This is a genomic window from Polaromonas sp. P1_G1 (genome assembly GCF_056405595.1).
Map to the genome: position 1 here is coordinate 1 of NZ_JBFUBU010000030.1, position 56,775 is coordinate 56,775.

52 protein-coding genes and 3 tRNA genes (1 of these 55 only partly in view) are annotated in these 56,775 nt (G+C 64.5%); 28 read left to right on the top strand and 27 right to left on the bottom strand.

Annotation, left to right across the window (positions count from 1 at the left end; all coding sequences use genetic code 11):
* Window positions 1–206 precede the first annotated feature (206 nt).
* The 5 genes from AC1D1Y_RS16230 to AC1D1Y_RS16250 form a co-directional block, all read right to left on the bottom strand.
* Complete coding sequence (locus AC1D1Y_RS16230) at window positions 207–2,075, bottom strand: potassium transporter Kup (protein WP_477683222.1); 1,869 nt, start codon at window positions 2,073–2,075, stop codon at window positions 207–209.
* 299 nt (window positions 2,076–2,374) lie between these two features.
* A complete protein-coding gene (gshA, locus tag AC1D1Y_RS16235) occupies window positions 2,375–3,670 on the bottom strand; it encodes a glutamate--cysteine ligase (RefSeq protein ID WP_477683223.1) in 1,296 nt (431 codons plus the stop codon).
* Window positions 3,671–3,822: 152 nt separating this feature from the next.
* Window positions 3,823–5,076 carry a glutamate-5-semialdehyde dehydrogenase gene (locus AC1D1Y_RS16240; RefSeq protein ID WP_477683264.1) on the bottom strand — a complete coding sequence of 418 codons (1,254 nt, stop codon included), beginning with the start codon at window positions 5,074–5,076 and terminating at the stop codon, window positions 3,823–3,825.
* Between the two features lie 114 nt (window positions 5,077–5,190).
* Window positions 5,191–6,279 (bottom strand): DNA polymerase III subunit delta, encoded by a 1,089-nt coding sequence (holA, locus tag AC1D1Y_RS16245; protein WP_477683224.1) that lies wholly within the window; start codon window positions 6,277–6,279, stop codon window positions 5,191–5,193.
* Window positions 6,280–6,298: 19 nt separating this feature from the next.
* Window positions 6,299–6,721, bottom strand: coding sequence for an Lrp/AsnC family transcriptional regulator (locus tag AC1D1Y_RS16250; protein ID WP_436155908.1), 423 nt, complete (start codon window positions 6,719–6,721; stop codon window positions 6,299–6,301).
* A gap of 139 nt (window positions 6,722–6,860) precedes the next feature.
* Between AC1D1Y_RS16250 and AC1D1Y_RS16255 the strand changes: the two genes are divergently transcribed.
* Window positions 6,861–7,949: an ornithine cyclodeaminase gene (locus AC1D1Y_RS16255; protein ID WP_477683225.1), complete on the top strand. Its 1,089-nt coding sequence runs from the start codon at window positions 6,861–6,863 to the stop codon at window positions 7,947–7,949.
* On the top strand, window positions 7,949–8,863 hold the full coding sequence (gene rocF, locus AC1D1Y_RS16260; RefSeq protein WP_477683226.1) for an arginase: 915 nt from the start codon (window positions 7,949–7,951) through the stop codon (window positions 8,861–8,863). Before AC1D1Y_RS16255 ends, rocF begins: the two co-directional genes overlap by 1 nt.
* Window positions 8,864–8,890: 27 nt before the next feature.
* On the opposite strand, the gene AC1D1Y_RS16265 is transcribed toward rocF, so the two are convergent.
* The 6 genes from AC1D1Y_RS16265 to AC1D1Y_RS16290 form a co-directional block, all read right to left on the bottom strand.
* Entirely contained in the window at window positions 8,891–9,397 is a 507-nt protein-coding gene (locus tag AC1D1Y_RS16265) for an LPS-assembly lipoprotein LptE (RefSeq protein ID WP_477656089.1), read from the bottom strand.
* 28 nt (window positions 9,398–9,425) lie between these two features.
* Complete coding sequence (leuS, locus tag AC1D1Y_RS16270; protein WP_477683227.1) at window positions 9,426–12,050, bottom strand: leucine--tRNA ligase; 2,625 nt, start codon at window positions 12,048–12,050, stop codon at window positions 9,426–9,428.
* Between the two features lie 128 nt (window positions 12,051–12,178).
* Window positions 12,179–12,613 (bottom strand): ExbD/TolR family protein, encoded by a 435-nt coding sequence (locus AC1D1Y_RS16275; RefSeq protein ID WP_477656091.1) that lies wholly within the window; start codon window positions 12,611–12,613, stop codon window positions 12,179–12,181.
* Between the two features lie 2 nt (window positions 12,614–12,615).
* The gene (locus tag AC1D1Y_RS16280) at window positions 12,616–13,257 is read right to left on the bottom strand and encodes a MotA/TolQ/ExbB proton channel family protein (protein WP_477683228.1); all 642 of its coding nucleotides are present in this window, start codon (window positions 13,255–13,257) and stop codon (window positions 12,616–12,618) included.
* Window positions 13,258–13,296: 39 nt separating this feature from the next.
* Window positions 13,297–14,130 (bottom strand): 4-hydroxy-tetrahydrodipicolinate reductase, encoded by an 834-nt coding sequence (dapB, locus tag AC1D1Y_RS16285; protein WP_477683229.1) that lies wholly within the window; start codon window positions 14,128–14,130, stop codon window positions 13,297–13,299.
* Window positions 14,127–14,687, bottom strand: coding sequence for an outer membrane protein assembly factor BamE (locus AC1D1Y_RS16290; protein ID WP_477683230.1), 561 nt, complete (start codon window positions 14,685–14,687; stop codon window positions 14,127–14,129). The genes dapB and AC1D1Y_RS16290 overlap by 4 nt, the downstream gene beginning before the upstream one ends.
* A gap of 125 nt (window positions 14,688–14,812) precedes the next feature.
* On the opposite strand from AC1D1Y_RS16290, the gene fur reads away from it, so the two are divergent.
* Entirely contained in the window at window positions 14,813–15,265 is a 453-nt protein-coding gene (fur, locus tag AC1D1Y_RS16295; protein WP_477656095.1) for a ferric iron uptake transcriptional regulator, read from the top strand.
* Between the two features lie 156 nt (window positions 15,266–15,421).
* Here the strand turns inward: fur and hprK are convergent, their stop codons facing one another.
* The 3 genes from hprK to hpf form a co-directional block, all read right to left on the bottom strand.
* A complete protein-coding gene (gene hprK, locus AC1D1Y_RS16300) occupies window positions 15,422–16,372 on the bottom strand; it encodes an HPr(Ser) kinase/phosphatase (protein ID WP_477683231.1) in 951 nt (316 codons plus the stop codon).
* A 33-nt stretch (window positions 16,373–16,405) separates the two neighbouring features.
* Window positions 16,406–16,879: a PTS sugar transporter subunit IIA gene (locus AC1D1Y_RS16305; RefSeq protein WP_477683232.1), complete on the bottom strand. Its 474-nt coding sequence runs from the start codon at window positions 16,877–16,879 to the stop codon at window positions 16,406–16,408.
* A 183-nt stretch (window positions 16,880–17,062) separates the two neighbouring features.
* Window positions 17,063–17,392, bottom strand: coding sequence for a ribosome hibernation-promoting factor, HPF/YfiA family (gene hpf / locus AC1D1Y_RS16310; protein ID WP_411879632.1), 330 nt, complete (start codon window positions 17,390–17,392; stop codon window positions 17,063–17,065).
* Between the two features lie 470 nt (window positions 17,393–17,862).
* Here hpf and AC1D1Y_RS16315 point away from each other — a divergent pair, with 470 nt between their 5' ends.
* Both AC1D1Y_RS16315 and corA read left to right on the top strand, forming a co-directional pair.
* The gene (locus tag AC1D1Y_RS16315; protein WP_477683233.1) at window positions 17,863–19,080 is read left to right on the top strand and encodes a patatin-like phospholipase family protein; all 1,218 of its coding nucleotides are present in this window, start codon (window positions 17,863–17,865) and stop codon (window positions 19,078–19,080) included.
* Window positions 19,081–19,325: 245 nt separating this feature from the next.
* Window positions 19,326–20,312: a magnesium/cobalt transporter CorA gene (gene corA, locus AC1D1Y_RS16320; protein ID WP_436155921.1), complete on the top strand. Its 987-nt coding sequence runs from the start codon at window positions 19,326–19,328 to the stop codon at window positions 20,310–20,312.
* 9 nt (window positions 20,313–20,321) lie between these two features.
* Here the strand turns inward: corA and AC1D1Y_RS16325 are convergent, their stop codons facing one another.
* The 5 genes from AC1D1Y_RS16325 to AC1D1Y_RS16345 all read right to left on the bottom strand — a co-directional run bounded on the left by AC1D1Y_RS16325 (window position 20,322) and on the right by AC1D1Y_RS16345 (window position 23,373).
* Complete coding sequence (locus tag AC1D1Y_RS16325; protein WP_477683234.1) at window positions 20,322–20,795, bottom strand: OsmC family protein; 474 nt, start codon at window positions 20,793–20,795, stop codon at window positions 20,322–20,324.
* Between the two features lie 21 nt (window positions 20,796–20,816).
* Window positions 20,817–21,749, bottom strand: coding sequence for an alpha/beta fold hydrolase (locus AC1D1Y_RS16330; protein WP_477683235.1), 933 nt, complete (start codon window positions 21,747–21,749; stop codon window positions 20,817–20,819).
* An 18-nt stretch (window positions 21,750–21,767) separates the two neighbouring features.
* Entirely contained in the window at window positions 21,768–22,259 is a 492-nt protein-coding gene (locus AC1D1Y_RS16335; protein WP_477683236.1) for a nuclear transport factor 2 family protein, read from the bottom strand.
* A gap of 92 nt (window positions 22,260–22,351) precedes the next feature.
* On the bottom strand, window positions 22,352–22,858 hold the full coding sequence (locus AC1D1Y_RS16340) for a CinA family protein (RefSeq protein WP_477683237.1): 507 nt from the start codon (window positions 22,856–22,858) through the stop codon (window positions 22,352–22,354).
* Entirely contained in the window at window positions 22,855–23,373 is a 519-nt protein-coding gene (locus AC1D1Y_RS16345; protein ID WP_477683238.1) for a phosphatidylglycerophosphatase A family protein, read from the bottom strand. Before AC1D1Y_RS16345 ends, AC1D1Y_RS16340 begins: the two co-directional genes overlap by 4 nt.
* Before the next feature lie 119 nt (window positions 23,374–23,492).
* Between AC1D1Y_RS16345 and AC1D1Y_RS16350 the strand changes: the two genes are divergently transcribed.
* On the top strand, window positions 23,493–24,905 hold the full coding sequence (locus AC1D1Y_RS16350) for an esterase-like activity of phytase family protein (RefSeq protein WP_477683239.1): 1,413 nt from the start codon (window positions 23,493–23,495) through the stop codon (window positions 24,903–24,905).
* Window positions 24,906–24,914: 9 nt separating this feature from the next.
* On the opposite strand, the gene AC1D1Y_RS16355 is transcribed toward AC1D1Y_RS16350, so the two are convergent.
* On the bottom strand, window positions 24,915–25,841 hold the full coding sequence (locus AC1D1Y_RS16355; RefSeq protein ID WP_477683240.1) for a LysR family transcriptional regulator: 927 nt from the start codon (window positions 25,839–25,841) through the stop codon (window positions 24,915–24,917).
* A 156-nt stretch (window positions 25,842–25,997) separates the two neighbouring features.
* On the opposite strand from AC1D1Y_RS16355, the gene AC1D1Y_RS16360 reads away from it, so the two are divergent.
* Window positions 25,998–26,186 carry a hypothetical protein gene (locus AC1D1Y_RS16360; protein WP_477683241.1) on the top strand — a complete coding sequence of 63 codons (189 nt, stop codon included), beginning with the start codon at window positions 25,998–26,000 and terminating at the stop codon, window positions 26,184–26,186.
* Here the strand turns inward: AC1D1Y_RS16360 and thiL are convergent.
* The 5 genes from thiL to apaG all read right to left on the bottom strand — a co-directional run bounded on the left by thiL (window position 26,174) and on the right by apaG (window position 32,355).
* The gene (gene thiL, locus AC1D1Y_RS16365) at window positions 26,174–27,160 is read right to left on the bottom strand and encodes a thiamine-phosphate kinase (RefSeq protein ID WP_477683242.1); all 987 of its coding nucleotides are present in this window, start codon (window positions 27,158–27,160) and stop codon (window positions 26,174–26,176) included. The genes AC1D1Y_RS16360 and thiL overlap by 13 nt on opposite strands.
* 37 nt (window positions 27,161–27,197) lie before the next feature.
* Window positions 27,198–28,337: a YbdK family carboxylate-amine ligase gene (locus tag AC1D1Y_RS16370; protein WP_477683243.1), complete on the bottom strand. Its 1,140-nt coding sequence runs from the start codon at window positions 28,335–28,337 to the stop codon at window positions 27,198–27,200.
* Window positions 28,327–29,595 (bottom strand): cation:proton antiporter, encoded by a 1,269-nt coding sequence (locus AC1D1Y_RS16375; protein ID WP_477683244.1) that lies wholly within the window; start codon window positions 29,593–29,595, stop codon window positions 28,327–28,329. Before AC1D1Y_RS16375 ends, AC1D1Y_RS16370 begins: the two co-directional genes overlap by 11 nt.
* A 366-nt stretch (window positions 29,596–29,961) precedes the next feature.
* Window positions 29,962–31,926 carry a site-specific recombinase gene (locus AC1D1Y_RS16380; RefSeq protein ID WP_477683245.1) on the bottom strand — a complete coding sequence of 655 codons (1,965 nt, stop codon included), beginning with the start codon at window positions 31,924–31,926 and terminating at the stop codon, window positions 29,962–29,964.
* A 21-nt stretch (window positions 31,927–31,947) separates the two neighbouring features.
* Entirely contained in the window at window positions 31,948–32,355 is a 408-nt protein-coding gene (gene apaG, locus AC1D1Y_RS16385; protein WP_477656110.1) for a Co2+/Mg2+ efflux protein ApaG, read from the bottom strand.
* A 304-nt stretch (window positions 32,356–32,659) separates the two neighbouring features.
* Here apaG and rpe point away from each other — a divergent pair, with 304 nt between their 5' ends.
* The 9 genes from rpe to gph all read left to right on the top strand — a co-directional run bounded on the left by rpe (window position 32,660) and on the right by gph (window position 46,455).
* A complete protein-coding gene (gene rpe / locus AC1D1Y_RS16390; protein WP_477677676.1) occupies window positions 32,660–33,355 on the top strand; it encodes a ribulose-phosphate 3-epimerase in 696 nt (231 codons plus the stop codon).
* Window positions 33,356–33,442: 87 nt separating this feature from the next.
* Window positions 33,443–35,173: an adenylate/guanylate cyclase domain-containing protein gene (locus AC1D1Y_RS16395; RefSeq protein ID WP_477683246.1), complete on the top strand. Its 1,731-nt coding sequence runs from the start codon at window positions 33,443–33,445 to the stop codon at window positions 35,171–35,173.
* A 128-nt stretch (window positions 35,174–35,301) separates the two neighbouring features.
* Entirely contained in the window at window positions 35,302–36,054 is a 753-nt protein-coding gene (locus tag AC1D1Y_RS16400) for a response regulator (protein ID WP_477683247.1), read from the top strand.
* 61 nt (window positions 36,055–36,115) lie between these two features.
* On the top strand, window positions 36,116–38,638 hold the full coding sequence (locus tag AC1D1Y_RS16405) for a PAS domain S-box protein (protein ID WP_477683248.1): 2,523 nt from the start codon (window positions 36,116–36,118) through the stop codon (window positions 38,636–38,638).
* A gap of 595 nt (window positions 38,639–39,233) precedes the next feature.
* Window positions 39,234–40,355 carry an AAA family ATPase gene (locus AC1D1Y_RS16410; RefSeq protein WP_477683249.1) on the top strand — a complete coding sequence of 374 codons (1,122 nt, stop codon included), beginning with the start codon at window positions 39,234–39,236 and terminating at the stop codon, window positions 40,353–40,355.
* 29 nt (window positions 40,356–40,384) lie between these two features.
* The gene (locus AC1D1Y_RS16415; RefSeq protein ID WP_477683250.1) at window positions 40,385–40,801 is read left to right on the top strand and encodes a bpX5 domain-containing protein; all 417 of its coding nucleotides are present in this window, start codon (window positions 40,385–40,387) and stop codon (window positions 40,799–40,801) included.
* Window positions 40,798–42,660, top strand: a complete 1,863-nt coding sequence (locus tag AC1D1Y_RS16420; protein ID WP_477683251.1) for a hypothetical protein — start codon at window positions 40,798–40,800, stop codon at window positions 42,658–42,660. The genes AC1D1Y_RS16415 and AC1D1Y_RS16420 overlap by 4 nt, the downstream gene beginning before the upstream one ends.
* Window positions 42,653–45,523, top strand: coding sequence for a bpX6 domain-containing protein (locus AC1D1Y_RS16425; protein ID WP_477683252.1), 2,871 nt, complete (start codon window positions 42,653–42,655; stop codon window positions 45,521–45,523). The genes AC1D1Y_RS16420 and AC1D1Y_RS16425 overlap by 8 nt, the downstream gene beginning before the upstream one ends.
* 281 nt (window positions 45,524–45,804) lie before the next feature.
* Window positions 45,805–46,455: a phosphoglycolate phosphatase gene (gene gph, locus AC1D1Y_RS16430; RefSeq protein WP_477683265.1), complete on the top strand. Its 651-nt coding sequence runs from the start codon at window positions 45,805–45,807 to the stop codon at window positions 46,453–46,455.
* Window positions 46,456–46,534: 79 nt separating this feature from the next.
* On the opposite strand, the gene AC1D1Y_RS16435 is transcribed toward gph, so the two are convergent.
* A complete protein-coding gene (locus AC1D1Y_RS16435; protein ID WP_477683253.1) occupies window positions 46,535–47,122 on the bottom strand; it encodes a chalcone isomerase family protein in 588 nt (195 codons plus the stop codon).
* Window positions 47,123–47,604: 482 nt separating this feature from the next.
* Here AC1D1Y_RS16435 and trpE point away from each other — a divergent pair, with 482 nt between their 5' ends.
* From trpE to AC1D1Y_RS16475, 8 genes are read left to right on the top strand one after another with little or no spacing between them, the layout of a single operon-like run.
* Window positions 47,605–49,104 (top strand): anthranilate synthase component I, encoded by a 1,500-nt coding sequence (trpE, locus tag AC1D1Y_RS16440; RefSeq protein ID WP_477683254.1) that lies wholly within the window; start codon window positions 47,605–47,607, stop codon window positions 49,102–49,104.
* A complete protein-coding gene (locus AC1D1Y_RS16445; protein ID WP_477683255.1) occupies window positions 49,101–49,421 on the top strand; it encodes a chorismate mutase in 321 nt (106 codons plus the stop codon). Before trpE ends, AC1D1Y_RS16445 begins: the two co-directional genes overlap by 4 nt.
* A 3-nt stretch (window positions 49,422–49,424) precedes the next feature.
* Window positions 49,425–50,006, top strand: coding sequence for an aminodeoxychorismate/anthranilate synthase component II (locus AC1D1Y_RS16450; protein ID WP_477683256.1), 582 nt, complete (start codon window positions 49,425–49,427; stop codon window positions 50,004–50,006).
* Window positions 50,003–51,058 carry a low-specificity L-threonine aldolase gene (ltaE, locus tag AC1D1Y_RS16455; RefSeq protein WP_477683257.1) on the top strand — a complete coding sequence of 352 codons (1,056 nt, stop codon included), beginning with the start codon at window positions 50,003–50,005 and terminating at the stop codon, window positions 51,056–51,058. The genes AC1D1Y_RS16450 and ltaE overlap by 4 nt, the downstream gene beginning before the upstream one ends.
* A gap of 12 nt (window positions 51,059–51,070) precedes the next feature.
* Window positions 51,071–51,721: a LysE family translocator gene (locus AC1D1Y_RS16460; RefSeq protein WP_477683258.1), complete on the top strand. Its 651-nt coding sequence runs from the start codon at window positions 51,071–51,073 to the stop codon at window positions 51,719–51,721.
* A gap of 48 nt (window positions 51,722–51,769) precedes the next feature.
* Entirely contained in the window at window positions 51,770–52,813 is a 1,044-nt protein-coding gene (gene trpD / locus AC1D1Y_RS16465; RefSeq protein WP_477683259.1) for an anthranilate phosphoribosyltransferase, read from the top strand.
* 5 nt (window positions 52,814–52,818) lie between these two features.
* Window positions 52,819–53,625 carry an indole-3-glycerol phosphate synthase TrpC gene (gene trpC, locus AC1D1Y_RS16470; RefSeq protein WP_477683260.1) on the top strand — a complete coding sequence of 269 codons (807 nt, stop codon included), beginning with the start codon at window positions 52,819–52,821 and terminating at the stop codon, window positions 53,623–53,625.
* A gap of 24 nt (window positions 53,626–53,649) precedes the next feature.
* Window positions 53,650–54,408, top strand: a complete 759-nt coding sequence (locus tag AC1D1Y_RS16475; protein WP_477683261.1) for a uracil-DNA glycosylase — start codon at window positions 53,650–53,652, stop codon at window positions 54,406–54,408.
* Between the two features lie 5 nt (window positions 54,409–54,413).
* Here AC1D1Y_RS16475 and AC1D1Y_RS16480 read toward each other — a convergent pair whose 3' ends face one another.
* On the bottom strand, window positions 54,414–55,517 hold the full coding sequence (locus tag AC1D1Y_RS16480; RefSeq protein WP_477683262.1) for a patatin-like phospholipase family protein: 1,104 nt from the start codon (window positions 55,515–55,517) through the stop codon (window positions 54,414–54,416).
* 130 nt (window positions 55,518–55,647) lie between these two features.
* Between AC1D1Y_RS16480 and AC1D1Y_RS16485 the strand changes: the two genes are divergently transcribed.
* The 4 genes from AC1D1Y_RS16485 to tuf form a co-directional block, all read left to right on the top strand.
* A tRNA-Tyr gene (locus AC1D1Y_RS16485) sits at window positions 55,648–55,733 on the top strand.
* 100 nt (window positions 55,734–55,833) lie between these two features.
* A tRNA-Gly gene (locus AC1D1Y_RS16490) sits at window positions 55,834–55,907 on the top strand.
* 99 nt (window positions 55,908–56,006) lie between these two features.
* Window positions 56,007–56,081 (top strand) — tRNA-Thr (locus AC1D1Y_RS16495).
* Window positions 56,082–56,172: 91 nt separating this feature from the next.
* A protein-coding gene (gene tuf / locus AC1D1Y_RS16500) for an elongation factor Tu (RefSeq protein ID WP_477683263.1) crosses the window boundary here: on the top strand, window positions 56,173–56,775 show its 5' portion. It continues 588 nt past the right edge of the window; 603 of the gene's 1,191 nt are visible here — the first part of the coding sequence; it begins with the start codon at window positions 56,173–56,175; the stop codon falls past the right edge of the window.

A 56,775-nucleotide genomic window follows, 5' to 3' on the forward strand; every position in this document is an offset into this window, starting at 1 on the left:
TTTAGCGAGACCCCGCCTGAACCGAGCACCGCAGGTTGCCCGTAGCGCAGCGAAGGGACGCAGCAACCAGGGTCGCCTTTTCTTTTGCTTACTTTTCTTTTGGCGAAGCAAAAGAAAAGTGAGTAGCCGCCGGGCTACCCCCGGCCAGCAGGTCTGAGCAGAAGACGGAGAGAGGGAAAGCGCGCAAGCCGGAGCAAGACCCGCTCTTAAATCTCAATTTTGCTACCCAACTCCACAACAGAGTTATTAGGCAAATTCAAAAAATCCGCAGCTCCACTCGCGTTATGGTGCATCTGCGCAAACAGCTTCTCGCGCCAAGGCGCCATGCCGCTACCAATCGTCGGGATCACCGTGTCGCGGGACAGGAAGTAGCTGGTGGTCATGGACTCCAGCTCGCAGCCGCGGCCCTTGATCTGCTGCAGGGCCTTGGGCAGGTCCAGGTCGTTCTTGAAACCGTAGTGCACATTGACCTGCCAGCAGTCATGCCCCAGCGCGTGGATCTCCAGGCGCTTGTTCATGCCTATCCAGGGGATCTCGTGGTTGCGCACGGTCACGAACAGGTTCTGCTCGTGCAGCACCTTGTTGTGCTTGAGGTTGTGCAGCAGCGCGTTGGGCACGCTGCCGGGTTCGGCGGTCAGGAACACGGCCGTGCCTTCGACACGGGCCGGCGGGCTGACAAAAACGGCGTCCAGGAAGCTGGGCAGGTCGATCGCGTCGGCGCGCAGCTTTTCGTTGAGCAGGTGGCGGCCTTCCTTCCAGGTGATCATCAGCGTGAAGACCGCGCCGCCGATCACCAGCGGGAACCAGCCGCCGGCGAACAGCTTCATGAGGTTGGAGGCGAAGAAGGCGAAGTCGACGACAAAGAAAACACCGGTGGCCGCAATGCACAGGCTCAGCGGGTACTTCCAGCCGTAACGGATCACGTAGAAGGTCAGGATGGTGGTGATCAGCATGTCGGTGCAGACCGCGATGCCGTAGGCGGCCGCCAGGTTGCTGGACGAGCGGAACATCACCACCGCGAGCACGATGGTGATGAACAGGCCCCAATTGACGAAAGGCATGTAGATCTGGCCGGTGTCGCGCACGCTGGTGTGCTGGATGTTCAGGCGCGGCAGATAGCCCATCTGGATGGCCTGCTTGGTCACGCTGAAGGCGCCGGTGATCAGGGCCTGGGAGGCGATCACCGTGGCCATGGTGGCCAGGCCCACCAGCGGCAGCAGCGCCCACTCGGGCGCCATCAGGAAGAAGGGGTTCTTCACGGCGGCGGGGTTGCTGATCAGCAGGGCGCCCTGGCCGAAGTAGTTGAGCACCAGCGAGGGCATGACCACCGAGAACCAGGCCAGGCGTATCGGCTTCTTGCCGAAGTGGCCGAGGTCGGCGTACAGCGCCTCGGCGCCGGTCACGCACAGCACCACGGCGCCCAGGATGATGAAGGTGGTGCCGGGGTTGGCCCACATGAACATCAGGGCGTAATGCGGGCTCAACGCCACCAGGATATGGGGATTGGTCGCGATCTGCGAAATGCCCAGCAGCGCCAGCACGCCGAACCAGACCAGTGTGATCGGCCCGAAAAATTTGCCAATGCCGGCTGTACCGTGCTTTTGTACCGCGAAGAGGGCAAAAAGGATCACCAGTGTGATCGGGATCACGCCTTGCTTGAAGGCCGGCGAGACGACTTCCAGGCCCTCGACGGCCGACAGCACTGAAATCGCCGGTGTGATGACGCCGTCGCCGTAAAACAGCGAGGTGCCGAAGATGCCGACGACCAGCAGGGTCTTGCGCAGCTGGGGCTTGTCTTTCACCGCGGTGGACGCCAGCGCCAGCATGGCGATCAGGCCGCCTTCGCCGTTGTTGTCGGCACGCAGCACGAGTGCCACGTACTTGATGGAAACAATGACGGTCAGCGTCCAGAAGAAGATGGACAGGATGCCGTAGACGTTGTCGGGGGTGAAGGGGACGTGCCCGGAACCGAAAACTTCCTTGACGGCATACAGGACGCTGGTTCCGATGTCGCCGTAGACGACACCGATGGCGCCCAGGGTGAGCGCCGCGAGGGATGATTTTTTACTGGACACAAAAACTTCCCGTCTTTGCGCCTGGCCCGTTCGAGCGGGTCCAAAGCGGCGGGAATGGTTACCTTTGGGAGTGCTATTTTGCGCCCAGGTGCCGGGCTTGCAAGTGGGCGGGCATGCCTAAATCCAACTAATCCCGGTTTTGTTGCACCGCAACAACTTGTAACAGAGTAGCCAAATGGATGACCAAAGCCGGCGGCTTGCCCCTTGCCGGTTAATGCTATCTATTTAAGAGTGCGCCATGCCCAGCCCAACAGGCCAAAACCGAAGTGACCATGAAAAAAGCCCCTTGTGGGGCTTTTTCAGTCGTAAACCTCGGCGTCCGGATCGGTCGCTTCGAGCTCGTAACTCGCGGCCAGCATGGCCAGCCGCGCGATCACGCCATACATATAGAAGCGGTTGGGGTTGCTGGAGCCGGGCTTTTCGCCGGGCTGCGGCAGGCGGCCGCTGTCGGCGAAGGCCAGCGGCACAAAGCTGGCGCCGGGCGCGTTGAGGTTCTCGTCCACGCCGCGCTCGGCATGCACGCGGTAGAAGCCGCCGACGACGTAGCGGTCCATCATGTAGACCACGGGTTCGGCCACGGCATCGTTGACGCGCTCGTTGGTTAGCACGCCTTCCTGGATGATCACTTCGGACAGCGCCTGGCCGTCCTTGGTGGTGCTCATCTTGTTCTTGGTCTTGCGGTTCAGCGCTTCGAGGTCTTTCACGTCGCGCACCGTCATGATGCCCATGCCGTAGGTGCCGTTGTCGGCCTTGACGACGACAAAAGGCTTTTCGTTGATGCCGTATTCCTTGTACTTGCGCTTGATTTTGGTCAGCAGCGCGTCGACGTTGGTGGTCAGGCACTCCATGCCGGTGTTCTCGGCGAAGTTGACTTCGCCGCATTGCGCGAACATCGGGTTGATCAGCCAGGGGTCTATGCCCAGCAGCTTGCCGAAGCGCTTGGAAATTTCTTCATAGGCCTTGAAGTGGTGCGACTTGCGGCGCACCGACCAGCCTGCGTGCAGCGGCGGCAACAGGTACTGCTCGTTGATGTCTTCCAGGATGCCGGGGATGCCGGCCGACAGGTCGTTGTTCAGCAGGATGGTGCAGGGGTCGAAATCCTTCAGGCCCAGGCGCCGGTCGGTGCGGATCAGCGGCTCTATCGTGATGGTCTCGCCGGTCGGCAGGTTCAAGGTGGTGGGTTCCTTGATGTCGGCGCTCAGCGAGCCGAAACGCACGTTCAGGCCCGCCTGGTGGAAGATGCGCTTGAGCTGCAGCACGTTGGACAGGTAAAAGCTGTTGCGCGTGTGGTTCTCGGGCACGACCAGCAGGTTGCGCGCTTCCGGGCAGATCTTCTCGATCGCGGCCATGGCGGCCTGCACCGCCAGCGGCAGCATCTCGGGCGTCAAGTTGTTCCAGCCGCCGGGGTAGAGGTTGGTGTCCACCGGGGCCAGCTTGAAGCCCGCGTTGCGGATGTCGACCGAGCTGTAGAASGGYGGCGTGTGCTCCATCCACTCCAGSCGRAACCAGCGCTCGATSGCGGGSRTGGAGTCCAGRACSCGTTGYTCGAGTTCRTTGATGGGGCCSKTCAGGGCGGTRAYGAGGTGCGGAACCATTCGGCCACTTTCGATAGGGGGATTCTGTTATTTGCTTCGGTTATAGCTGACCGAATTTTAGGGATATTGGGATGGAGAAGCGGGGTTACAAGGGGTAACGCCGCCTAAGCCATCCAAAAATCCGTGGGCCCACATCGCGGCCCGGCATGCCCTCAGGTGCGCACTTCGCCCTGCCCCAGCACCACATATTTGAGGGACGTGAGTCCCTCGATGCCGACCGGCCCGCGCGCATGGAACTTGTCGGTGCTGATGCCGATTTCGGCGCCCAGCCCGAACTCGAAGCCATCGGCGAAGCGGGTGCTCGCATTCACCATGACGCTGGCTGAATCCACCTCGCGCATGAAACGCTGGGCATGCATGTGGTCGCGCGTGAGGATGGCGTCGGTGTGGTGGCTGGAATAGTGGTTGATGTGGGCGATGGCTTCATCAATGCCGTCCACCACCTTGATGCTGATGATGGGCGCCAGGTATTCCTCGTACCAGTCCTGCTCGCTGGCGGCCGTGGTGTTGGCGCCTTTGATGCCGGACAGGATGGCCAGCGCCTCCGGGTCGCAGCGCATTTCCACGCCTTTCGCGGCGTAAATCGCGCCGATCTTCGGCAGGAAAGCGGCGGCCACGCCGCGCGCCACCAGCAAACCTTCGCTGGCATTGCAGGGGCTGTATTTTTGGGTTTTGGCGTTGTCGGCCACGTTCACGGCCATCTCCAGGTCGCAGGGGTCGTCGACATAGACATGGCAGTTGCCGTCCAGGTGCTTGATGACCGGGACCTTGGCGTCGCGGCTGATGCGTTCTATCAGGCCCTTGCCGCCGCGCGGGATGATGACGTCCACATATTGCGGCATGGCGATCAGGTGGCCCACCGCTTCGCGGTCGGTGGTGGGCACCAGCAGCACGCCATCGGGCGGCAGGCCGGCGTCGGCCAGGGCCTGCTGCACCAGCKYRGCCAGCGCCTTGTTSGAKTCRATCGCYTCSGAGCCGCCGCGCAGWATGCAGGCGTTGCCGCTCTTGATGGCCAGTGACGCGGCTTCAATCGTCACGTTGGGCCGGCTTTCGTAAATCATGCCGAACACGCCGATGGGCACGCGCATCTGGCCCACGCGTATGCCGCTGGGCTGCTCTTTCATGCCGATGATGCCGCCGATCACGTCGGCCATGGCGGCCAGCTGTTCGCAGCCCTGGGCCACGGTGTCAATGATCTTGGGAGTGAGTTTGAGCCGGTCCAGCAGGGGGCCGGCCAGGCCCGCGGCCTGGGCGCGCTCCAGGTCGCGCTGGTTGGCGGCTTCAAGTGACGCGACGTTTTTGCGCAGCGCCTTGGCCAGGCCCAGCAAGGCCTTGTTCTTGACGGCCGCCGGCGCGCGCGCCAGTTCGGCCGACGCCGCTTTGGCTCGGGACCCCAGCAATTCCATCAAGCGCGGGACGTCGCTGGCGAGGTCGCTGGAAGAAGAAAGGGCTTTTTGGAGGTCGGGCGCGTTCATCCGGTCCATTTTAGGCCCGCCGGAGGGCGCCCACGGAGCCGGGGGCTATGCCTGCCGGGTACGTCCCTGCAAGGCGCATTGCTCACACACCATGCCGGCCAGGCGGTGCAGGGCCTGCCAGCCGTCGGCGGGCCAGTCGGGCTGTTTCAGGCCCTTGACGATGCCGTCGACCTTGTGGGCGGCGTGCAGCAGGTTGGCCAGGGTGGTGTCGCCGATCTGCGGCAGCACGCGTTCGAACAGTTTTTCCTTGACGCCCCAGACGCGGTTTTCGCGCAGCGCCATGGGCATGGGCCGGCCTGCACTGATGGCATCTTTCACGCGCTTCATGCTGCGGATGTCCTCGGCCAGCGCCCAGTGCACCAGCACCTCGGATTCGCCTTCAGACTGCAGGCCGTCCAGCATGCGCGCCACGCGCACCGACTGGCCGCCCAGCACGGCTTCAGACAGCTTGAAGACGTCATAGCGCGCCACGTTGAGCACGGCGTTTTCGACCTGGTCGAAGCTGAGGACGCCGTCGCTGCCGCCGGACTGGGCCGGGTAGAGCAGGCCCAGCTTCTGGATTTCCTGGTGCGCGGCTAGCAGATTGCCCTCGACGCGGTCGGCGAAAAACTGAAGCGTGCGCTGGCCTTCCTCACCGGCGGCCACGCGCTGGCCTTGCTGCTGCAGGCGCTGGGCGATCCACTGCGGCAGGTTGCGCCTGTCGATGGGGTCGAACTTGACGGTGACGCCGAAACTTTCCAGCGCGCCGAACCACGCGCCCTTGGCCGTCATGCTGTCCAGCCGCGGCAGCATGACCAAAGTGAGGGTGCTGTCGTCGCCTTGCGCGCGTTCGGCGATCTGCTGCAGCGCGACCGAGCCGTCCTTGCCGGGCTTGCCGCTGGGGATGCGGATTTCCACAATCTGCTTGTCGGCGAACAGGCTCAGCGAACCGCCGCTGGCCAGCACCTCGCTCCAGTCGAAATGCGCGCCGGCCACGGTGTGCACCGTGCGTTCGGTGTAGCCCTGGGCGCGCGCCGAGGCGCGCAGCGCGTCGGCGAACTCCTGCACCAGCAGGGGCTCGTCGCCGTGCAGGGTGTACAGGCTCTTCAAGCCGCGCTTGAGGTGTTCCTGGAGTTGGGCGGGGGCCAGATTCATGGGAGGGAGTTTAGCGGTGTCAAAGCTTGCTGGTCGACAGCAGCAGGCTGGTTTCGGTGTTGGCGATGCCTTCAAGCAGGCGTATGCGGCTCAGCACGCTGTCAAAGGCTTCCAGGCTGTCGGCCTGCAGCTCGGCCACCATGTCCCAGCGGCCGTTGGTGGTGTGCAGCGCGCTCACGGCCGGGTCGCCGCGCAGGGCCGCCAGCACGGCCGCCGTGCGGTTGCCTTCCACCGCCACCGTCATGAAGGCGCGTATGCGGTGGCCTTCGGCCTGGGGTTTGAGGCGCACCGTGTAGCCGGTGATGGTGCCGTCGGCCTCCAGCCGGGCCAGCCGGTTCTGCACCGTACCGCGCGAGACGCGCAAGACCTTGGCCAGCGAGGCGACGGAGGCCCGGGCGTTGTCGCGCAGCAGGGACAGCAGTTGGCGGTCGGTATCATCCATGCGCGCATTTTATTGGCATAACGCCAATTTAAGTTGGCTATTTGTTCAAACAATGGATAAATCTGATCAACTTACTGACTTTTATTTGGCACAAGCACTGCGGACAATGGAAATCAACACAAGGACCGGGAGCCCCATCATGGTTGACTACATTGGCATTGAGAGCATCCAGAAAATCGTGCGCCAACGCGGCGCCGCCGCCTTCATCGAGGGCCTGGCCGGCGAAATCGAGCACGATTACCGGCGCTGGAACGATTTCGACAAGTCGGCGCGCCACGCCATCCATTCGCCCGACGGCGTGATCGAGTTGATGCCGACCAGCGACGGCCACCAGTATTCCTTCAAGTACGTTAACGGCCATCCGAAGAACACCGAGCTGGGCCTGCTCACGGTCACGGCCTTCGGTGTGCTGGCCGACGTGGACACCGGCTACCCCTTGTTGCTGTCCGAACTCACCATCACCACCGCGCTGCGCACCGCCGCCACCTCGGCACTGGCCGCCAAATGGATGGCCAGGCCGGACAGCCGCGTCATGGCCATCATCGGCAACGGCGCGCAAAGCGAATTCCAGGCGATCGCCTTTCACCACATGCTGGGCATACGCGAGATGCGGCTTTTCGACATCGACGCCGCGGCCAGCGACAAACTGGCCCGTAACCTGCATGCGATGGGGCTGAGCGACCTGCGTGTGGTGATTTGCCAATCCGCCGCCGAGGCCGTGCAAGGAGCCGACATCGTGACCACCATCACCGCCGACAAGCGCAACGCCGTCATCCTGACACCGGAGATGATCAAACCCGGCATGCACCTGAACGCCGTGGGCGGCGACTGCCCGGGCAAGACTGAGCTGCATGCCGACATCCTGCTGCGCCCCGACGCGCGTGTGGTGGTCGAGTTCGAGCCGCAGTCACGCATCGAGGGCGAGATCCAGCAGATGGCCGAGGATTTCAAGGTGGCCGAGTTCGCCGACGTGCTCAAGGGCACGGCCGTGGGGCGTGCGTCGCCTCTTGAGGTCACGATTTTCGATTCGGTCGGCTTCGCGCTGGAGGACTATTCGGCCCTGCGCTACCTGCACAAGCTGCAGCTGGCCGACGCGGCCAACCGCCGGCAGATCGACCTGGTGCCGCACCTGGACAACCCCAAGGACCTGTTCGGCTTGCTGGCGCCGGCCGCAGCCCGTACAGTCAAGGCTACCCGTCTGGACTCCACCCCCGAAATGGCACGTTGATGAGCATCCCCGTTGACCTGATAGGCGCGCCCACCGACATAGGCGCGGGCAGCCGCGGCGCTTCCATGGGCCCCGAGGCCCTGCGTGTGGCCGGCATACGCGAAGCGCTGCAGGCGCGCGGCCTGGAGGTCGCCGACACCGGCAACCTGGCCGGCCCGACCAACCCCTGGTTGCCGCCAGCCGACGGTTACAGGCACCTGGATGAAGTGGTCGACTGGAACAAGGCCGTGCATGAAGCCATGTACCAGAGCCTGGCCGCCGGCCGCCTGCCCATCCTGCTGGGCGGTGACCATTGCCTGGGCATAGGTTCCATCAGCGCGGTGGCGCGGCACTGCCGCGCCACCGGCAAGAAACTGCGGGTGCTCTGGCTGGACGCGCACACCGACTTCAACACCAATGCCCTCACGCCCACCGGCAATGTGCACGGCATGCCGGTGGCGGTGCTCTGCGGCCACGGCCCGGCCGAGCTCACCGGCATAGGCGGCACAACGCCGGCCATGAGCCCCTCGGCCATCAGGCAGATCGGCATCCGCAGCGTGGACGAAGGCGAAAAACGCTTTGTGCGCCAGCAGGGGCTGGAGGTGTTCGACATGCGCTACATCGACGAGATGGGCATGCGCCACACCATGGAAAAAGCGCTGGCCGGCATGGATGCCGACACCCATTTGCACGTGAGTTTCGACGTGGACTTCCTCGATCCCTCCATCGCGCCGGGTGTGGACACCGCCATCAAGGGCGGCCCGACCTACCGCGAGGCCCAGCTGTGCATGGAGATGATCGCCGACACCGGCCTGCTGGGCTCGCTCGACGTAATGGAGCTCAACCCCGCGCTGGACGTGCGCAACGGCACGGCCGAGGTCGCGGTGGACCTGATCGAGAGCCTGTTCGGCAAGAGCACGCTGATGCGGGCCTGATTCGGGCGTGATGCCCGCGGGCCCGGCCTACAGCTCGGTCACGGCCGCCAGGCGGCGCATGATTTGCTGGACCACGTCACCCTGCATGTCGCGGTAAAGCAGGGCCTCTTCGGCTTCCTTGGCCAGGACGGCGGATTCGTTGAAGCTGATGTCGCGCTGCTGCAGGATTTCGGTGTCGGGAATCAACTCCTTGCCCGCGAGCGTGCGCAGCCTGAAGCGAAAGCGCAGCCGCAGCTGGAACTCGCGTACCTGGCCCGAGGCGTTGGTGCTGAGCACCACTTTTTCGCGCTGGTCGCCCAGCACGTCGAGAACCACCTGCGCTTCGTTGAGGCGGCGAGGGTCGGAGATCACTTCCACCTTGCGGGTGGACTGCAGCGAGCGCCTGAGTTCCACGCCCAGCGGTGAGCTTTCACCCAGGGAAGAGTACAGCGTGCTGAAGGCGAAATTGGGCGCCTTGCGCAGCGCGAAGCCGCAGCCGCTGAGGCTCAGGGCGGCGGCGGTTGCCGACAGGGAGAGGAATGCGCGACGCTGCATGGCTTGCCTTCTCTTCGTTGAAACGGTCTCAGATGACGATGTTGACCAACCGGCCGGGGACCACGATCACCTTTTTGGCGGGCGCGCCCGCGGCCTGTTTGGTGAAAGCTTCCGACGCCAGCGCGGCCGCCTCGATGGCGGCCTTGTCGGCGCCGGCCGGCACCGTGACGGCGCCGCGCAGCTTGCCGTTGATCTGCAGCACCAGTTCGATCTCGTCCTGCTGCAACGCGGCGGCATCCACCTGGGGCCAGGGGGCGTCGAGCAACTCGCCGTGTTGCGCGGCATAACCGAGCTGCGACCACAACGCGTGCGCCAGGTGAGGTGTTGCCGGGTACAGGCAGCGCAGCAGGATGCCGAAACCTTCGCGCAGCGCGGCGTCGGAGCCGGCCGATGCCGCACCCTTGAAGTCTTCCAGTGCGTTGAGCAGCTTCATGTTGCCCGACACCACGGTGTTGTACTGCATGCGCTGGTAGTCGTAGTCGATCTGCTTGAGCACCGTGTGGATTTCCAGGCGCAAGGCCTTGGTGTCCTTGTCGAACGCGGGCGCGCCGCCTTCGGGCTGTTTGCCGGCGCCGAGCTTGACGCCGAAATTCCAGACGCGGCGCAGGAAGCGGTAAGAACCTTCCAGCGCGGCATCGTTCCATTCAAGCGTGGTGTCGGGCGGCGCGGTGAACATGGTGTAGAGCCGGGCGGTGTCCGCGCCGTACTTCTCGATCAGGTCCTGCGGATCCACGCCGTTGTTCTTGGACTTGGACATGGTGGTCCAGCCCTCATAGGGCACCGGCAGGCCGTCGGCCTTGGCGGTGGCGGAGATCACCTTGGCGTGTTCGTCGCGCACGATGTCGAGTTCGTGCGCCCAGAAATACTGCTTGCCGGTGGTGGTGCGCGAAAAAGCCTCGTTGAGCACCATGCCCTGCGTCAGCAGCTTGGTGAAGGGCTCGTCGACCGTCACCAGGCCCAGGTCGCGCATGACCTTGGTCCAGAAACGCGCATACAGCAGGTGCAGGATGGCGTGTTCGATGCCGCCTATGTACTGGTCCATGGGCATCCAGTAATTGGCGCCTTCGGCCACCATCTTCTCGCCGTTCTTCGGGTCGCAGTAGCGCATGAAGTACCAGGACGAGTCGACAAAGGTGTCCATGGTGTCGGTCTCGCGGCGGCCGGGTTTGCCGCAGACGGGGCAGACCACGCCGGCGTGGAAGCCCGCGTGCTTGTGCAGCGGGTTGCCGGAGCCGTCGGGCACGCAGTCCTGCGGCAGCACCACGGGCAGGTCTTTTTCGGGCACCGGCACGGCGCCRTGCTCTTCGCAATGGATGATGGGRATSGGCGTGCCCCAGTAGCGCTGGCGGCTCACGCCCCAGTCGCGCAGGCGCCAGGTGGTTTTTTTCTCGCCCAGGCCCTTGGCGGCGAGGTCGGCAGCAACGGCGTCCACGGCAGCCTTGTAGCCCAGGCCGTCGTATTTGCCGGAGTTGATGGTCACGCCCTGCTGCTTGTCGCCGTACCAGTCGGCCCAGGCGTCGGTGCTGTAGGCCTGGCCCTTGACGTCGACCACCTGCTTGATGGGCAGGCCGTATTTTTTGGCGAACTCGAAGTCGCGCTCGTCATGCGCGGGTACGCCCATCACGGCGCCGTCGCCGTAACTCATGAGCACGTAGTTGCCGACCCAGACTTCGACCTTGCCGCCGGTGAGCGGGTGCGTGACGAAAAGGCCGGTGGGCACGCCTTTTTTCTCCTGCGTGGCGAGTTCGGCTTCGGTCGTGCCGCCGGCCTTGCTTTCTTCGATGAAGGCCGCGACCGTGGGGCTGGAGGCGGCGGCGTGCAGGGCCAGCGGGTGTTCGGGCGCCACGGCGCAGAAGGTCACGCCCATGATGGTGTCGGCGCGCGTGGTGAAGACGTACATCTTTCCATCGCCGATCAGCTTGCCGGAGGCATCCTGAATGCCGTGCGTGAAGGCAAAGCGCACGCCTTCGCTCTTGCCGATCCAGTTCTCCTGCATCAGCTTGACGCGCTCGGGCCAGCCGGGCAGCTTGTGGCTGACGCTGTCGAGCAGCTCTTCGGCGTAGGCCGTGATCTTGAGGTAGTAGCCGGGGATCTCGCGCTTTTCCACCACGGCGCCGGTGCGCCAGCCCTTGCCGTCGATGACCTGCTCGTTGGCCAGCACGGTCTGGTCGACCGGGTCCCAGTTCACGACCTGCGTCTTGCGGTAGGCGATGCCTTTTTCCAGCATCTTGAGGAACAGCCACTGGTTCCACTTGTAGTAGCCCGGGTCGCAGGTCGCCACTTCGCGGCTCCAGTCGATGGCCAGCCCCATCGCCTGCATCTGCTTTTTCATGTAGGCGATGTTGTCGTAGGTCCATTGGGCCGGCGGCACGCCGTTCTTCATGGCGGCGTTCTCGGCCGGCAGGCCGAAGGCGTCCCAGCCCATGGGCATCAAGACGTTGTAGCCCTTCATGCGCAGGTGGCGCGTGAGCATGTCGTTGATGGTGTAGTTGCGCACATGGCCCATGTGCAGCTTGCCGCTGGGGTAGGGCAGCATGGAGCAGGCGTAGTACTTCTTGCGGCCGGCGTCTTCCGTCACGCGGTAGGCGTCGGCGGCGGTCCAATGGGCTTGAGCGTCGCGCTCAACGTCGAGATGGTTGTATTTGTCTTGCATGGAGAACCGGGAAAGCGGAAAACGGAAAGAAAACGGAACAGGAAACAGGGAGAAAGCCCGGCGGCGCGGGCGTGCGGCCGATTGCCGCGAATCTCCGATTTTAGGGGCAGGGGCAGTATCCGCGCCGCTTAGCGGCTCACCGCCGGGCCGGAAGGGTTGTCGGCCACAAAGCCGATGCGGTTGAGCCCGGCTTTTTGCGCCACGCCCATCACCTGGACCACCTTGCCGTAGGGCACACCCTCGTCGGCCCGCAGCTGGACCTCGGTATCGGGGTTCTGGGCGGAGGTTTCGGCCAGCCGGCCGGCCAGCTCATCCATGTTCAGGGGCTTGTCGTTCAGGAAGGCCTGGCCGGTTTTGTCGACCACCAGGGTGACGAATTTCGGGGCGTCGGCTGGTTTGGCGGCGTCGGTCTTGGGCAGGTCCAGCCGTATGCTGCTGGCCAGCAGGGGCGCGGTGATGATGAAAATGACCACCAGCACCAGCATCACATCCACCAGCGGGGTGACGTTGATGTCGCTCATGGGCTGGGGCCCAGGCGTGCGTTCAAGGCGTCCGAAAGCCATGGTCAAGCCTTGTGCGCCAGGAGCTCGCGCAAATCGCGGGCGAAGCCTTCAAGGTCGGCTTCGATGCGGCCTATGTAGCGGCCGAAGATGTTGTAGGCCAGCACGGCCGGGATGGCCACGGCCAGGCCGGCGGCCGTCATGATGAGGGCCTCGCCGACGGGACCCGAGACCTTGTCGATGGTGATCTGGCCGGCCGAAGCGATGCCGACCAGCGCGTGGTAAATCCCCCAGACCGTGCCCAGCAGCCCCACAAAAGGGGCGGTGGAGCCGACCGTGGCCAGCAGCACCTGGCCGAATTGCAGCTTGTGCAGCACGGCGTGCAGCGCGTCGCGCAGCACACGGGTCAGTTGCTGGGACTTGTCACCGGCCGTGGCCAGCGTGCCGCCGGCCGGGAGGGCCGTCGCGGCGATCAGCGGCAGCACCAGGGCTTCGCGGTCGAAAGCGGTGACTTTTTCCCGGGCTTGTTCGATAGAGGCCGATTGCCAGAAGGCGGCGGTGCTGCGCGCGACGTCGCCACCGGCACGGCGAAGCAGCCAGGTTTTCCAGAGGATCACGACCCAACTCGCGACCGACATGCCCAGCAACAGGATGGCCACCAGCTGGCTGACGATACCGCCTTGGGTCATGAGGCTGAAGAAGTCCATCCGGTTACACCTTTGAAGCTGCCGCGGCCTGCGCCGCGTTTATTTTTTGAGGCCCAGCACGTCGAACATGTCGAAAAGGCCAGTGGCATGGCCGTCCAGGAAGCGGGCGGCGCGCAGGCTGCCCTGGGCATAGTTGCTGCGGCTGGACGACTTGTGGCTGATCTCTATGCGTTCGCCGGTGCCCAGAAACATCACGGTGTGGTCGCCGACGATGTCGCCGCCGCGCACGGCGGAAAAGCCGATGGACAGGGGATCGCGTTCGCCCGTCACGCCTTCGCGCGCATAGACGCCGCAGTCCTTGAGGTCACGGCCCAGCGCGCCGGCGATCACCTCGCCCATCTTGAGTGCGGTGCCGGAAGGCGCGTCGACCTTGTGGCGGTGGTGCGCCTCGACGATTTCAATGTCGTAGCCGGTGGAGAGGGCCTGTGCCGCCATCTCGAGCAGCTTGAGCGTGACGTTGACCCCCACGCTCATGTTGGGCGCCATGACGATGGCGATGTCTTTGGCGGCGGCGGCGATTTCTGCTTTCTGCGCCTCCGAGAAACCCGTGGTGCCTATGACCAGCTTGACACCCATTTCGCGGCAGGCCGCCAGGTGGGCCAGCGTGCCTTCGGGGCGGGTGAAGTCGATCAGCACGCGGGAGTCTTTTAAACCCTGGCGGATGTCGGCGTTGATGAGTACGCCGCTGGCGCGGCCCGAGAACGCGGCGGCATCGGTGCCCACGGCCGGGCTGGAGGCCAGGTCAAGCGCGCCGGCCAGCTGGCAGTCGGTGCTGGCGGCGATGGCTTCGACCAGCATCTGGCCCATGCGGCCGCTGGCGCCCGCCACCGCGACCCGGTGACGGCGGGCCTGGTTGAGGGCCGCCCCGCTCACTGTTTCGGGCCTTCGAGGGGAGGGTAGCTGGCGGCCGGCGTGCCGGCGGGTACGCTGGCGGGCGCCGCAGCGCTGGCCGAGGTGGATTTGGGTTTTTCGGCGGCCTTTAGCTGCGCTTCGGTGGCTTCCAGCACAGGCACGTCGCCCAGCTTGCGCCGGTTGCCCAGCTTGGAGATGAATTCGGTCTCGCTCGGCATGGCGTCGCCTTCAAAGCGTTCCAGCTGGTCGTTCTTGAAGAACACGGTGTACTTGTAGGACTGGGGCTCCACGCCCTGGCGCTTCAGGGTGAAAACGTAATCCCAGCGGTCGGCGTGGAACAGGCTGGCCATCAGCGGCGTGCCCATCGTGGCCTTGACCTGGTCGCGCGTCATGCCGGCTTTCAGCTGCTCGACCTGCTCCTTGGAGACGAAGTTGCCCTGGATGACGTCGATCTTGTAGGGGGTCACCCAGTTGACCGGGTTCATGGAGCTGCCGCCCATGCCGCCGCAGGACGCCAGCACCGTGCAAGCCAGGAGCAGGAAAGCGGTTCGGGCGCTGTAACGATGATTTGCAGGCATGGCTGACATAGTAAGGGGGTGTAGCGATATGATTGTTCATTGTAGCGGCTGGGGCTCCCGGCCTGCGCCTGCCCTGAAGGGTCACAACCGCCGCGTCACACCGGTTTCACCCAGAGAGTTTTCCCATGAGCAACATCGACGAACTGAAAAATACCGGCCTCAAGGCAACTTTGCCGCGCCTGAAAATCCTGGAGATTTTTCAGGCAGGCAAACAGCGCCACATGACGGCCGAAGACGTGTTCCGGGTGCTGCTCGAAGAGCGTTCGGACATCGGCCTGGCCACCGTCTACCGCGTGCTGACCCAGTTTGAGCAGGCCGGCCTGCTGAATCGCAGCAATTTCGAGTCCGGCAAGGCGGTCTACGAGATCAACGAAGGCCAGCACCACGACCAYYTGGTSTGCTTGGACTGCGGCAAGGTGGAGGAGTTTTACGATGCCGAGATCGAAAAACGCCAGCAGTCGGTCGCCAAGTCCAAGGGCTTTACCATCGCCGACCACTCCCTGTCGATCTACGCCAACTGCACCAAGGACAAATGCCCCAACCGCAACGGTATGCCGGTGAGGCATCACCACGCTTGATGGTGCGAAGAGTTTCCGGGGGATAAGCAGGGCAGCCTAGAAGGCGTAAGAAACCGTAGCGAGCGGTCCGAGGTTGCGTCGAGGACCGGAGCCGTACACCCGTACGGCGAGGACCGCAGGCGCAAGATCGGGCCGCGCAGTAGGTTTATTCGTCTTCTAGTCGTCTTGTTCCATGGCACGGCGGTGCCTCTCCACGAACTCCTGGTAAGTATTGATCCCGCGCAGCTGCAAAATCGCGTTGCGCACCGCGGCCTCCACCAGCACCGCGATGTTGCGGCCGGCCTCGACCTGGATGATGACCTTGCGCACCGGAATACCCAGCACGTCCTGCGTCAGCGGCTCATAGGGAATGCGTTCGTAGTCTCGCTCCAGCGTCTCGCGGCGCACCAGGTGCACGATCATCTTCAGGCGCATCTTGCGGCGCACCGCCGTCTCGCCGAAGATCGCCTTGATGTCGAGCAGGCCTATGCCGCGCACTTCGAGCAGGTTTTGCAGCAGCTCGGGGCAACGCCCCTCGATGGTGGTCTGGTTGATGCGGTACAGGTCCACCGCGTCGTCGGCCACCARGCCGTKGCCRCGCGARATCAGCTCCAGGCCCAGTTCGCTTTTGCCCAGGCCCGACTCGCCGGTGATCATCACGCCCAGACCCAGGATGTCCATGAACACGCCGTGCATGGAGGTGCGGTCGGCAAAGTGCTTGGACAGATAGGCCCGCAGCACGTCGATCACGAAGGCGGCCGACTCCGGCGTGGAGAACATCGGCAGCTGCGCGCGCTCGCACATGGACAGCAGCGTGTCGGGCGCCACCTGGCCGTCGGCCACGACCAGCACCGGCGGCTCCAGCGTGATGATGCGGGAGATGCGGCGGGCGCAATCCTCGGGGCTGGCATTGGTCAGGTAGGCAACCTCGCGCTCGCCCAGGATCTGCACGCGGTAGGGATGGATGTAGTTGAGGTAGCCGACCAGGTCGGCACCGGAACGCGCGGCCCGCACCGCCACCTCGTCGAAGCGCCGCTCGGAGGCGCCCAGGCCGGCGACCCATTCCCATTTCAGGGAGGCGCGGTGGTCTTCAAATAAAACGTCAGCGCTGACGACGGTGGGCTTCATGCCGGCCTGTGATTCGGGAGCGGCCGATAAGGCCTAGGAACTGACTTCGTGGACGGAATGCCAGGAAGCGATCAGGTGGTGCAGTCCGGCGGCATCGGTGCTGGTCTTGAGCTGTTCGCGCAGGGAGCTGTCGCTGAGCAGCTCGGCGATTTCCGAGAGGATTTCGAGGTGTTTTTGCGTGGCGGCTTCGGGGACCAGCAGGAAAATCAGCAGGCCCACGGCCTGCTCGTCCGGCGCGTCAAAGCCGATCGGCGACTGCAGCAGGAACACCGCCGCCATAGGCGCCTTGAGTCCCTTGATGCGGCCGTGCGGAATCGCCACCCCGTGGCCCAGGCCGGTCGAACCCAGGCGTTCACGGGCGAACAGGCTGTCGGTGATCAGCGCGCGGTTCAGGCCGTGCTGGTTTTCGAACAGCAGCCCGGCTTCTTCAAAAGCGCGTTTTTTGCTGGTCGCTTCAACGCTGACCAGCACTTGGGAGGGGGGCAATATTTGCGAAAGACGGTTCATAACAATCTTTTAGTCGCCGAATTATGCACTTTGCAGCGGGTTTGCTGGAAAAAGAGGCATAAAAAAGCCGCTTGAGTGCTTCAAGCGGCTTCTTTCAACAACTTGCGCAAGCTCTGTACAGGGCGGCCGGGGCGGAAGATTCCGCCGGACCGCACCGCCTGAGGCAAAAAACGGGAAGGCCCTTCAGGCCTGGCGCTTGGCGGCAATGTGGTGATGGTCCTGGGTTCTGGTTTTGTAACGCCCGACCTGGCGGTCCAGCTTGTCGGTCAACTCGTCAACGGCGGCGTAAAGATCAGCGTGGGAACTCTCGGCAAACAGGTCGCGGCCCTTGACGTGCACATTGCACTCGGCCCGCTGGCGTCTTTCCTTTTCTTTCATGTTGTCCACTGTCAACAGGACTTTTACATCCACTACCTGGTCGAAATGCCGGGTAATCCGATCCAGCTTGCTGGTCACATAGCCGCGCAACGCGGGGGTGACTTCAAGATGGTGACCGCTGATCGTCAAGTTCATAAAGAGACTCCTTTTCCAGGGTTGGAGCTGGGGTTTGAAAACACCACCCGGCCCGTGAGGGAAGGGCGGCAGACGGGGACAACGCTCTTGGATTTACTATGCGCCCGAAGGCCTCCAATTGCAACCGGGCTTGCAATAAATAATGAAACCTTGTGAAAAACCCCTTGACCCTGCATTCCGCAGCGCGGGGCCAGGCCGGCAGGCCATCTTCGCGGGCACGGCAAGCAATTGATTTCGCTGGATTTTTCGCGGCCGTCGCCGCATAAAAACAGAAGCCGGACTTGCGGGAAATCCACGCGGGCGGCATCATGCGGACACCATCGACGCGTGCCTGCCCTGCGCCGGGACAAGCTTCGGGCAAGGGCGGGAGCGGGCCTGTCCGCGGGCAGCAGGAAAAACCATAACAACCAGCCTCTTCACGACCATGCACCGCCCGTTCCTATCCCATTCGCCGCAGACCCGGCCCGGCCATGTCGCTTGAGACCATTATTTCCTCCGCATTGACCCGGCCCGACGAGGACCGCAACGCCCTGGTGCTGATGGGCGGGGGCGCGCGCACCGCCTACCAGGCGGGTGTATTGCATGCGCTGTCAACCATGCTGAGCCTGCAGGGCGGCGCGGCCGGCGAACGTTTTCCGTTCAGCATCCTGGTGGGCACGTCGGCCGGCGCGCTCAATGCCGCCTTCCTGGCCAGCCGCGCCGGCGAAGGCCTGCAGGCCTTTTCCCAACTCGCGAGTTTCTGGACCACGCTGCGTTCCTCGCAGGTTTACAAGCTCAAGGTGCCGGCGTGGATACGCTCCAGCCGCATCGCGGCGGCGCTGTTTTTGTCGCAGCAAATGCGGGCGCAGCAGGCCTTGCTGGACAACACGCCGCTGGTGGACACGCTGCACCGCGTGATTTCGCTGGGCCGCATCGAGCAGGCCCTGCAGGACAGGACCTTGCGCGCCGTGGCCGTCACCGCCTCCAGCTACAGCAGCGGCGTGCACTGGACGTTTTGCCAGATGGCGGCGGGCCGCCAGTCCGACCTGTGGAGCCGGCCCGGTCGCCGCGCTGAATTCCAGCCCATCACCATCGAGCACCTGATGGCCTCCAGCGCCATTCCCTTCCTGTTTCCATCCACGCCGCTGTGGGTGGACGGCCATCCCGAATTTTTCGGCGACGGTTCCATGCGCCAGAGCTCGCCGCTGTCACCCGCGCTGCACCTGGGCGCCGGCAAGGTGCTGGTGATAGGCGTCGGCCAGCCCGAGCGGGCCGGTTTTGTCGGCGGCGGCAACGGCGCCAGCGTCACCGGCCGGCCCACGCTGGGCGCCATCGCCGGCCATGCCATGGCCAGTGTTTTCCAGGACACGCTGCAGGCCGACGTGGAGCAGGCCCAGCGCGTGAGCAAGACCGTGCGCCAGATGCCGCGGGAAATCGCGGCCGTCATGCCCTACCGGCCGGTGGACATCCTCGCGATCGCGCCTTCGCAGTCGCTGGACGCACTGGCGCAGGCCCATGCGGCCGAGTTGCCCACGGGTACCTACAACGCTCTCGCGGGCCTGGGTGCGCTGGGCGCCAAGGGCAGTCCCGGCGGTGCCGCGCTGGCCAGTTACCTGCTGTTCGAGCCGGGTTTTGTGAAGGCGCTGATGGCGCTGGGCGAGCATGACGCCTACGCGCGTAAAGACGAGCTCATCGCTTTTTTTATGTAGCGCGCGCGGTGGCTAAGCCGGGCTTGAAATGCCATAATCGCCGCAGTTCAATTACGGAGAAATCCTTGGAAAGCAGCCCTAGTCGCTAGCTTTCAACACCGCAGACTGACGCAAGCCGCGCAAAGGCCGACGTTCAAAAAGGGGGTTGAAAGCGATGCACCATCCCACCGCCCCTTTACCCCGCTTTCGCGCAAGGCCCCGAGCGCATGCCTTGCGCGGGCCCTTGAACCGATAGGCAGTCAGCCATGCTCAATATTTTCACGCTCGCCAACGGCCGGCTTTTCCAGGAAGAAATCGAATCCCTGGAAGAACTCTCCAAGTTCCAGCCGATCTGGGTGGACCTGGAATCCCCCACCCTCGAAGAAAAACGCTGGATCAAGCAGTACTACGGCCTGTCCATTCCCGAAGACGCGATGGATGAGGACATCGAAGAGTCCGCGCGTTTTTACGAGGAAGACAACGGCGAGCTGCACATACGCTCCGACTTCCTGATCGCCGACGACGCCGAGCCGCGCACTGTTCGCGTGGCCTTCATCCTGAACCTCGTCAACGACGACCTCAAGAGCAAGGGCGTGCTGTTTTCCATCCACGACGAGGACGTGCCGGTGTTCCGGTTGCTGCGCATGCGCGCGCGCCGCGCGCCCGGCCTGATCGAGGATGCCAAGGAAGTGCTGCTCAAGCTGTTCGACGCCGACGCCGAATATTCGGCCGACACGCTCGAAGGCATTTACGTCGAACTCGAAAAAGTCAGCGCCCAGGTGCTGTCGGGCGACGTGACCGACGCGCTGGCCGGTGAGGTGCTGGGCGCCATCGCCCGCCATGAGGACTTGAACGGCCGCATACGCCGCAACATGATGGACACGCGCCGCGCCGTCAGTTTCATGATGCGCAGCAAGATGCTCAACGCCGAGCAGTTCGAGGAAGCGCGGCAGATCCTGCGCGACATCGATTCGCTGGACTCGCACACCGCCTTCCTGTTCGACAAGATCAACTTCCTGATGGACGCCACGGTCGGTTTCATCAACATCAACCAGAACAAGATCATCAAGATCTTCTCGGTGGCCAGCGTTGCGCTGTTGCCGCCCACGCTGATCGCCAGCGTCTACGGCATGAACTTCAAGCTCATGCCCGAGCTCGACTGGTCGCTGGGCTATCCCTACGCCATCCTGCTGATGGTGGCGAGCGCCGTGGTGCCCATGTGGTACTTCAGGAAGCGCGGCTGGCTGAAGTAGGCGCGGCGCTCAGGCGCCGGTGTACACCGGCTCGCAGCGCACCTCGGTCTTCACCGAGTTGGCGATGAAGCAGGCCTCGTGCGCGTCATGGTGCAGCTTGTCCAGTTCCTCGCGGCTGGGCTGGCGCTCGCCGGAGAACGTCACTTCGGGGTGCAGGGTCACGATGGTCATGGCGACCTTGCCTTCGGCGTTCTTTTCCATCACGCCGGTCGCCGCGTCGAAGTAGCGGTCCACGCGGAACTTGCGCTTGACGGCCATGGTCAGGAACCACAGCATGTGGCAGCTCGACAGCGAAGACACAAACGCTTCTTCCGGGTCCAGCGCCGACGCGTCGGACATGGGCAGCGGCACGACGGACGGCGAGGACGAGCCCGGCACCTCCAGCCCGCCGTCAAAGCGCAACAGGTGGCGGCGGCTGTAGCGGTTGTCCAGGAAGTCGGCGTTCTTGCGTTCCCACAAGGTTTCTGCGGCGTAGTGCGACATGGTCTGAAGGTCCGGAGTGAATCAGTTGAAAAAATCCTGCAGCGCCCGGGCCGTCGCCTCGGGCTGCTCTTCGGGAATGAAATGCCCGGCCGGCATGCCCCGGCCGGTGACTTCGCCGCTGCACTGGGCCTGCCACAGCGCCAGCGGGTCGAACATCCGGTGCACTACGCCGCGCTCGCCCCAGAGCACCAGCAGGTCGCAGGTCAGCTTCAGGCCGTGCGCGCGCCCGTCGCGGTCGTGCTCCAGGTCTATGCCGGCGCTGGCGCGGTAGTCCTCGCAGGCGGCGTGCAGCGCCTCGGCATTGCAAAAGCTGCGCTCGTATTCAGCCAGCGCCTGAGGCTCGATGTAGTTCATGCCCGCGCTGCCCCAGCCGCCCAGCTTGGCGTGCAAATAGGCTTTGGCGGTTTCGGGATGGTTGGCGCCCATCATGATCTCGGGCAGCGGCGCCGGCTGCAGCATGTGGAACCAGTGGTAGTAGGCGCGGGCAAAGGCCATGTAGGGCTCGGTCATGCTGCGGCCCTCGTACATGTCCAGTGTGGGCGCGATGTCGATGACGCACAGCTTGTGCACGCGCGCGGCGTGGTCCAGGGCCAGCCTATGCGCCACGCGTCCGCCGCGGTCGTGGCCGCACAGGAAGAAGCGGTTGATGCCCAGCGCGTCCATGACGCCTATCATGTCGTGCGCCATGTTGCGCTTGCTGTAGTTGCTGTGGTCGGGCAGGCCCGCTGTCTTGGAGGAGTCGCCGTAGCCGCGCAGGTCGGGCATGACCAGGAAATAGTCGCCGGCCAGGCGCTGGGCCACACGGTGCCACATCACATGCGATTGCGGGAAGCCGTGCAACAGCAGCAGTGCTGGTCGCAGCGGCTCGCCCAGCGTGGTTTTAGAGACCCGCGCATTGATGGAGGCGCCGTTGACCTCAAAACTGCGCGATTCAAAACCGTCAAACCAGGTCATGGGCAACTCCCGTCGGGGTTAAGTCTTGCGTTGGGACAGGTATTTTTGCAGATTTGCCGCCGCCCCTGCCCGCACCTTGGTGCGCAGAAAGGGCGTCCAGCCCAGCAGCAGGCCGGGCGCGCCCAGCGCCTGGCGCGACCAGGCCCAGAAATCAAAGCGGTCGCGGTGGCGGCTGATGAGCCCCTGTTCATTGAATTCGAACTCGCCGTCGATCACGTTGTGCACCATGCGCCCGGTGGTGCTGAAACGGTAGTCGGCCTCCCAGTGCGACTTGCCGCTGCGCGCATCGGCTTCAATGCCGCTCCAGCTGAGTTTCCAGACGTCGGCGCCCTTGGCCTTGGTCACGTCGCAGAGCATGTGCCACATGCCGGTGACCTCTTTGTGGCCCCGCAGCGAAAAGGCCTCGTCGTCGAACTGCGCGTCGGGCGCATAGCAAGCGGCCATGGCATCGGAGTCGAGACGGGCGAAGGACGCGTAGAAGTGTTCGAGGGTGATCTGGTTGGGATGCATGCTGTCTCCTGGTCGGGATTGTCGGGATCTCGGGTGATGGACGGGTCCGCGAACTCTATAGCGCCCGGTGCCGTGCAGGCGTCGCTCACGCGTCAGCCGGCCTTTTCCGGTTCCCCCGGTTCTTCCAGCAACTCCAGCAGCCGCTGCAGCGCATGACGCACCGTGGCGCTGCGCACCGCGGCCCGGTCGCCGTCAAAACGCCGGACCTCCGACACCAGTCGCCGCGGCAGCGCAAAGGCAAACCATACCGTACCCACGGGTTTGGCCGCGCTACCGCCCGTCGGGCCGGCCACGCCCGTGACGGCCACAGCCACCTGAGCGCGTGAACGCTCCAGCGCGCCGGAGGCCATGGCGCGCGCCACTTCTTCGCTGACCGCGCCGTGCCTGGCGATCAGCGGGGCCGGGACGCCCAGCAATTCCGTCTTGGCCTCGTTGGAATAAGTGACAAAGCCGCGCTCAAACCAGTTGCTGGAGCCGGCCAGGTCGGTGCAGGCGGCGGAGATCATGCCGCCAGTACAGCTTTCGGCGGTGGCGAGCAGCCATCCCTGGGCCTGCAGCAGGGCGGCGAGTTGTCCGGCCAGCTCGGGTACGCCGCTCACCAGAACCTCCAGAGGGCGATCACCAGCAGCGCGCAAAAGGCCGCCACAAAATCGTCAAACAGGATGCCGAAACCGCCGCGCCAGTTAAAGCCCTTGAAGGCCTGGTCGGCCCAGGCCACGGGACCGGGTTTCACAGCGTCAAAAAAGCGGAACAGCACAAAAGCGGCCAGCTGCGACCAGAAGTCCGCGGGCATCACCAGCCAGAGCACCAGCCAGAAGGCCACCACCTCGTCCCAGACGATGCTGCCCGGGTCCAGGACGTTCATGGCCTTGGCCGTTACGGTGCAGGCCCACCAGCCCACCAGGGTGGAGGCGGCGATCAACCAGCCCATTTCAGCCGGTGTGATCCACTGCTGCAGCACCAGGAAGGCCAGCCAGGCCCACAGCGTGCCGGCCGTGCCGGGCGCGACCGGACTCAGGCCGGCGCCAAAGCCCAGAGCGATGAAATGCGCGGGATGCGACAGCAAAAATTTCGCGGTGGGCCGGAAGGCGGGCGGCGGCGTGGTGTCGGTCATGGTGGGGGTTGCCAGGCGCGGATGCCCGGGAAGGCCCCGGGCTATTGGCTGATTTTGTCACAGCGGTTTCACACGCTGCCTGCACAGTCCAGCGATTCACCAGCAAGAGGGATTTCGGGATGAGCAAACACAAGCAGGTTTTGAGCAAGATGAACGCATTGACCCTGGCCGCCGCCTGCGCGCTGTGCCTGGCGGCCGGCAGCGGCCGCGCGCAAACCTCGCCGGCCGCGCCGGCGGTGGAGGCCACGCTGGCGGGCCATGCGGCCCTGGCTGCCGATGCCTCGGTGGCCGCGCCGCGCGATGCGGGCGCCTTCTTCGCCACGGCGGGTAAATTCGCCAATGCCAAACGCCAGCGCAATGAGCAGCTCGGCAGCGAAAGCGCCAACACCTTTGTCGGAGACCCCAAATATCCGCGCGCTTCCGGCGGCACGCTGCCCATGAAGGGCCAGTCGGTCCAGGGTTTTTCGGGCATTGTGTCGCTGGGCAAGGGCGAATTCCTGGCGTTGACCGACAACGGCTTCGGCAACAAGGTCAACTCGCAGGATGCGCTGCTGATGGTGCACCGGCTGTCGGTCGACTGGAGCAAGGGCCAGGCCGTGCGCCGCGGCACGACCTTTCTGAGCGACCCGGACAAGCGTGTGCCCTTTCACATCCAGAATGAAAACACCACGCGCCGCTATCTCACCGGCATCGACTTCGATCCCGAGTCGCTGCAGGTGGTGGGCAACGAATGGTGGATAGGCGACGAGTTCGGTCCCTACGTGCTGCGCACTGACTTCCAGGGCCGGGTGCTGGGTGTGATCGAGACGGTCATCAGCGGCAAGCTGCACGCCTCGCCAGACCACTATATGCAGGGGCGGCTGCCGAATCTCCCCGGCGAGGCCTTGTTTGAAGTGCGCCGCTCCAACGGCTTTGAGTCCATGGCCAAATCACCCGACGGCAGCAAGCTCTATCCGATGTTCGAAGGCCCGCTGTTCGATGCCGCGACCAAAAGCGTGGAGAAGGCCGGCGACAAAACCTATGTGCGCATCAACGAACTGGACGCCGCCACGCGGAGCTACACCGGCAAGCAGTGGAAGTACCTGCTTGAAGAAGTGGGCAACGTGGCCGCCGACTTTCAATTGCTGGACTCCACCACAGGCCTGGTGATAGAGCGCGACGACAGCACCGAAGGCATCGCACCGGCATGTCCCAATGAAGCGCGCACCGACTGCTTCACGCGGCCCGCACGCTTCAAGCGCGTTTACAAGATCGACCTGGCGGCCAGTGACGCGGACGGCTTTGTGCGCAAGGTCGCCTACATCGACCTGACCCGCATCGCCAACCCGAAGCGCCTGGCGAAGCTGGGCCCCAACGAAGCGGTCTTTGCATTGCCGCACCTGGGCCCTGAAGGGCTTGCGGTGGTCGATGCCACGCATATCGTGTTGGTCAACGACAACAATTTCCCGTTTTCATCCGGCCGCGAGATCGGCAAGCCCGATGCGAATGAGCTGACCCTGCTGGATATTCGTGCGCTGATTGAGGCCAAATAAGCGCATCGGTCAACCGGCGGGCGGGCCGCTCACCAGGTCTCTTTCGCGGCTGAACCACTCGGCCCAATAGTCGATGCAGGCCCGGATTTTCGGCAGCCGGTGGCGCCCGCCCAGCGTCACGGCGTGGATGGGTACGGGCTGCTCGTCGACAAAGCCCGGCAGCACCGGCACCAGCATGCCGCGCCGCACCAGGGGCTCGGCCGCCAGCATGGCAAAGCGCGCAATGCCCAGGCCCTGCAGGGCCAGCTGGCTGGTCGTGCCGGTGGAGTCGGCGCGCCAGCAGCCGTCTGCCGTGATCACCACGGGCTGGCCGTCGATGATGAAGGGCCAGCGGTTGAGTGAGGTCGCGGCGCTGTTGCTGATCAGGCGGTGCCGGCCCAGGTCGTCGGGGTGCTCCGGTGTACCGTGGGCCTCCAGGTAAGCCGGTGTGGCGTACAAGCGCCGCCCATGCGTGCCTATCTGGCGCATCACCGTGTTCTCGTTGGCATGCATGCCGCTGCGGATCGCGATGTCGACACCGTCGCGCACCATGTCCACAAGGCGGTCGTCCACTTTCAGTTCCACGCGAACACGCGGATGGCGTTGGTGAAGTCCTTCAAGGCTGGGCACCAGCAGGTATTCGGCCATGACAGTGCTGGCCGCCACCCGCACCCAGCCGCTGGCCTCGCCGCTCTGGCTGGCGAACTCGCCTTCGAGATCGTCCAGCGTCTGCGTCATCCGCCGGCAATAGCCGAGGAAGGTTTCGCCCTCGGGCGTCAGGGTCAGCGCGTGCGTGCTGCGCTGTACCAGCCGTGCATTGCAGGTTTTCTCGATGCGGGCGATGGCGCGCGACACCTGGCTGACGGGCACGTCTCGCGCGCGGGCCACGGCCGAGAAGCTGCCCAGCTCGGCCACGCGCGTGAACAGGTGCATGTCGTCAAAGTTCAGGTTCCGCATGCCGGCCATATTACCCAGGGCCGGGGTTTTCTGTTTTGCGTCTGGTGCAAGACGGATTTGCGGCGCGGGTGGTTTCCGCCGGTGGCTGTTTTGCGCACAGTAGCCCCGTGGCCCCTGGAGAAAAAAGAGACCCCACCTCCCCGAAAGGATACGCTGATGAACTCGCTCTATACCCCCACCGAAGAAAATCGCCTGACCGCTGCCGCCATTGCCGAAGCCCGGCATTTGCGCGCACTGGCGCCGGCTGCATTCTGGTCGGCGGCGAGGCGCTGGGTCGGTCGCCTTGCGCACGGGCTGGCGCATCGCGGGCACGTAGACGCCGCGGCGCGCCTTCAGGCAAAGTGATCGAAGGAGGCGTAGAGCCGCTCCAGCGGCGCGCCGGCCGCGTCAAGCAGCCGCAGGCCGGGATCCGCGTCGATCCGGCCGATCCGGCTGACGGGTGTTTGAGCCTGGCGGGCCGCGGCCTGCACGGCCTCATGGGCCGAGGCCGGAGCGGTAAAGGCGAGTTCGTAGTCGTCGCCGCCCGCCAGCGCGAACTCCATCTGCTTTTCAGCATCGATTCCGGCCGTGGCCCAATCGGAACGTGAAGAAGCAGCGACCAGATTGATCGCGAGTGCTGTTTCAAGCGTTGCGCCTGTTTTCGAGGCGCGCAGGATGTGGCGAAGGTCGCCGAGCAAACCGTCGCTCACGTCGATGGCTGCCGAGGCAATACCGCGAAGCGCCTGGCCCAATGCGATGCGCGGTGTGGGCTGCTCCAGCCTTTGCCTGGCCTGGGCCAGCATGCCGGGCGGCAAGGTCAAGGCGCCGCGCAGCGCCTCCAGCGCCAGCCGGGCGTCGCCCAGCGTGCCGCTGACATACACGTCGTCACCGGGTCTGGCGCCCGAACGCAGCAGCGCCTGGCTCTTTCCGTTCAGCACCGGCACTTCGCCGAACACGGTGATGCAGATGTTGAGCGGCCCTTGCGTGGTGTCGCCGCCCACCAGTTCGCAGCCGTGCGTATCGGCCAGCGCCAGCAGGCCTTGCGAAAACGCGGCGAGCCAGGCTTCGTCGACCCGCGGCAAGGCAAGGGCCAGCGTGAAGGCCAGGGGCTTGGCGCCGCAGGCGGCCAGGTCGCTGAGGTTGACGGCCAGCGCCTTGTGGCCCAGCGTGAAAGGATCCACGTCCGCGAAGAAGTGCCGGCCCTCGACCAGCATGTCGCTGGAGATGGCTATCTGCGTGCCGGGCGCCGGCTGCAGCAGCGCGCAGTCGTCGCCCACACCCAGCGCGGCGCGCGCGGCGGGGCGTGTGAAGTAGCGTGCGATCAGGTCAAATTCACCCATGGCGCAGAGCATACAGGCTGCGCCCCGGGCACCAGGGTCAGGGATATTGCTGGTGCGTGACGCCGCCGCGGAAGCGGTCGGCCGCCTGGCGTATGACTTCGGCCAGCAGGTGCTCCTCGCCCTGTTTTTCGCGCAGCCAGCGGGCGTCGTTGTCGCCGCGCTCCACGCTGTTGCGCAGCAGGTGCAGCGAAGCGCCCGCGCCCATGCCGGTGGCATGGCGCTCGATTTGCCCCATGGTCTGCAGGATGTGCTCGCGCAGCGGCATGTGGCCGCCGGTGGCTGGGTCCACATAGACCGCGTCCAGGCCGAAGCGGCAGGCCTGGAAACGGTTGTAGGTGTAGACCAGGTAGTCGTCCTCGGTGGGCATGAAGGGCTGTTCGTGCATGAACCAGGAAGCCAGCGACTGCACGAAGCCGGCCAGCGCGGTGGCGCGCTCCACCGTGAGCGGCGTGTCGAACACCCGGATTTCGATGGTGCCGAATTCCGGCTTGGGCCGGATGTCCCAGTAAAAATCCTTCATGCTCTTGACCACGCCGGTGCGCGTCATCTTGTCGAAGTAGACGGTGAAGTCGTCCCAGGTCAGCGCGAAGGGCGCGCGGCCCGACAGCGGAAAGGCGAACACCGAGTTGAGCCGGGCCGAATCGAAGGCCGTGTCCTGGCCCTGCACATAGGGCGAGGAGGCGGACAGCGCAATGAAGTGCGGAATGTAGCGCGACATGCGGTGCAGCGTCAGCAGCGCGCTGTCGGCGTCGGGGCAGCCCACGTGCACGTGCTGGCCGAAAATCGTGAACTGCTTGGAAAGGTAGCCGTAGAGCTCGGACAGCTCGCGAAAGCGCGGCTTGTCGTAAATGCGGCGCTCATGCCACTGCTGGAAGGGATGGGTGCCGCCGCCGACCACGGCAATGTTGAGCTTGTCAGCGCTCTTGACCAGCGCATCGCGGATCTGCGAGAGCTGGCCCAGCACCTCCGACGCGTTGCGGCACACGCCGGTCGAGATCTCGATCATGCTGGAGGTCATCTCGGGCACCACGGCGCCTGGCAGCGGGATTTTGGACATCAGGCGCAGCATGTCCTCGGCATAGGGCGCCAGGTCGTAGTCGTGCGTGTTCACCAGCTGCAGCTCAAGCTCCACGCCCAGCGACAGCGCGGCCGATTTGTGAAAGGGTTCAAGGCTCATGGACGGGTCCGGATGCGGGGCCGCGCGTGAGCGGCGCCCAGGGTTTGGAACTTTCGCCGGCGCGGTAAATGGCCAAGGTGGCCAGCACCGCGCCCAGCACCTCCATCAGCAGGATGGCGGGCAGAGCCACACTGGCGATCTGGCGGCCCAAAGCGCCCGAGGCCGTGGCGAACTGCGACACCAGCAGCAGCGCGACCGAGGACATCGGCGACATCGCGCAGCCCACCCACAGGGCCTGCTTCCAGCTGGCGCCGCTGCCGACGTTGCCGAGAGCGACACCGGCGATCTTGGCCACCATGCGCGCGACGACCATGGCGATGACCAGGCCCGCCACCGGGCCGCTCCAGTCGGCCTGCGCCGCCACCACCGAGACCAGTACGAACATCAGCATGGTCAGCATGGACGAGGCCGTGCCCATCTGCCGCGGCCACGACCAGGGGCGCGGATTGAGCTGCTTGAGCAGCATGCCGCCCAGCAGCGCCGCCAGCGGCGCCGAGCCGCCGAAGTGGGCGGCCAGCGCGGCACCCGCGGCGATCAGGGCCAGCAGCAGGATGGCGGTGTTCTCGCTGGTGGGGCTCATCACGCGCAGCGCGGTGCGCAGCATGAGGGCCAGCGCAGCGCCCACCACGACCGAAAGGCCCAGTACCACCAGCACCGGGTACAGCGTGCTGAGCACGCCGGCCACGCCCGATTCGGGCCGGTGCATCATGCCGGCGCGTGCGCTGCACAGCGTCAGCGCATACAGGGTACCCAGGGTGGACAGCACCAGCGCGCGTTCGGTGACGGGGCCGGCGGCGCGGGTGTCTATGGCCACGCGCGACAGCACGGCGGGCGAGGCGGCCATGGCCAGCAGGGCCAGCGGTTCTGCCACGGCCTCGCGCACGCTCATCGCGTGCAGGGCCCAGTACACCAGGATGAAGGTCAAGGCTGCTTCGGCCAGGCTTTGAACCAGCACCATGGGGTTATGGCGAAACCAGCGCAGCGGAATGCGCCCGCCGGCTTCGAACAGCACCACGGCCACGCCCAGTTCCAGCAGGAAGAGCCCGGTGCCCTGGAGCGGCCAGGCCGCGCCGCTGAACCCCGCCAGACCGGCAAAGCCGCCGACCAGCGAATAGCCGACCACCTTGGGCAAGCCGGTATAGCGGTTCAGGAGATGGCCCGTGGCGGCAGCCAGCGCGAGCAGCACGGACCACTGCACGGTCGGCAAGCCCGCCGAAGGCTTGATCCATTCAGCCCAGATGGCCAGGATTTCGTTCATGAGGAAGGGGTCTCCACTCTGATTGGAACTTCTGCAGACAAGCCCTTGAAGGCGGCATGTTGCACGTTGGTCGGCCAGCCTGGTGGCGTGAGGCCCGGTGGGTTTGCGCGAGGAAAACTTGTTGCATTAATTTACAGGCGCACTGTTGCCAGGCATGTAGGACAACATCGGAAATAGCGCCTTTGCACTTTTTCTTCAAGTAACGATGGAGGGGCATCGCCATCGTGACGATGTTCATCAATGTGGCTTGAAGAGTGCAGTGAACAAACCAGTGGGGGCCGAGGGTCCGGCTTTGCCGGCCGCAGGCGCCGTCCCCTCGAGGGGAGAACAGGCTACACGCAGTGAGCCTGGACAGGGGGGAGCCAGTTATTCAGGCATGAAGAAGCTGCGGGGGTGGCTGCGCCATCGCGCCCAGATGGCGGCACGGATACGCGCACGGTCGACGTTGCTCACGTTGTGCGCCTGCAGGGCCAGGCGGAACGCGAGGTAAAAACTCACGCCGAGATTCAGCGCGCCTATCAGCGGAATGGCCGCGATGCACCACCAGATAGTCAGGTGCTTGAACGCTTCAAGGCCCAACGATGCGCCGGCCGCGGCCAGCTGGCCGGTCGACAGCGTGACGTGGCGCGCTTCAAGCTCCACGCCGAAGAAACCGGTGAAGGCCGGGATCAATCCCAGCATGAAGCCCAGCGCGATGTTGGAGGCGAAGCCGGAGATGTTGTCGCGCATGAAGGCGGACCAGCGCGCCGCGCGCTCGCTGCCGAGGAATGCGGTGATGCGCGGGTTGTGGCGCATGGCCGAGTCCAGGCGATGCAGCACAAACCAGTTTTCGGTCCAGCCCGCGATCATGCTGGCCGCGAACAATATGCCGCCGGTGAAACCCGCCCACATCAATGTGGGGCCCAGCAGCGTCAGCGTGCCCAGCACATGCTCGGCCTCTGTGTGGCTGATCATGGGCCGGCCCAGCAGCAGCAGGACCAGCGTGTTGACCAGCAGCACAGCCGGCACCACCATGAAGACGTTGCCGAAGACCGCGGCCACCTGCGAACGCACCAGGTGCGTGACCTCGTCGACAAAGGCCGTGATGGTGCTGCTCGCATCGGCTGAGCCGAGATCCTTGAGCTTGGCCGCCATGGCCGGCGCCGTCATGGCCGGCTGTTTGGTGGCCAGCGTGAAATGCAGCAACTGGATCAGGATGAAGCTGGCGGAATACATGACGGCGGACCAGAAGCCGCTCCAGAAAGCCGAAAGGCCCACCGCCACGATCATGAACTTGAGCAGCGTGGTAAAGGCCGTGATGGCGCCACCGCCCATGGCCTTGCCCAGCATTTCACGGTATTCGCCGCGCGTGCGGGTGATGTAGGTTTCGCCGGTTTCGGCGCTGCGCTCGGCCACCTTGGCCGACAGCAGCGTGGAGTTGGCGCTGATCAGCGCGCTGATGCTTTTGCCTTCCTGCGCGGTGATGACGCGGCGTCCCAGCAGCTTGACGGCTGCCATGGCGGGCTTGGGCGAGACCAGGCTGTCGAGCAGTTCGCGCACGCGCAGCATGCGCTCGCGCAGCTGGCGCAGCCGAAACACCATGCCGACCGAGATGCCGTTGTCCTCCAGGTGCGTGTAGATGCTGTTGACGGCCTGGCGGCAGGCGTCCAGCCGCTCACGGTATTGCGCGATGGCGGCCTGCAGCTGCGCCTCGTCCCGCTCTGGCTTGAAGAAGGCGTTGCGTAACCCGTCGATGTCGGCCGGCAGCGCGTGGAAGGCGCGCGCGTGCGGCGTGGCGCGGTTCATGCGCAGGCGCAGCTCTGGCGCGAAACCCGTGGCGCGTATCTGGGCCGTGCAGTAGGTCAGCGCGTCCATCAGGCTGTAGTGCCAATGCAGCGTGTCCATGTCGGGACTGGCCGATAGCATCAGGGCCAGCCGGGCGACCTGCGGCTCTTCGAGCGCGCCCATCCATTGCGCGTCGAAGCGCGTGGGCGCCACCAGGGGAAACAGCTCGGAGGCGTCGACGGTTTCTGGCGTGCCGGGCAGCAGTTTGCGGCGCAGGCGCTCGGCCAGTTCGCTGACAAAAGCCGTGCGCGGCGCGAAGCCGAAATCGGCCAGCAAGGTGGTGATGTCGACCGTCTGGATCAGTGTCTGCCACCAGGCCCGCATGCGTGTCTGGATCTCGGGCTGCCGCTCGACGGCATCCATGAGGGCCTGCACCCGCGAGACGGCGGCCGCGACGGAGGTCTCGTCGCCGCGTATCCATTCGAAGAGCTTGATCAGCCAGACATGGCGCTGTGCCAGTCCGGCGTCCGGGTCCAGCGCCTTGAGCAGGGAGGCCAGGTCTTTCATCGGGCAGTCAGGGCCGTGGGCTCAATGCAGGACACGGCCGGGCGGGGTGGCGCCGTTGCCGTTGCCGCTGTGCGCCTCCAGCACGAACATGGGGATCGGCGCCTCGAAACGCTCGCCGTCTTCGGCCACGCAAAAATAGCTGCCGTGCATGGTGCCGCTGGGCGTGCGCAGGCGCGACCCGCTGGTGTACTGGAAGGATTCGCCGGGCTTGAGCAGCGGCTGGTGGCCGACCACGCCCAGGCCCTTGACCTCTTCGTTGTGGCCGTTGGCATCGCTGATGACCCAGTGGCGCGAGATCAGCTGGGCCGTGACCTCGCCGGTGTTGGTGACCGTGACGGTATAGGAAAAACCGTAGACGTGGTCTTCCGGCGCCGACTGTTCGGGCAGGTACTGGGGCACGGCTTCGCAGGAAAATTGGTATTTGGGCATGGCTTAAGAACCTGTTCGCGCTCTAAACGGGGCCGCGCAAGCCCCTTCTCGGGATGGGATGCAAGGCGCGGTGCGCTGCCCATAGCATAGCTATGGGTTAGCGCCGCAACGCCGCAGACCGCCCGAAAAGGCGCTTGCCCTCCGGGTTGGGGTGAAATCGGGCGATTGCACCCCAACGCGGTCCCCGTTTAGACCGCGAACAGGTTCTCTCCATGTTAACCGCCTGCTGCGGCTGTTGGCCGGGCGAAACAACCTGCGCCGTCGAGTCCCGACGCGGGCCGCGGCTTGCTGCGACAATCCTGACATGCCTAAAAACCAGCCGCCCACCTACCGCATCGCCCCTTCCATCCTGTCCGCCGATTTCGCCCGACTGGGCGACGAGATCAAGGCCGTCATCGCCGGCGGCGCCGACTGGATCCACTTCGACGTGATGGACAACCACTATGTGCCCAACCTGACGTTCGGGCCCATGATCTGCCAGGCGCTCAAGCCGCACGCCAAAAAAGCCGACGGCACGCCGGTGCCGGTGGACGTGCACCTGATGGTGCAGCCCGTCGACGCGCTGGCCGCGGCCTTTGCCGACGCGGGCGCCGACCTGGTCAGCTTCCACCCTGAAGCCTCCGGCCATGTGCACCGCAGCGTGCAGGCCATCAAGTCCAAGGGCTGCAAGGCCGGGCTGGTGTTCAACCCGGCCACGCCGCTGGACGTGCTGGACTGGGTGATCGAGGACATCGACCTGATTCTCATCATGAGCGTCAACCCCGGCTTCGGCGGGCAAAGCTTCATCGACTCCGCGCTGCGCAAGATCGAGCAGGCGCGCAAGCGCATCGATGCCTCGGGCAAGGACATCCGCCTCGAAGTCGACGGCGGCATCAAGACCGACAACATCGCGCGCGTGGCCGCCGCGGGCGCCGACACTTTTGTGGCCGGCAGCGCCATTTTTGGAAAACCCGATTACAAGGCGGTGATTGACGCCATGCGGGCGGAACTGGTGAAATAGGCCGGCGCGCGCCGATGCGGACCCGCGCGCGCCAACCCCGGTAACCGGCCGGGCCGGATGCCGGCCCGCCACCCATGGAGGAGCCGCATGACTGAAGCCGTAAGCGAGCAAGCCGGGCGGGGCCCCGCGCGCCGCGCCCGCATCCTGGTGGTGGACGACACGGCGGACGTCCGGTATTTCCTCGTGGCCCTGCTACGGGACGGTTATGAGGTGGAGGCCTGCGAGTCGGGTGAAGAGGGTCTGCAGGTGGCGCTGTCCGACAGGCGCCCCGAGATCATCCTGCTCGACGTGATGATGCCCGGGATGGACGGCTACGAGGTCATGCGGCGGCTGGCGCGCGATTCGCGCACGGCCGACATTCCCGTCATCTTTCTCACGGCGCTCAGCAGCGTGGAGGAAGAGCAGTTCGGGCTGGACCTGGGCGCCACCGACTACATCACCAAACCCATCAGCCCGCCCGTGCTGCTGGCGCGCGTGCGGCTGCACCTGGAGCGCAGCGCCAATGCCAAGCGCCTGAAAACCCTGTCCGAGCAACTGTCGCGCTACCTCGCGCCGCAGGTCTACCAGTCGCTGTTTGACGGTTCTCGCCAGGCCGAGATCCAGACCCAGCGCAAGCGGCTGACGGTGTTTTTTTCGGACATCAAGAACTTCACGGCCTCCACGGCGCAGTGGCAGCCCGAAGAAGTTACCTTTTTGCTCAACAGTTACTTTGAGGAAATGTCGCAGATTGCCGCCGAATACGGCGCAACCCTGGACAAGTTCATCGGCGACGCCATCGTCATTTTCTTCGGCGACCCCCACACCCTGGGTCCGCGCCAGGACGCGGTGCAGTGCGTGAAGATGGCCGTCGCCATGCAGCAACGCATGGTCGAGCTGCAGCGGCGCTGGAAGGCCATGGGCATTCCCAAGGCCTTTGAGATACGCATAGGCATCAACTCCGGATTCTGCGACGTCGGCAACTTCGGCAGCAACCTGCGCATGGACTACACCATCATCGGCCGTGAAGTGAACCTGGCCGCCCGGCTGGAGCAGGCCGCGGAGCCCGGCGGCATCCTGATTTCGAGGGATACCCACGACCTGGTGCAGGACGAGATCGAAGTCGAGGCGCGCGAGCCGGTCGTCGCCAAGGGATTCGCCGAACCGATCACGGTCTATGCGGTCCGCAAAACCCCGGCGGCGGCGCCAGCAGGGGCAGGGGTGATCCAATGCGACCGGCCCGGCCTGCGCCTGGAGCTGGACCCGGGACGCCTCACGCCCGCGCAGCGCGCGGACGCTGCCGCCGAGTTGCGCAGGGCGCTGGGCAGCCTGGAGGCGCTTGCGGAGGCTGGGAACAGCGAGGCCGGGAAGGGCGCCGCCGCGCCGGCCCCGGTGGCCGAAACCGGCACACCGGCGGCCCGCCTTGCCGCCGTGCAGGCGGCGGATGCGGCAGGTTCCGCCGAGGAGGCGCTGCCCGACAGCATCGCCGGGCTCGACGTGCCCCTGGGTCTGAGCCGGGCGATGAACATGAAAGGGTTTTACATCTCGATGCTGCGCCGCTTCGTGGACGGCCGCGCGGACACGCCGGCACGCATCCGCGAGGCGCTGGCGGCAGACGACCTGAAGGCGGCGGAGTTGCTCAGCCATTCCTTGCGCGGTGTTTCGGCGCAGATCGGCGCCACGCAATTGCCGCTGGACGCCGGCGCGCTGGAGCAGGCGCTTCATGACAAGGGGCCGCGCGCCGGCATTGACGACCTGCTGCTGCGCATGGAGGCCTCGCTGGGGGAATTGATGGCGGCGCTGCGGTCCGCCTTGCCGCCGCCGCCCGCGGAATCGCCGTGAATGCCGGGCCCACCCAGTTGGTGTATCTTCTTCCTGAGGGCGTGCACCATTTGAGCGGGCCCCGGACCTTAGAATCAGGCAGCGCTTCGGCGTATGTCATGCCCCTTACCACAGAGAGGAGCTACACCGTGCAATACAACGATATTTACGCCGTCACGCCCAAAGGCCAGCAGGAATTGCGCAGCGCCGCCACCACGATTTCGCCGCCTGAGCTGGAGCTGCTGGTGCGCCTCGACGGCATCCTGTCCCTGGCCCAGATCCGCCAGAGCGTGGGCGAAGCTGTCGGTACGACGCTCGATAACACCGTGAAACTGCTGTTGGCCAAGGGGCTCGTGACCCAGGTCGAGCCGGACCCGTTCGCCGCCTCTTTGCAGTTCCAGCTGAGCCCCACGGCGCTCACCGAGGCCGGCGCCGAGGCCGATTTCTGCGCGGCCACGCTGAAAAAATCCAATTACTACGTCCGCATCGCCCGCAAGCGCGAGCAGCCGCGCCAGCGCGCGCCCGGCGAACGCCTGTCGGCCATCGTCGTGGACGACGATGAGCACCTGGCAAAGTTTCTGAGCCACTACCTGACCTTCGAGGGTTTTGACATACGGGTGGCGGGCTCCCGCGCCGAAGTGGTGGCCGAGTTCCGCAAACCGCCGATTCCCGACCTGGTGCTGCTGGACGTGATGCTGCCCGATGCCGACGGGTTCGACATCCTGCTGCGCATCCGCTCGCACCCGCAGCTCAAGGACATCCCGGTGATCATGCTCACGGCGAAGGCGACCCGCGAGGCGGTGCTCAAGGGCCTGGCCAGCGGCGCGGACGGCTACATCACCAAGCCCGTGGAGACTGAATCGCTGATCCAGGCGGTCCGCACCGTGCTGGGCTCGCAGTAGCGCACAGGCATGGCGAAATGAGCCGCTTTTCTGGCAAACCAGGCCTGCCGGCTCAAGCGCCATGAAGTCGCCTTTTCGCGCGACCATCAATGTCGCACTGTTCACCGGGATGATCCTGATCATCCTGAGCATCGCGGCTTCCTATTTCACCATCAATACGCTGCTCAGCGGTACGCAAAGCGAAACGCAGGCGCGCGAAACCGTGCTGCTCCTGGAGCAGGTCGTCGCGGAGTTCAAGGCGGCCGAGTCCTCGCAGCGGCGCTACCTGCTGACCAACACCGCCACGGACCTCGCCGCATACCAGGAAGCCCGCACGCTGAGCCAGCAGGCGCAGCAGCGCGTGCACGCGGCGGCCGGCACCAGTCAGGACTGGCGCACGCTGGAAGACGCCATGACGCGACGCTTCGCGTTGATGGAGCAAGCCATCGCCGCCCGGCAGCAAACCGGGCTGGAAGCGGCAGCGGCCATCATCGGCGGCGAGCCCAACCGCCGGCTTTATGACGAGATCGAAACGCTGGTGACGCGTATCAAGACGGCGGAAACCCAGGCCCTGGAGCGTTCGAAAGAGGAAACGCGGCAAAGCGCCCAGACCGTCAAGCAACTGATCCTGCTGGGCGGGCTGTTGTGCCTGAGCGTGTTCGGCTGGGCCATCCAGATGATTGTCCGCTCGCAGGAAAAGCGCCGCCGCGTCGAGGCCAGGCTTTCCGACAGCGAGGCCATGAGCCGGGCCGTGACTGAAAGCATGGCCGAAGGCCTGGTGACCGCCACCCAGGAAGGCATCATCGTCAATGCCAACAGCGCCGCCCGCCACCTCTTCGGCTACCGGCTCGACGACCTGGTGGGCCGGGAGGTGACCATGCTGCTGCCCACGCGCTACCGCATGGGCTTCCAGGCCTTCTTCGCCAGCCTGACAAACCGCCAGCGCGGCTTTCGCGAATGGGACGTCAAGGTTCTGGGCCTGCGCCACGACGGCACCGAGTTCCCGGTGAACGCATCGTTCGGCGACGTCAACGTGGGCGGCAGCCGGCTGTTCACGGCCATCATTCACGACATCACCGAAAGCAACCGCATCAGCGACGCCCTGCGCGACAGCGAAGCCCAGCTGCGCGAGCTGACCGACGCCGTGCCGGCCCTGATCGCCTATGTCGACAGGGAGGAGCGCTTCCAGTTCCACAACCGGGCCTATGAAGAGGCCTTGGGCCTCGGGCGCGAGCAGATACAGAACCGGACCCTGCTGGAAGTCCTGGGGCCGCAGCTGTACGACCAGGTCAAAGGCCATGTCGAGGAGGCGCTGGCCGGTTATTCAGTGCGCTACGAGTTTGAGCTGGCACCCCTCGGTGGCGAACGGCGTGAATACGTCATGAGTTATTTTCCGCGCTACGGCGAGGGGGACGAGCAGGGCACCGTCATCGGCTTCTCCTCGCTGGGCAACGACGTCACCGAACTCAAACGCATAGACCGCATGAAAAGCGAGTTCGTCTCCACCGTCAGCCATGAACTGCGCACGCCGTTGACCTCCATACGCGGTTCGCTGGGCCTTGTCTGGGGCGGCGTGACGGGCGAGCTGCCGCCGCAGGCCAAAAACCTGGTGGGCATCGCCCAGAGCAACTGCGAGCGCCTGATCCGGCTCATCAACGACATTCTCGACAGCGAAAAAATCGAGTCCGGCAAGATGAGCTTTGAGTTGCGGCCGATGGAACTGGAACCCCTGCTGGAGCAGGCCCTTGCCGCCAATGAAGGTTTCGCGGAGCAGCACGGCGTGAAGCTGGTGATGGGCAGGATGGAAGCGCCTGTTCAGGTCTGCGTCGACAGCGATCGCCTGATCCAGGTGATGACCAACCTGCTGTCCAATGCCATCAAGTTTTCGATGCCTGGCAGCGCCGTGCAGGTGGCGCTGCGCACGGATGCGGGACGCGCCCGGGTGGAAATCATCGACAACGGCCCCGGCATTCCGGATGAATTCCGCCAGCGAATCTTCCAGAAATTCTCCCAGGCCGACTCCTCCGACACGCGGAAAAAAGGCGGCACCGGCCTGGGCCTGAGCATTTCCAAAGCCATCATCGAGCGCATGGATGGCACCATAGGCTTCACCACGGAAAGCCAGGTGGGTAGCACATTCTTTTTCGAGCTGCCGGTGTGGCGGGAAGCGCCGCCGGTCACGGCGCCCATGGGGCTCGACGGCGTGATGCGCCCGCGCGTGCTGGTATACGAAGACGACCCCGACGTGGCCAAGCTCATCGGCATGATGCTGGACAAGGGCGGCTATGACGCAGACATGGCGCACACCCCCGAACAGGCGCGCGACTACCTCAAGATGGAATCGTACGCGGCGATGACGGTGGACGTCAGGCTGCCCTACGAGAACGGGTTCTCGCTGATACGTGAGCTGCGGGCGAACAAGCGCACGGCGCGCCTGCCGGTGCTGGTACTGTCGGTCACCGCTGCGGAGGCGCGCCAGCATGCCGGTAGCCAGGCGCTGGGCATCTCGGGCTGGCTGGAAAAACCGCTTGATGAGCAGCGCCTGCTCGACAGCCTGGACCGCGCGATAGAAGCCAGGCGCCGCGCCAGGCAGAGCGCCTCTTGAGAGCCGCTCAAAGACCCTCCTGGCGTTGTTGTGCCGCCTTGCCAGGACCGCTTCGCTGGGTTTTATGAGCGACTCCAGGCTTAGGCCATTTGCATGAATCCTGTTCTGATCCGTACCCTGGTCCGAAGAAATAAGGTTTGAAACAGAAAAACTGCCGCGTCCTTCTGAAAACGTCGTTTGAATCGAAGGTGGATTCGGAATCATGGTGTGAAACAAGGGGCGCCGGACCGTTGTGAGCCTTGCTACAACATGGAATAGGGTTCGAAACGAGCGTCAGCGCTTCAACTGCGAGGGTCGACCGCACCCGAACGATAACTGACCATCTGATCCGGAAATTCTTGACCACCTGCCTTCGAACTTCTGGTGATGACCCACAAGAAGGTTGGCGACTTGAGGAACGAGCGAACGACTGCTTTCGGGCCACTTGCAGACTTTCGCGAATGACCGCTGTGGAGGCGACAATCGGTAGCCTACAGCAGCAGCGAAAGCGGGCGCACATCAAGAAACCTCCGATCTGAAGAAGGGTGTTTTGAGCGTTGCGCGAGGTGCGATACTCATTGCCTTTCGACGTAAGCAACCCCTTGGAATTAAGCGTATGACACTCTCTTTGCAAGACTGCGCTATGCAGGTACGCAACGGTATCCGCGCCGCTACAGCGGGTCTGATTGGCCGCGAACAACTGGCCGAGCTCATCGTCCTGGGCGCCGTGGCGCAGGAGCATCTGCTGGTGATTGGCCCGCCCGGCACGGCCAAAAGTGCGGTGGTGCGTCGGGTGGCCCAGGCCATGGGCGGGCGCTATTTTGAGTACCTGCTGGGCCGCTTCACGGAGCCATCGGAGTTGTTTGGGCCGGTGGATTTGAAGAAGCTGCGCGAGGGCACGGTGGAAACCGATGTGACCGGCATGCTGCCCGAGGCCGATGTGGCGTTTCTAGATGAAGTCTTTCTTGGCTCCACGGCCATTCTCAATACCTTGCTCAGTGTGCTCAATGAGCGGCGCTTTCGGCGGGGTCATACTCAGATCCAGTGCCCGTTGCGGGTTTGCGTGGGGGCAGCCAATGGCCTGCCGGATGACGAGGCATTAGCTGCGTTTGCCGACCGGTTTTTGTTGCACCTCTTCATTGAACCAGTACCAGACCACCAACTGGAGGCCATGCTTGCCGGGGGCTGGCTGTCTGACCGCAGCCAGATTGCACCGCAGGCCGCCATGGTGCATCTGGATGTGTTGTGCCAGGCCTTGCACCAGGTCGATCTGGACGGCGCCCGTCCGGCCTTGGCCAATGCCATTCGGCAGTTGCGTCAGGCCGGCATACAGCTATCGGATCGGCGCATTGTCAAGGCACAGCGCCTGATCGCTGCTGCCACCGTACTAGCGGGTCGCACACAGGCTACCCAGGGGGATCTGTGGCCCATTTTGTATGTGTTGCCGACCAAAGAAGCCCAGCACAGTGCGCGCGAGGTACTGCGCGACTTGCTGGCGCATTCCACGCACCCGAATCTGCTCAGTGCGGTGGAGCAAGCAACGCTGCAACCGATGTCGCGCGTGACACGGCTGCTGGAATCGGCCCAGGGTTGCATCGCACGGACCGACGGAGAGCGCAATGCCGAGGCCGAAGCTTTGTTGCGTGAAATCGATGCCAACTTCAGCATTGACACGCTGCCCGCCATCCTGGCCCCGTGGCGTGTCAAACTGGTTGCCGTGCTGAACGTGGCGGCGTGAGCCTGGAGGGAAGAACACCGTGGCACTGGATGCGCCGCACGCATCCGGTAGTGCCCTTGGCCGTCGTTGCTTGGGGCGACAACGCGGTGCGGCTGCACGCGCGTCTGTGCGCCTTGTCGGCAGAACACTTGATGCGCTTACAGGGTACGGCCAGCCGCGACGTGCTGGTGGTGAGTGGCCAGACCGCGGACTTGCCATGGGTAGACGGGGCTGCGTATGCCGCGCCCTGTGCCGAAGCCCCAGCGCTGTGGTTGCCCACCCTGGTCCAGCCTGACGTGCCGGGCGACCTGTTGTCGCAGGCCCTGCTGCGACGCCATCCCCGTGGCACCTTGCTACTGTGGCCCACGCCAGCGGCCATCGTGCCACTGGACCGCCAGCTCCCGTTGTCCGAAGAACATCTACTGCGCGTTGGCGAGCATTGGGGTGTGCGGCGGAGGCGGCCGTGAGCGACGCGATGACGCTACCGCCTTCGCTACAAGCCTGGCACCCCTGGCTGACGTGGTTTGCACCTGAACTAGCCGCCGCCGTGGGCGACGTGCTGCGCCGCATGCACCCCCTGTTGGGGCGCTTTCAAGGTCGCCGCCAAGGCGGTGTGGCCGAGCCCGATGGCGTGGAGGACTTGCGTCGACGGGGATCGTATGAGCGGCTGTTGTCCAGTGAGTGGTTGCTGGCGACTGAATTGCCAGACGAGTTCCTGCGCCGCGCAGCCGGTGGCGAGCACCTGTTTCTGGCACCACGGCCCCGGGCCATGCATGCCGACAAGCTCATCGTCGCGATCTTCGATACCGGGCCGTGGCAGTTGGGTGCACCGCGCCTGGCGCACCTGGCCCTGTGGATTTTGCTGGCCCGCCGGGCTCAGGAAGCCGGTGGAGCATTGCGCTGGGGTGCCCTGCACCAACCCGGCCAGTGGCATGACGCAAACACGCCCGAGCAGCTCAAACACATGTTGCGCACGCGCAGCTTTGACGTGGCGGGAGATGCACAGTGGACGCAATGGACGCAGTGGCTGGAGGCCAACGCAATCGGCGTAGGCGAAACCTGGTTGATAGGTCACGCGGTGGACGGCGCACGTGCGCAAGCCAGGCCACCATCACACACGGTACAGATACGCGCGGGTTTAAACGGCGACACGCTGGAGGTTGCCTTGCGCACCGGTTCTGCGGCACGCGCCATGCAAGTGCCCTTGCCGCCCGCACAACCGGCCGCGCGCTTGCTGCGCGGTCAATTCTTCGCCGAAGCGTCAGCTCGGGCGCACGAGCAACGGGCGGACCGCCTGTCATTGAAGTTTGCACCCATCATCGCGCCCAATGGATTGCTGGTCACGGTGCCGCTATTGGATGAGGCAGGGGTCATGATTTTTCGCATACCACCCCAAGGCGAACGTAAGCGCGGCAAGCACAAGCAGCAACACTGGGGAAAAGGCGCCGAATTGCTATGCGCGGCATTCTGCGGCAAGTCGTTTACCGCAGTGCTAAGCCAAAAAGGGCAGCTGTACTTCTGGCAAAACCAGGCGCTGGGTACGCAGCCGCGGCCACTAAAACAAGCGTTTGACGCGCCACCGGGGCGCGGCTCCTTGTTGCCGTGCATCTGGCAACGCGATGCCAGCCATTCGCGCCTGTTTGTGCAGGACAGCGCGGGCCGCCTGGTTTTTTGGGTCGGCGTACACCAACACAAAAGTGTTCGCGATGCGCGTCGCGGCCCGATGATTCTGGACCATGGGCTGCTGGCCATGGCACCCGTGGACGACCATCGCCTGGTCTATGTGAGCCGCGAAAAGGAACAACTGTGGGTTCGCTTTGCAGGGTCCAATGGTCGCGAGCAAATTACCCACCAACTGAGTTTGAGCCCTGACAACCAAACCAAAGTGTTGTTGACCGGAGGACTGCGCTGGAACAAGGGGTTTGGTGGCTGTGCGGTGCGCACGTCGGCAGTAGATGCACCTGAACTCTGGCAGGTACAGCACGGATCAGCAGCCGTTGACGTGCCCCATGAGCGCTGGCAGATTGAACTGGCCCCGGGTGCCAAGGCGGTTGGGTTGGTGCAGATAGCGTCGTCGGGCGATTACGCACTGGTGGTGCAGGCCAGCAACCGCCATGATCTTGCACTACACACAAGCACCGGGGCCGAACCGCTGCTCACGCTGACATCGGCCATTGCGCGGATCAGCGTGTGCCCCAACACAGGTCTGACAGCGATGCTCACTGCGGATCGCGCACTGCACGTGTACTCGCTGGCGGACAAGGTGTTGCGCCTGGTCGTGCACAGCGGCGCCACGACACCCGAATCGGACGCAATCCATGGCTGAAGCAGACGACACCGTGACCTCGGCCGGTGTGCGCCACCCTCTGTTGCGCGGTCATCAGCCGGTGGCCGGACTCTGGTTTCCCAACGACTGGCTGGATGAAGCACAGCGCAGCCAACGGGTGCTGGCGCACTGGCAGCCCGGTGCTACGGTGTGGCGATTCGCGCAGGGGGATCTGTTGCGCTTTGCTGCGGTTCGGGAGTTGCAATGCGAGTCGCTGGGCGGCTGGCCACTGCGCCAGCAAGGGCAAACGCTGTGCTCGGCACCGCTGACGCCACAGGAGGCGGCGGCCTTACCGGCGGCCGATGTGTGGCTGGTGGTAGGTGCGCAGGTCTGCACACTGCATGTGCGCGACGCCCGACCGGTGGACCCGGCGCAGTGGCTGGCCGTCGACAGCCTGGCCCTGCACGACACCTATGACTGCAGTGCGACGCTGCCCGTCGCGATCGACCTGTTGCCGACGGCGGCACGCGACGTGCGCGATGTGTTGAACGGCCGCGTTGGTGCGCCCACCGAAGCGCAACGCGAATTTCTTGCTGCCATGGCCAATCGCCAAACCGGCAACGCCGTGGATTCGACACGCCCGCCGGGCCTTGCCGCGTCACCGCAATCCGTCTTTCGCTGGCCACCGTGGGTTGCCGTTGTGTTGGTGGTCTTGCTGGTGGCGATGCTGTTCAACGGCTCGGGCCTTGTCAGTGTCGGCTTGCTCAAGTTGATCGGCTTTGTGCTGCTGGCGCTGTTTCTGCGCCGTGGCCTGCGTAGTGGCACCTCCTGGAACTCCACACCCGCGCCCCCAGCGACGGCATCGCCCGTGGCACGCGCTGGCGGCAAGCCACCGTTTACCTTGCCAGAGCGCGCCAATGGGTCGTTCATGCCGCAGGTCTGGCGCCAATGGCTGGCCCGTCTGGCCATCACCACCCAACTGTCACAGCTGCTGGGGCGCCGCCAAGCTGCCTATATGCGCAAAATGCTGGATCTATTCGAATCGGGTCAACTCGACGAAGCCCTGCGCCACGCCATTCCCTTGGGGGCCGATAGCCAGTCGCTGGGGCAGGCTTTTGGAACGCCCAGTGCGCGCAACGATCTTTCGCTGAACCGAAGCAATGCTGCAGCGACGAGCATCAACTTTGGCGCCGACCTGGATGCCCATCTGCGCCAGCTGTACCGCCAGACCTTCGAGAAATTGGACCGCGCCGGACGGGTCGACGAGGCGGTTTTCGTGCTGGCCGAGCTGCTCCAGTCGCGCCAGGAGGCGCTGGACTATCTGGAAAAGCATGGGCGCTACCAACAAGCTGCGGAACTCGCGCTGGCCTGGGATTGTGCGGCCGATGTGATCGTGCGCATGCACTGTCTGGCGGGGGATTGGCGCATGGCACTGGCGGTGGCGCGGCGAGATAAAGCGTTTAGCCATGCAGTGTTGCAACTGGAAAAACGCTGGCCCGACGCCGCAGCGCGCCTGCGCCAGGAATGGGCGCAGACTCTGGCCGCAGGGGGTGACTGGCTAGGCGCGGTAGACGCCATGTGGCCGCTTGCCGCCGAGCGCGCGCGCGCCACGCAGTGGCTATTGACCGCCGAATCCGCCGAAGGACAGCTCGGTGCACGGGCGCTCGTCAAACGCGCTGTGCTATTGCCCGAAACCTGGGTCGACTGCGCGCAGCGCCTGCAAACCTTGCGCGACGACCCCGCATGCCAGGACGAGCGCCATGCAGTGGCTCAGGCATTGCTGGCGCTGAAAGAACGGCCGGCGCAGGTGAAGCAACTTGCACGCATCGTGCTGCCGGCGGTCTTGGCCGACCAGGCCAGCCACGGCCGCCTGACCAAGACCGACCTGCAGCGCCTGGTGACGCTGGCTGCCGACCCCTGGCTGCAGGCGGACCTGCCCAACGCGGCGCTGCCTGCGGTGACCCCGCAAGGACTGGGACTGACAAAAACCACGATGCTGGGCCAGTGTCCTGACGCCGGTAGCCTTGCGATTCTGGATGCAGTGCCTCTGGACGACGGACGCCACCTGGTGGCACTGGGCGAAGCCGGTGCAGCCATCGTCGACCGCCACGGCCGTATCACGGCGCGCTTTGCCGTACCTGCCGAGCGCATTGTGATTGCCCACACCCGCCAAATGGCGCTGGTGCTGGCGCAGCGCGACCGCGTCTCGCGGGTGAGCCGGCTGGACCTGGCCAAACGCGAGGTGCAGGACCTGGGCATGGCCGAGTTGGCCCATGTGGCCACCGAATTTGACGGCATTGCCTGGACAGTGGCCAGCGGCACACGATTGCGCGTGCTCGACACCCAGCATGGACTTCAGGAGGTATTGTGGCAAGTAGCCGATCTACCTGGGCAGGTCCGGGGGCTGTCGGTCAACGCCCATGTGGAGCAACTGGTGCTGGAAGATCAACAGGGCAACCTGGAGCTGTGGCGCTATGGCCTGCCATTGCGCCGCCTGCTGGCGCGCGGCGAAACCATGCCCCAGCGACTACCCCACACCGCCTTGCGCGTGCTCTACCCCAACGGCGGTGTGATCGACATCACCCTCGCACCGGACGACCAGGGTCGTGCCTGCGTGAGCTATCGCTTGCACACCCGCACCTTTGCGCTGGAACCGTTTGCGGGCCATGCCGAACTCACCGGCGAGGTGCACGCGGTCGTCGACGCATCGTGGTTGTTGGTGTGTGTCAGCGGGCACACACGCAGCCAGGTGGTTGTGGTGTCGCTGAGTGATGGTCAGGTGCGCTCCAAGCTGGACTGGCCGGCACAGGCCCAACCCCAGATCCGCCTGAGCGCCGGGCACTGCCTGGTGTTCGATGCGCAAGGACGGCTGTGGTCCATCGACACTACGAGCAGCGTGGCAAGATCTATGACCCTGACGTAGTGCCGCGCATAACAGTGTGCTGACACTTTGGTAGTACTACCAGCATAGCCGGCGAGTGCTATCGATGCCTGGTTCCGCACATAGACTGTGGCCGCCGACGCTAAATTGACCAGGTGTGCCAGTTTCAGAGTGACCAGGGTTTTCTCAATGACAGCACTGGTCAGTTCGTCATCGGCACAAACTGCTGAAAGTGATCAAACTGGAACTGGCACCAACACTCATTGAGCGACCGCCGCATTTTGAACTCTATTACCTTGAACCATACCCATTTTGATGCCGCCATGGTGGATCTCGATGGCACGCTGGTGGACACGCTCGGAGACTTCGTGGCCGCCGTGAACGCGATGCTGGCCGACCTGCATCGGCCTGGCCAGGCGCACCATCAACTTGATGCGGCGACCGTGGAGCGCATGGTGGGAAAAGGCTCTGAAAACCTCGTGAGGGCGGTGCTGGCGCATGCGGCGGCGGATTTGCCGGCGCGCTATGCCGAAGCCTTTGCCAGCTACCAGCGGCATTACGCGGCCATCAACGGATTGCATTCGACGGTGTATGCGGGTGGGCTGGAAGGGCTGCACACCTTGCAGCAAGCCGGGCTCAAGCTGGCCTGCCTGACCAACAAGCCGCTCGCCATGGCGCGCCAACTGCTCAGGCTCAAAGGTCTGGACGGTTTTTTCAGCGAGGTGTTTGGCGGCGACTCGTTTGAGCGCAAGAAACCCGATCCCTTGCCCTTGCTCAAGACCTGCGAGGCGCTGGGCACCGCGCCCGCGCGCACGCTGATGATCGGCGACTCCAGCAATGACGCGCGGGCCGCGCGGGCGGCCGGTTGTCCCGTGCTGCTGGTGACCTATGGCTACAACCATGGCGAACCGGTGCGTGAGGTGGACGCTGACGGCTTTCTCGACTCGCTGGCCGGGCTGCGTTTTCAAAAATGACGCGGTAAAAACGGCAACGGGGCTTGCGCCCCGTTGATCGTGTGAAAGCCGCGGTCCCGTTGAGGCCCAGCGCAGTTTCCTAGTTCGTCTTGCCCAGCATCGCATCCTTGAGTTTCCAGTCGGCGGGCTGCGGGCCTAGCCAGATGCGCACCAGGGCATTGAAAAATTCGACTTCCTTGAAGGGCTCGCCTTGCGGTTTGCCTTTGACCGAGATGACGGTTCCGGTTCCGGGAACCCAGTCGATGGTGAAGCCCTCGCCGGCCACCAGCTTCTTCTGGTCGGCAAAGAGCTGGCCCATCTTGATGAGTCCGGGGATGAGCTTGGACATTTCCGCCTTGGGTGCGTTTTCAGTGAAGGCCGTGGTGAAGCTCTTGCCCAGTTCATTGGAGTCGATATCGCGCAGCAAGGTGATGCTGATGCGCTTGGGGCCAGCCATGGTGTAAACCTCCTCGGGGGTAGCGGCCTTTTTAGGCAGGTACATAGCGGCCACATAGACCTTGAACACCGCCTTGTAGCGAATGCCAGCTCCATTGAGCTGCAGTTTGGTGCCGTGAACCTCGATCGGGTCGTCGAGTTTGACGCCCGACACCTCCATCGGCGCAGCAAGGGCGCCGAATGAGAGCATCAGGCCGGCCAGGCCCGCAAGGCATCGCGTTGTCAAAGTCATGGATTGTCTCCAAAGAATGGTTGGAATAGAACGAGCGTTCGTTTTTTATCTCCTCATTTTCGAGTTCAGGGGCAGCCCCTCGCAAGAGGGTTTGCGAGATAAGCATTAGTACTAGGGGCCCGCTCACCGGCCCTTGCCGGGCCCTGGTCCGGCTTTTTGATGCCCAGCGGGGGCCGACCGGCTCCGGTCTTTGCTACACTTTGGCCTACATGTTCATTCATCGCATCATTCAAACAGGTTGTGGCGACCGGGGAGCCTGGCCCTGGCGTACCTGTCATTTCCCGCTCGCCTGAGGCGCATGCGGGCCGGCACGCTGACAGCGCTGCCCCGGCCCGTGCACTTGCCGCAGGTTCTGCGACACCCCCTTTCTTTGTTGATGCCCTCCGCAGCCTGCGGGAGCATCCCGGCCCCGGTCTTCGGGGCGTGTTGAATGACAGGCGGCAGCGCTTTTATGCGCCTTGCCTCCCTGAAAAGGATTGACCGTGATCACTGAACTCGAATTCAAAAGCCTTGCCGGCCAGGGCTACAACCGTATTCCACTGATGGCGGAAGCGTTTGCCGACCTTGAAACGCCTTTATCCCTGTACCTCAAGCTCGCGCACTCCAAGGACGGCGGCAAATTCAGCTTCCTGCTGGAGTCCGTCGTCGGCGGGGAACGCTTCGGCCGCTACAGCTTCATCGGCCTGCCGGCCCGCACGCTGGTGCGCGCCTCGGGCTTTGGCGCCGACCGGGTCACCGAGGTGGTGACGGACGGCCGTGTTGTGGAAACCTCCACAGCCAACCCGCTGGACTTCATCGCCGACTACCAGAAGCGTTTCAAGGTCGCGCTGCGGCCGGGACTGCCGCGGTTTTGCGGCGGCCTGGCCGGCTATTTCGGCTACGACGCGGTGCGCCACATCGAAAAAAAACTCGAAACCAGCTGCCCGCCCGACACCCTGGGCTGCCCCGACATCCTGCTGCTGCAGTGCGAAGAGCTGGCGGTGATCGACAACCTCTCGGGCAAGCTCTACCTGATTGTCTATGCCGACCCGGCCCAGCCCGAGGCCTATGCCAACGCCAAGAAGCGTTTGCGCGAACTCAGGGAAAAGCTCAAGTATTCGGTCAGCGCCCCGGTGGTCAAGCCTTCGCAGGGCTACCCGGCCGAACGCGACTTCGCCAAGGCTGACTACATCGCTGCCGTGGAAAAGGCCAAGCGCCTGATCGAAGCCGGCGACTTCATGCAGGTGCAGGTCGGCCAGCGCATCAAAAAGCGCTATACCGAGTCGCCGCTAAGCCTGTACCGCGCGCTGCGTTCGCTCAATCCCTCGCCCTATATGTATTACTACCACTTCGGCGACTTCCATGTGGTGGGGGCTTCGCCCGAAATCCTGGTGCGGCAGGAGCAAATCAGCGAAGGGCAAAAAATCACCATCAGGCCGCTTGCCGGCACCCGCCCGCGCGCTTCGTCGCCCGAGGCCGACAAGGCTGTCGAGCACGAGCTGGTCAACGACCCGAAAGAGCGCGCCGAGCACGTCATGCTGATAGACCTCGCGCGCAACGACATAGGCCGTATCGCCAAGACCGGCACGGTGAAGGTCACCGAGGCTTTCGCGGTCGAGCGTTACAGCCACGTGATGCACATTGTGAGCAACGTCGAAGGCGTGCTGCTGGACGGCATGACCAGCATGGATGTGCTCAAGGCCACCTTCCCGGCCGGCACGCTGACCGGCGCGCCCAAGGTCCACGCCATGGAAATCATCGACCAGCTCGAGCCCACCAAGCGGGGCCTTTACGGCGGCGCCTGCGGCTACCTCAGTTATGCCGGCGATATGGACGTTGCGATCGCCATCCGCACCGGCATCATCAAGGACCAGACGCTTTACGTGCAGGCGGCGGCCGGCGTGGTCGCCGATTCGGTGCCCGAGCTCGAATGGAAGGAAACCGAGGCCAAGGCGCGCGCACTGCTGCGGGCCTCCGAACTCGTCGAGGAGGGGCTGGAATGAGCACGGTGAACCGTCCACCCGTCGAGCACTGCCGCAGCATGGCCGACGTGCGCCGCAACATCGACGCGCTCGACGACCGCATCGTGGCGCTGGTCGCCGAGCGCAGCGCTTATGTCGCGCAGGCGGCGCGCATCAAACAAAGCGCTGGCGACATCGTCGACCAGGCGCGCATCGAATTCATCGTAGACCGCGTGCGTGCCCAGGCCCGCGCGGCCGGCGCCCCCGAGGCCATCCTGGAAGCGGCCTACCGCGCCATGATTGCCGCATCCATTGACTTTGAGCGCGGCGAGTTTCAACGCCTGCGCCAGGAGGCCTGAACCATGAAGCGCAACAAGCTCTTGATGATCGACAACTACGACAGCTTCACCTACAACATCGTCCAGTACTTCGGTGAACTGGGCGCCGAGGTCGAGGTGTTCCGCAATGACGAAATCAGCGTGGCCGACATCGCCGCGCGCGCGCCCGACCTGCTGGTGGTTTCGCCCGGGCCCTGCTCGCCGGCCGAGGCCGGCATCTCGGTCGCTGCGATCCAGCATTTCGCCGGCAAGCTGCCCATCCTGGGCGTCTGCCTGGGCCACCAGGCGATAGGCGCGGCCTTCGGCGGCAACATCATTCGCGCCCAGCAGCTCATGCACGGCAAGACCAGCGTGATCACCACCACGCGGCAGGGCGTGTTCGCCGATCTGCCCGAGCAGTTCGTCGTCAACCGCTACCACTCGCTGGCGATTGAAAAATCTTCCTGCCCCAAAGCCCTGGCCGTCACGGCCTGGACGGACGATGGCGAGATCATGGGCGTGCGCCACAAGGAGCTCCCCATCCAGGGCGTGCAGTTCCACCCCGAATCCATACTCACCGAGCACGGCCACGCCATGCTGAAAAACTTCCTGGAGCAGACCGCATGAGCCAAGCTTCCGTGGACCTGCGCAGCGATACCGTGACCCGGCCGACCGCCGCGATGCGCGAGGCCATGCTGGCCGCGCCGCTGGGCGACGACGTGTTCGGCGACGACCCGGCCGTCAACGCGCTGCAGGAAAAAATCGCCGGCCTGCTGGGTTTCGAGGCCGCGCTCTTTGTGCCCACCGGCACGCAGAGCAATCTTTGCGGCATCCTGAGCCATTGCCAGCGCGGCGACGAGTACATCGTCGGCCAGATGGCGCATTGCTATCGCTGGGAAGGCGGCGGCGCGGCGGTTTTCGGCAGCGTGCAGCCGCAGCCGCTGAACCACCACAGCGACGGCACTCTGGCCCTGGCCGAGATCGAGGCGGCCATCAAGCCCGACGATGCACATTTCGCGCGCACCCGGCTGCTGGCGCTCGAGAACACCCTGGGCGGCAAGCTGCTGCCTTTTGACTATGTGCAGCAGGCCACGGCGCTCGCAAAAAAGCATGGTCTGGCGCGCCACCTGGACGGTGCCAGGCTGTTCAACGCCGCGGTGGCGCAGGCCGCGCAAACGGGCAGCAACCCGCTGGCCGAAGCGCGCCGCATTGCGGACTGTTTTGACAGCGTCTCCGTCTGCTTCAGCAAAGGGTTGGGTGCACCCGTCGGCTCGGCGCTGTGCGGCTCGCGCGAGTTCATCGCGCGGGCGCATCGCGTCCGCAAGATGGCGGGCGGCGGCATGCGCCAGGCCGGCATGCTGGCGGCAGCGGCCTCGCATGCGCTGGACCACCATGTGGGGCGCCTGACGCAGGATCATGCTTTGGCCAAACACCTGGCCGACGGGCTGGCCGGCATCGAGGGCTTACAGGTCGAGCCGCCGCACACCAACATCGTGTTTGTCGATTTGACGGGCGCGGCGCGTGAGCAATCGGCGGCGCTGCTCAAGCACCTGGGCAGCCAGGGCATACAGGCGACGGGCTTGTATCGCCTGCGTTTTGTGACGCACCTCGATGTGGACACCGCCGGCGTGGACCGTGCCGTGGCCGCCATCCGGCAGTTCTTCCATCTCAAGGCTTGAAAGGACATCGCCATGCCCGACTTCCAACACCTGTTGCTGTTTATCGCGGCCGGCTGGCTGCTCAACCTGACGCCGGGTCCTGATGTTCTTTATATCGTGACCAACTCGCTGCGCTCGGGTGCGCGCGCCGGCATCGTGGCCGGTCTGGGCATCACGGCTGGCTGCTTTGTCCATATCTTCGCGGCGGCGGTCGGCGTCGGCGCGCTGCTGGCCACTTCGGCGATGGCCTTTACCGTGCTCAAGTGGATAGGCGCGGCCTACCTGCTGTGGATAGGTGCGAAGATCCTGTTTGCCAAAGCACCGCAGGCCACCACCGATCTCGTCGCGGCGGCAGCGGCCCAGCCGGAACGTCGCCTGAAGGCGATCTTCATGGGGGGCTTCTGGACCAATGTCCTGAACCCCAAGGTGGCGATATTTTTCCTGGCCTTTGTGCCGCAGTTCATCGCACCCCACACCGACAACAAGGCCCTGGCTTTTGTGCTGCTGGGCGTGCTGTTCAACCTGAACGCGATCCCGGTGAATTCGGGCTGGGCCCTGGCGGCCGCCTGGATGGCCAAACGCGATGCCGTGCAGCGCGGCATGCATTGGCTGGACCGTGCGGCCGGCGTCATGTTCATCGCGTTTGGCCTGAAGCTTGCCTTTACCGATAATCCGGCGAACTGAGCCATCCCGTCCAGCACCCATAAAGCAACACAGCAAACGAGACACGCCATGCCCCATACCCACAAGATCACCCCGCAGGAGGCGCTTCAGCGCACCATAGAGCATCGCGAAATCTTCCACGACGAGATGCTGCACATCATGCGCCTGATCATGAGCGGCGAAATGTCGCCCGTGATGATGGCCGCGCTGATCACCGGCCTGCGCGTCAAGAAAGAGACCATAGGGGAGATCACCGCCGCCGCGCAGGTGATGCGCGAGTTYTCCACCAAGGTCAACGTCGCCGACAAGACCCATCTGGTCGACATCGTCGGCACCGGCGGCGACGGCTCGCACACCTTCAACATYTCCACCTGCWSCATGTTYGTGGCSGCGGCYGCGGGYGCCAAGGTCAGCAAGCACGGCGGGCGCAGCGTGAGCAGCAAGTCCGGCAGCGCCGACGTGATCGAGTCCCTGGGCATCCACATCGGCCTCTCGCCCGAGGCCATTGCGAAGTGCATCGAACGGGTCGGTGTGGGCTTCATGTTCGCGCCCAACCACCACCCGGCCATGAAAAACGTTGCACCCATCCGCAAGGAGCTCGGCGTGCGCACCATCTTCAACATCCTGGGCCCGCTGACCAACCCGGCCGGCGCGCCCAACATCCTGATGGGCGTGTTCCATTCCGACCTGGTGGGCATCCAGGTGCGCGCGCTGCAGCGCCTGGGCGCCGAGCACGCGATGGTGGTCTACGGCAAGGACGGCATGGATGAAGTCAGCCTGGGCGCGGCCACCGTGGTCGGCGAACTCAAAAACGGTGAAATCACCGAATACGAAATCCACCCCGAGGACTTCGACATGCCCATGGCTAGCAACCGCGCGCTGCGCGTGGAGACGCCCGAGCAGTCCAAAGCCATGCTGCTGGGCGTGCTGGACAACCAGCCGGGCGCGGCGCGCGACATCGTGATCCTCAACGCCGGCGCGGCGCTGTATGCCGCCAATGTGGCTGATTCCATGAAGGCCGGCATCGTGCTGGCCCGCGAGGCGCTGGCGTCCGGCGCGGCCAAGGCCCGCCTGCAGCAACTGATTTCCACCACCCAACAACTGGCAGCCTGAACACCATGTCCGACATCCTCGACAAAATCATCGCCGTCAAGCGCCAGGAAATCGCCGAAGCGATTCGCAAGAAACCGCTGGCGGTGATGCGTGAAGACGCCGAGTCGCGTGTGCTGACACGCGACTTCGTGGGCGCGCTGCGCGCCAAGATCGCGGCGGGCCAGCCCGCGGTGATCGCCGAGGTCAAAAAGGCCAGCCCGTCCAAAGGCGTGCTGCGCGCCGATTTCATCCCCGCCGACATCGCGCAAAGTTATGCCGAGGGCGACGGTACGCTCAGCGCGGCCTGCCTTTCGGTGCTGACGGACAAGCAGTTCTTCCAGGGCAGCATCGACTACCTGAAGCAGGCCCGGGCTTCCTGCGGCCTGCCGGTGCTGCGCAAGGACTTCATGGTCGATCCTTATCAGGTGTACGAAGCGCGTGTCATGGGCGCCGACTGCATCCTGTTGATCGCAGCCTGCCTGGACGATGCGCAGATGAAGTCGCTCGAGGCGCTGGCCATGTCGCTGGACATGGCGGTGCTGGTCGAAGTCCATGACAAGGGTGAACTGGAGCGCGCGCTCAGGCTCAGGACGCCGCTGATCGGCATCAACAACCGCAACCTCAAGACCTTCGAGGTCTCGCTGGACACCACGCTGGGCATGCTGGGCCAAGTTCCGGCGGACCGACTGCTTATCACCGAATCGGGCATCGCCACGCCGGCCGATGTCAAACGCCTGCGCGCTGCCGGCGTGAATGCCTTTCTGGTGGGTGAGGCCTTTATGCGGGCCGAAGAACCGGGGCTGGCCTTGGCCCAGCTGTTTGCCGGCAAGTAAGTCAAAGAGAAAGAGGCGGCGTCCATGAACTCTCCGGACCAGCTGAAGAGCGCGAACCCTGCGGACTGGCCTGTGGCGACGGGCTGGCGACTCACCACCGAGGCTTTTTTCGCCGGTCCCACCGGCCGCAGGCTGCTGGATTTTCTCCAGGGCCGGCTTGCCGAAGGCGCGACGATTTTTCCGCCCCTGCCGCTGCGCGCGCTGGAACTGACGCCGCCCGAAGAGGTACGCGTCGTGATTCTGGGCCAGGACCCGTACCACGGCCGGGGCCAGGCCGAAGGACTGGCGTTCTCCGTCGCGTCCGGCGTGGCCCTGCCGCCCTCGTTGCGCAACATCTTCAAGGAGTTGCAGCGCGACCTGGGCACGCCGCCGCCCGCATTTCCGGTGCCCGGCGGAAGCCTGGTGAAATGGGCCACGCACGGCGTGCTGCTGCTCAACACCTGCCTTACGGTGGAAGAGGCGCAGCCCGCCAGCCACGCCGGCAAGGGCTGGGAAGTGCTGACCGACACCTTGATACGCCAGGTGTCCGACGGCGACCATCCGGTGGTCTTCATGCTGTGGGGCGCCCATGCCCAAAGCAAGCGGGCCTTGATCGATGTGAAGCGCCACAAGGTGCTGGTGGCCAACCATCCCTCGCCGCTGTCGGCCCTGCGGCCGCCGCTGCCTTTTATCGGCTGCGGCCATTTCTCGCAGGCGCGGGAGTGGCGCGACACGCACCCGAAAAGCCAGCCGGCGCAGCAAAGTCCGGGTGGCGGGCAAGCGCCAATAAAAAGCGCCGAGTAGCCCGGCTAGAACTCCTGGGGGAGGCTCCCGACGTAGTCGCGCCGGATATTGACCGTGCTCTGCTGGCCCAGCGCCTCAAAATGGCGGCGCAGCCAGCGTTTGGCCACGCCGTGGCCCATGTCAAACAGCTTTTCAATCATGGCACCGTCGGCCGACATCTTGCTCGACGACGGCAGGTCTTCCAGGGCCTCGCCGCCGTCGATGCGGTGCAGCAGCAGGCTTTTGTACTTCACCCCCTCCTGCAAGCGTCCGTCGGCCAGCAGTCGGTTGATGAAGTCGATGGTGCGCATCTGGGACAGCAGGCTGGCGTTAAAGGTCAGCTCGTTCACCCGGTCCATGATGTCGTGCGGCGTCTGCGGAACCTCGGGTCGCCGCAGGGGGTTGATCTGCACCACGATGATGTCGCGGCTGCTGCATTCGCTGATCAGGGGCAGCAGGGACGGATTGCTGGAAAATCCCCCGTCCCAGTAGGACTGGCCGTCAATTTCCACCGCCTGGAACAGCGTGGGCAGGCAGGTGGAGGCCATCACGGCCTGCAACGTCAGGCGTTTGCCCGAAAAGATTTCCGCCCGGCCTGTGGTCACATGGGTCGCGGACACGAAGGCCCTGGGCACCTCCAGGCCGGCGATGGCGTGAAAGTCGATTTCCGCCTGCAGCAGCTTGCGCAGGGGATTGATATCCAGCGGATTGGACTGGTAGGGCGAGAGCCACTGACTCATTGCGCCGTTAAAAAAGTTAGCGCCCACTTTGTCCGAGGGCCAGACACCCAGCAACATCTTGCTGATGCCGTCAGCCATGGAGCCCAGGCTGCCCATGGCGGCCACACCCTGCCAGATCCGGGCCAGCGATGCGCGGGCCGCCTCCCGGGGGTTCGGTGTTCCGCTGTCCTTATGTGCGGCAACGGCATATCCGTGCGCCAGTGCCACGGCATTGACCGCGCCCGCGCTGGCGCCGCTGATGCCGTCGAACTGGATGCGTTCATCCTGTAAGAGGGCGTCCAGCACTCCCCAGGTGAACGCACCGTGGGAGCCGCCGCCCTGCAAGGCCAGGTTAACCCGGCGCTGGGAGGACGGTTCTGGCGGCGAGGGGGGGAGAAGTGAGGCGCTCATGGTGCTAGTTTGACAGGCGCAAACCCACGCCGGCCCCGGAAGCGGCCCGGGCGGCATTTTTTAATGTTTTTGCGAGGCCCCGGCATTTCGTCCGACATAAAACCGTGGCATAATCCGAGGTTCGCTTGAAGGATGGGTGCCCGAGTGGCTAAAGGGGGCAGACTGTAAATCTGTTGGCTAACGCCTACGCTGGTTCGAATCCAGCCTCATCCACCAGATTTTGTTTGATTTTGGCAAGCGGCCAGTGCAAGGCAGTCGCGTAAAGCGGGTTTTGGGCTGTGAGTGGTTTGATGTGAGTTGAATTTGGCAGAGCTGCGCGGGAGTAGTTCAATGGTAGAACCCTAGCCTTCCAAGCTAATGACGCGGGTTCGATTCCCGTCTCCCGCTCCACGAAGCTCCGGTTTCGGGGTGTTTGCGGGCTCTGCTGGTTGATCTTGCGCCGGACTGCAGTGAGAGTTTTGAAGTCTTTTGACTTTTTGAAGAATTTAGGCCCTTTTGGCTCAGTGGTAGAGCACTCCCTTGGTAAGGGAGAGGTCGCGGGTCCGATTCCCGCAAAGGGCACCATATTTAGAGCCGGCGCAGCGCGCAAAGCGTTGCGGCCGGTGGTAGTGATTCACTGGTTTTGTAACTCTTTATAAATTTCTGGAGTTGAAAAATGGCAAAAGGCAAATTTGAGCGGACCAAGCCGCACGTCAACGTAGGCACGATTGGCCACGTGGACCATGGCAAGACGACGCTGACGGCGGCGATCACGACCGTTCTGGCGTCCAAGTTCGGCGGCGAAGCCAAGGGCTACGACCAAATTGACGCGGCGCCCGAAGAGAAAGCGCGCGGCATCACCATCAACACCGCCCACGTTGAATACGAAACCGCGAACCGCCACTACGCGCACGTGGACTGCCCAGGCCACGCCGACTATGTGAAGAACATGATCACCGGCGCCGCCCAGATGGACGGCGCGATCCTGGTGTGCTCGGCCGCTGACGGCCCGATGCCCCAGACTCGCGAGCACATCCTGCTGGCCCGCCAGGTGGGCGTGCCTTACATCATCGTGTTCCTGAACAAGTGCGACATGGTCGACGACGCCGAGCTGCTCGAACTCGTTGAAATGGAAGTGCGCGAGCTGCTCGACAAATACGACTTCCCCGGCGACAAGACCCCCATCATCCACGGCTCGGCCAAGCTCGCCATGGAGGGCGACAAGGGCGCCCTGGGCGAAGAGGCCATCATGAAGCTGGCTGAAGCACTCGATACCTAC

Coding starts and splice junctions, on each gene's coding strand:
- AC1D1Y_RS16405 (WP_477683248.1), top strand. CDS start 36,116: ATGAAGTCGCCTTTTCGCGCGACCATCAATGTCGCACTGTTCACCGGG.
- AC1D1Y_RS16425 (WP_477683252.1), top strand. CDS start 42,653: ATGGCTGAAGCAGACGACACCGTGACCTCGGCCGGTGTGCGCCACCCT.
- AC1D1Y_RS16335 (WP_477683236.1), bottom strand. CDS start 22,259: ATGCATCCCAACCAGATCACCCTCGAACACTTCTACGCGTCCTTCGCC.
- AC1D1Y_RS16305 (WP_477683232.1), bottom strand. CDS start 16,879: ATGAACCGTCTTTCGCAAATATTGCCCCCCTCCCAAGTGCTGGTCAGC.
- AC1D1Y_RS16255 (WP_477683225.1), top strand. CDS start 6,861: ATGGTTGACTACATTGGCATTGAGAGCATCCAGAAAATCGTGCGCCAA.
- trpC (WP_477683260.1), top strand. CDS start 52,819: ATGTCCGACATCCTCGACAAAATCATCGCCGTCAAGCGCCAGGAAATC.
- AC1D1Y_RS16265 (WP_477656089.1), bottom strand. CDS start 9,397: ATGCAGCGTCGCGCATTCCTCTCCCTGTCGGCAACCGCCGCCGCCCTG.
- ltaE (WP_477683257.1), top strand. CDS start 50,003: ATGAGCCAAGCTTCCGTGGACCTGCGCAGCGATACCGTGACCCGGCCG.
- AC1D1Y_RS16410 (WP_477683249.1), top strand. CDS start 39,234: ATGACACTCTCTTTGCAAGACTGCGCTATGCAGGTACGCAACGGTATC.
- AC1D1Y_RS16280 (WP_477683228.1), bottom strand. CDS start 13,257: ATGGACTTCTTCAGCCTCATGACCCAAGGCGGTATCGTCAGCCAGCTG.
- AC1D1Y_RS16350 (WP_477683239.1), top strand. CDS start 23,493: ATGAGCAAACACAAGCAGGTTTTGAGCAAGATGAACGCATTGACCCTG.
- rocF (WP_477683226.1), top strand. CDS start 7,949: ATGAGCATCCCCGTTGACCTGATAGGCGCGCCCACCGACATAGGCGCG.
- AC1D1Y_RS16370 (WP_477683243.1), bottom strand. CDS start 28,337: ATGAGCCTTGAACCCTTTCACAAATCGGCCGCGCTGTCGCTGGGCGTG.
- AC1D1Y_RS16250 (WP_436155908.1), bottom strand. CDS start 6,721: ATGGATGATACCGACCGCCAACTGCTGTCCCTGCTGCGCGACAACGCC.
- AC1D1Y_RS16290 (WP_477683230.1), bottom strand. CDS start 14,687: ATGCCTGCAAATCATCGTTACAGCGCCCGAACCGCTTTCCTGCTCCTG.
- rpe (WP_477677676.1), top strand. CDS start 32,660: ATGCCTAAAAACCAGCCGCCCACCTACCGCATCGCCCCTTCCATCCTG.
- thiL (WP_477683242.1), bottom strand. CDS start 27,160: ATGGGTGAATTTGACCTGATCGCACGCTACTTCACACGCCCCGCCGCG.
- AC1D1Y_RS16480 (WP_477683262.1), bottom strand. CDS start 55,517: ATGAGCGCCTCACTTCTCCCCCCCTCGCCGCCAGAACCGTCCTCCCAG.
- AC1D1Y_RS16475 (WP_477683261.1), top strand. CDS start 53,650: ATGAACTCTCCGGACCAGCTGAAGAGCGCGAACCCTGCGGACTGGCCT.
- AC1D1Y_RS16355 (WP_477683240.1), bottom strand. CDS start 25,841: ATGCGGAACCTGAACTTTGACGACATGCACCTGTTCACGCGCGTGGCC.
- apaG (WP_477656110.1), bottom strand. CDS start 32,355: ATGCCCAAATACCAATTTTCCTGCGAAGCCGTGCCCCAGTACCTGCCC.
- AC1D1Y_RS16435 (WP_477683253.1), bottom strand. CDS start 47,122: ATGACTTTGACAACGCGATGCCTTGCGGGCCTGGCCGGCCTGATGCTC.
- AC1D1Y_RS16415 (WP_477683250.1), top strand. CDS start 40,385: ATGCGCCGCACGCATCCGGTAGTGCCCTTGGCCGTCGTTGCTTGGGGC.
- AC1D1Y_RS16360 (WP_477683241.1), top strand. CDS start 25,998: ATGAACTCGCTCTATACCCCCACCGAAGAAAATCGCCTGACCGCTGCC.
- AC1D1Y_RS16315 (WP_477683233.1), top strand. CDS start 17,863: ATGTCGCTTGAGACCATTATTTCCTCCGCATTGACCCGGCCCGACGAG.
- AC1D1Y_RS16445 (WP_477683255.1), top strand. CDS start 49,101: ATGAGCACGGTGAACCGTCCACCCGTCGAGCACTGCCGCAGCATGGCC.
- AC1D1Y_RS16460 (WP_477683258.1), top strand. CDS start 51,071: ATGCCCGACTTCCAACACCTGTTGCTGTTTATCGCGGCCGGCTGGCTG.
- gph (WP_477683265.1), top strand. CDS start 45,805: ATGGTGGATCTCGATGGCACGCTGGTGGACACGCTCGGAGACTTCGTG.
- AC1D1Y_RS16345 (WP_477683238.1), bottom strand. CDS start 23,373: ATGACCGACACCACGCCGCCGCCCGCCTTCCGGCCCACCGCGAAATTT.
- AC1D1Y_RS16395 (WP_477683246.1), top strand. CDS start 33,443: ATGACTGAAGCCGTAAGCGAGCAAGCCGGGCGGGGCCCCGCGCGCCGC.
- AC1D1Y_RS16450 (WP_477683256.1), top strand. CDS start 49,425: ATGAAGCGCAACAAGCTCTTGATGATCGACAACTACGACAGCTTCACC.
- AC1D1Y_RS16375 (WP_477683244.1), bottom strand. CDS start 29,595: ATGAACGAAATCCTGGCCATCTGGGCTGAATGGATCAAGCCTTCGGCG.
- holA (WP_477683224.1), bottom strand. CDS start 6,279: ATGAATCTGGCCCCCGCCCAACTCCAGGAACACCTCAAGCGCGGCTTG.
- AC1D1Y_RS16275 (WP_477656091.1), bottom strand. CDS start 12,613: ATGGCTTTCGGACGCCTTGAACGCACGCCTGGGCCCCAGCCCATGAGC.
- hpf (WP_411879632.1), bottom strand. CDS start 17,392: ATGAACTTGACGATCAGCGGTCACCATCTTGAAGTCACCCCCGCGTTG.
- AC1D1Y_RS16330 (WP_477683235.1), bottom strand. CDS start 21,749: ATGACCTGGTTTGACGGTTTTGAATCGCGCAGTTTTGAGGTCAACGGC.
- corA (WP_436155921.1), top strand. CDS start 19,326: ATGCTCAATATTTTCACGCTCGCCAACGGCCGGCTTTTCCAGGAAGAA.
- AC1D1Y_RS16380 (WP_477683245.1), bottom strand. CDS start 31,926: ATGAAAGACCTGGCCTCCCTGCTCAAGGCGCTGGACCCGGACGCCGGA.
- AC1D1Y_RS16325 (WP_477683234.1), bottom strand. CDS start 20,795: ATGTCGCACTACGCCGCAGAAACCTTGTGGGAACGCAAGAACGCCGAC.